At 61.7% G+C, this 55899-nt stretch carries 53 protein-coding genes, 1 tRNA gene and 1 pseudogene (1 of these 55 only partly in view); 27 read left to right on the top strand and 28 right to left on the bottom strand.

Going from position 1 to position 55899, the window contains the following annotated elements:
* The 4 genes in view from CBW66_RS05810 to CBW66_RS05795 are tightly spaced (at most 9 nt apart) and all read left to right on the top strand, a layout consistent with a single transcriptional unit that may run on beyond the window.
* Window positions 1–12, top strand: partial view of a hypothetical protein gene (locus CBW66_RS05810; protein WP_071325858.1) — the 3' portion only. Its footprint begins 237 nt before the window's first position; the window shows 12 of its 249 coding nt (coding positions 238–249); the start codon falls outside the window, past its left edge; its stop codon occupies window positions 10–12.
* The gene (locus tag CBW66_RS05805; RefSeq protein ID WP_086137278.1) at window positions 13–753 is read left to right on the top strand and encodes an MgtC/SapB family protein; all 741 of its coding nucleotides are present in this window, start codon (window positions 13–15) and stop codon (window positions 751–753) included. It abuts the gene before it with no gap.
* A gap of 5 nt (window positions 754–758) precedes the next feature.
* A complete protein-coding gene (locus CBW66_RS05800) occupies window positions 759–1346 on the top strand; it encodes a DUF924 family protein (RefSeq protein WP_086137277.1) in 588 nt (195 codons plus the stop codon).
* A gap of 9 nt (window positions 1347–1355) precedes the next feature.
* A complete protein-coding gene (locus CBW66_RS05795) occupies window positions 1356–2183 on the top strand; it encodes a Rossmann-like and DUF2520 domain-containing protein (protein ID WP_086137276.1) in 828 nt (275 codons plus the stop codon).
* Here CBW66_RS05795 and CBW66_RS05790 read toward each other — a convergent pair.
* Window positions 2180–3676, bottom strand: coding sequence for a sensor domain-containing diguanylate cyclase (locus tag CBW66_RS05790; RefSeq protein WP_230492177.1), 1497 nt, complete (start codon window positions 3674–3676; stop codon window positions 2180–2182). The two genes, CBW66_RS05795 and CBW66_RS05790, sit on opposite strands and share 4 nt — an antisense overlap.
* 224 nt (window positions 3677–3900) lie before the next feature.
* Between CBW66_RS05790 and CBW66_RS05785 the strand changes: the two genes are divergently transcribed.
* Entirely contained in the window at window positions 3901–4263 is a 363-nt protein-coding gene (locus tag CBW66_RS05785) for a hypothetical protein (protein WP_086137274.1), read from the top strand.
* Between the two features lie 143 nt (window positions 4264–4406).
* On the opposite strand, the gene CBW66_RS05780 is transcribed toward CBW66_RS05785, so the two are convergent.
* Window positions 4407–4988, bottom strand: a complete 582-nt coding sequence (locus CBW66_RS05780) for a molybdopterin-dependent oxidoreductase (RefSeq protein ID WP_086137273.1) — start codon at window positions 4986–4988, stop codon at window positions 4407–4409.
* A 225-nt stretch (window positions 4989–5213) separates the two neighbouring features.
* Between CBW66_RS05780 and CBW66_RS05775 the strand changes: the two genes are divergently transcribed.
* Entirely contained in the window at window positions 5214–5795 is a 582-nt protein-coding gene (locus tag CBW66_RS05775; protein ID WP_086137272.1) for a porin family protein, read from the top strand.
* Window positions 5796–5866: 71 nt separating this feature from the next.
* Here CBW66_RS05775 and ettA read toward each other — a convergent pair whose 3' ends face one another.
* Both ettA and rarD read right to left on the bottom strand, forming a co-directional pair.
* Window positions 5867–7534, bottom strand: a complete 1668-nt coding sequence (gene ettA, locus CBW66_RS05770) for an energy-dependent translational throttle protein EttA (protein ID WP_034752850.1) — start codon at window positions 7532–7534, stop codon at window positions 5867–5869.
* Window positions 7535–7621: 87 nt separating this feature from the next.
* Window positions 7622–8506 carry an EamA family transporter RarD gene (rarD, locus tag CBW66_RS05765; protein WP_070218983.1) on the bottom strand — a complete coding sequence of 295 codons (885 nt, stop codon included), beginning with the start codon at window positions 8504–8506 and terminating at the stop codon, window positions 7622–7624.
* Window positions 8507–8745: 239 nt separating this feature from the next.
* Between rarD and CBW66_RS05760 the strand changes: the two genes are divergently transcribed.
* A complete protein-coding gene (locus CBW66_RS05760; RefSeq protein WP_086137271.1) occupies window positions 8746–10623 on the top strand; it encodes a potassium transporter Kup in 1878 nt (625 codons plus the stop codon).
* 168 nt (window positions 10624–10791) lie between these two features.
* Entirely contained in the window at window positions 10792–11253 is a 462-nt protein-coding gene (locus CBW66_RS05755; RefSeq protein WP_086137270.1) for an FKBP-type peptidyl-prolyl cis-trans isomerase, read from the top strand.
* A 64-nt stretch (window positions 11254–11317) separates the two neighbouring features.
* On the opposite strand, the gene CBW66_RS05750 is transcribed toward CBW66_RS05755, so the two are convergent.
* Genes CBW66_RS05750 through CBW66_RS05740 form a run of 3 tightly spaced genes read right to left on the bottom strand, consistent with a single transcriptional unit; the run spans window position 11318 to window position 13408 of the window.
* Window positions 11318–11995: a diphthine--ammonia ligase gene (locus CBW66_RS05750; protein WP_086137269.1), complete on the bottom strand. Its 678-nt coding sequence runs from the start codon at window positions 11993–11995 to the stop codon at window positions 11318–11320.
* Window positions 11992–12459: a GNAT family N-acetyltransferase gene (locus CBW66_RS05745; RefSeq protein ID WP_086137268.1), complete on the bottom strand. Its 468-nt coding sequence runs from the start codon at window positions 12457–12459 to the stop codon at window positions 11992–11994. The genes CBW66_RS05750 and CBW66_RS05745 overlap by 4 nt, the downstream gene beginning before the upstream one ends.
* Window positions 12460–12499: 40 nt before the next feature.
* On the bottom strand, window positions 12500–13408 hold the full coding sequence (locus CBW66_RS05740) for a LysR family transcriptional regulator (protein ID WP_086137267.1): 909 nt from the start codon (window positions 13406–13408) through the stop codon (window positions 12500–12502).
* A gap of 107 nt (window positions 13409–13515) precedes the next feature.
* Here CBW66_RS05740 and CBW66_RS05735 point away from each other — a divergent pair, with 107 nt between their 5' ends.
* Window positions 13516–14349 (top strand): type 1 glutamine amidotransferase domain-containing protein, encoded by an 834-nt coding sequence (locus tag CBW66_RS05735; protein WP_086137266.1) that lies wholly within the window; start codon window positions 13516–13518, stop codon window positions 14347–14349.
* A 61-nt stretch (window positions 14350–14410) separates the two neighbouring features.
* On the opposite strand, the gene CBW66_RS05730 is transcribed toward CBW66_RS05735, so the two are convergent.
* On the bottom strand, window positions 14411–14836 hold the full coding sequence (locus tag CBW66_RS05730) for an organic hydroperoxide resistance protein (RefSeq protein WP_034752862.1): 426 nt from the start codon (window positions 14834–14836) through the stop codon (window positions 14411–14413).
* Window positions 14837–15120: 284 nt separating this feature from the next.
* Between CBW66_RS05730 and CBW66_RS05725 the strand changes: the two genes are divergently transcribed.
* Window positions 15121–16386 carry a histidine kinase gene (locus CBW66_RS05725; protein WP_086137265.1) on the top strand — a complete coding sequence of 422 codons (1266 nt, stop codon included), beginning with the start codon at window positions 15121–15123 and terminating at the stop codon, window positions 16384–16386.
* Window positions 16373–17155 carry a LytTR family DNA-binding domain-containing protein gene (locus CBW66_RS05720; protein ID WP_086137264.1) on the top strand — a complete coding sequence of 261 codons (783 nt, stop codon included), beginning with the start codon at window positions 16373–16375 and terminating at the stop codon, window positions 17153–17155. Before CBW66_RS05725 ends, CBW66_RS05720 begins: the two co-directional genes overlap by 14 nt.
* A gap of 57 nt (window positions 17156–17212) precedes the next feature.
* Here the strand turns inward: CBW66_RS05720 and CBW66_RS05715 are convergent, their stop codons facing one another.
* The 7 genes from CBW66_RS05715 to CBW66_RS05685 all read right to left on the bottom strand — a co-directional run bounded on the left by CBW66_RS05715 (window position 17213) and on the right by CBW66_RS05685 (window position 24813).
* Window positions 17213–18256, bottom strand: coding sequence for a histone deacetylase family protein (locus CBW66_RS05715; protein ID WP_086137263.1), 1044 nt, complete (start codon window positions 18254–18256; stop codon window positions 17213–17215).
* A gap of 18 nt (window positions 18257–18274) precedes the next feature.
* On the bottom strand, window positions 18275–19876 hold the full coding sequence (gshA, locus tag CBW66_RS05710) for a glutamate--cysteine ligase (protein WP_086137262.1): 1602 nt from the start codon (window positions 19874–19876) through the stop codon (window positions 18275–18277).
* Between the two features lie 212 nt (window positions 19877–20088).
* Window positions 20089–20919: a peptide chain release factor N(5)-glutamine methyltransferase gene (prmC, locus tag CBW66_RS05705; RefSeq protein ID WP_086137261.1), complete on the bottom strand. Its 831-nt coding sequence runs from the start codon at window positions 20917–20919 to the stop codon at window positions 20089–20091.
* Window positions 20920–20929: 10 nt separating this feature from the next.
* Window positions 20930–21400 carry a disulfide bond formation protein B gene (locus CBW66_RS05700; protein ID WP_086137426.1) on the bottom strand — a complete coding sequence of 157 codons (471 nt, stop codon included), beginning with the start codon at window positions 21398–21400 and terminating at the stop codon, window positions 20930–20932.
* 197 nt (window positions 21401–21597) lie between these two features.
* Complete coding sequence (gene prfA / locus CBW66_RS05695; protein WP_086137260.1) at window positions 21598–22674, bottom strand: peptide chain release factor 1; 1077 nt, start codon at window positions 22672–22674, stop codon at window positions 21598–21600.
* A 94-nt stretch (window positions 22675–22768) separates the two neighbouring features.
* Window positions 22769–24043 (bottom strand): glutamyl-tRNA reductase, encoded by a 1275-nt coding sequence (gene hemA, locus CBW66_RS05690; protein ID WP_086137259.1) that lies wholly within the window; start codon window positions 24041–24043, stop codon window positions 22769–22771.
* 80 nt (window positions 24044–24123) lie between these two features.
* Window positions 24124–24813, bottom strand: a complete 690-nt coding sequence (locus tag CBW66_RS05685) for a response regulator transcription factor (protein ID WP_086137258.1) — start codon at window positions 24811–24813, stop codon at window positions 24124–24126.
* A 168-nt stretch (window positions 24814–24981) separates the two neighbouring features.
* Between CBW66_RS05685 and CBW66_RS05680 the strand changes: the two genes are divergently transcribed.
* Window positions 24982–25485: a hypothetical protein gene (locus CBW66_RS05680; protein ID WP_086137257.1), complete on the top strand. Its 504-nt coding sequence runs from the start codon at window positions 24982–24984 to the stop codon at window positions 25483–25485.
* A gap of 13 nt (window positions 25486–25498) precedes the next feature.
* Here CBW66_RS05680 and minE read toward each other — a convergent pair whose 3' ends face one another.
* The 4 genes and pseudogenes from minE to CBW66_RS05655 form a co-directional block, all read right to left on the bottom strand.
* Window positions 25499–25750, bottom strand: coding sequence for a cell division topological specificity factor MinE (gene minE / locus CBW66_RS05675; RefSeq protein ID WP_034752886.1), 252 nt, complete (start codon window positions 25748–25750; stop codon window positions 25499–25501).
* Window position 25751: 1 nt separating this feature from the next.
* Complete coding sequence (minD, locus tag CBW66_RS05670; protein WP_034752889.1) at window positions 25752–26567, bottom strand: septum site-determining protein MinD; 816 nt, start codon at window positions 26565–26567, stop codon at window positions 25752–25754.
* Between the two features lie 37 nt (window positions 26568–26604).
* Window positions 26605–27354 carry a septum site-determining protein MinC gene (minC, locus tag CBW66_RS05665; protein ID WP_086137425.1) on the bottom strand — a complete coding sequence of 250 codons (750 nt, stop codon included), beginning with the start codon at window positions 27352–27354 and terminating at the stop codon, window positions 26605–26607.
* A 340-nt stretch (window positions 27355–27694) separates the two neighbouring features.
* Window positions 27695–27931: pseudogene (locus tag CBW66_RS05655) on the bottom strand (5-methyltetrahydropteroyltriglutamate--homocysteine S-methyltransferase); the annotation flags it as partial.
* A 118-nt stretch (window positions 27932–28049) separates the two neighbouring features.
* Here CBW66_RS05655 and CBW66_RS05650 point away from each other — a divergent pair.
* The 5 genes from CBW66_RS05650 to CBW66_RS05630 all read left to right on the top strand — a co-directional run bounded on the left by CBW66_RS05650 (window position 28050) and on the right by CBW66_RS05630 (window position 33394).
* Entirely contained in the window at window positions 28050–28958 is a 909-nt protein-coding gene (locus tag CBW66_RS05650) for a LysR family transcriptional regulator (protein ID WP_086137255.1), read from the top strand.
* A gap of 129 nt (window positions 28959–29087) precedes the next feature.
* Entirely contained in the window at window positions 29088–29573 is a 486-nt protein-coding gene (locus tag CBW66_RS05645; protein WP_086137254.1) for a phasin family protein, read from the top strand.
* 211 nt (window positions 29574–29784) lie between these two features.
* On the top strand, window positions 29785–30963 hold the full coding sequence (locus CBW66_RS05640) for an acetyl-CoA C-acetyltransferase (RefSeq protein ID WP_070313086.1): 1179 nt from the start codon (window positions 29785–29787) through the stop codon (window positions 30961–30963).
* Between the two features lie 136 nt (window positions 30964–31099).
* Entirely contained in the window at window positions 31100–31840 is a 741-nt protein-coding gene (gene phbB, locus CBW66_RS05635) for an acetoacetyl-CoA reductase (RefSeq protein WP_086137253.1), read from the top strand.
* A gap of 117 nt (window positions 31841–31957) precedes the next feature.
* A complete protein-coding gene (locus CBW66_RS05630; protein ID WP_139841582.1) occupies window positions 31958–33394 on the top strand; it encodes a hypothetical protein in 1437 nt (478 codons plus the stop codon).
* Here CBW66_RS05630 and CBW66_RS05625 read toward each other — a convergent pair.
* Window positions 33331–33951, bottom strand: a complete 621-nt coding sequence (locus CBW66_RS05625; RefSeq protein ID WP_230492176.1) for a LysE family translocator — start codon at window positions 33949–33951, stop codon at window positions 33331–33333. The genes CBW66_RS05630 and CBW66_RS05625 overlap by 64 nt on opposite strands.
* A 153-nt stretch (window positions 33952–34104) precedes the next feature.
* Between CBW66_RS05625 and CBW66_RS05620 the strand changes: the two genes are divergently transcribed.
* From CBW66_RS05620 to CBW66_RS05605, 4 genes are all read left to right on the top strand, one after another.
* On the top strand, window positions 34105–34587 hold the full coding sequence (locus CBW66_RS05620; RefSeq protein ID WP_034752896.1) for an Lrp/AsnC family transcriptional regulator: 483 nt from the start codon (window positions 34105–34107) through the stop codon (window positions 34585–34587).
* Between the two features lie 78 nt (window positions 34588–34665).
* Window positions 34666–35622: a prolyl aminopeptidase gene (gene pip / locus CBW66_RS05615; protein ID WP_086137251.1), complete on the top strand. Its 957-nt coding sequence runs from the start codon at window positions 34666–34668 to the stop codon at window positions 35620–35622.
* Window positions 35623–35716: 94 nt separating this feature from the next.
* A complete protein-coding gene (locus tag CBW66_RS05610; protein WP_070219003.1) occupies window positions 35717–36157 on the top strand; it encodes a DUF2721 domain-containing protein in 441 nt (146 codons plus the stop codon).
* A gap of 42 nt (window positions 36158–36199) precedes the next feature.
* The gene (locus CBW66_RS05605) at window positions 36200–36655 is read left to right on the top strand and encodes a hypothetical protein (protein ID WP_086137250.1); all 456 of its coding nucleotides are present in this window, start codon (window positions 36200–36202) and stop codon (window positions 36653–36655) included.
* Window positions 36656–36657: 2 nt separating this feature from the next.
* Here the strand turns inward: CBW66_RS05605 and CBW66_RS05600 are convergent, their stop codons facing one another.
* Entirely contained in the window at window positions 36658–37239 is a 582-nt protein-coding gene (locus CBW66_RS05600; protein WP_230492175.1) for an SRPBCC family protein, read from the bottom strand.
* A 159-nt stretch (window positions 37240–37398) separates the two neighbouring features.
* Between CBW66_RS05600 and CBW66_RS05595 the strand changes: the two genes are divergently transcribed.
* Window positions 37399–39444, top strand: coding sequence for an NADPH-dependent 2,4-dienoyl-CoA reductase (locus CBW66_RS05595; RefSeq protein WP_086137248.1), 2046 nt, complete (start codon window positions 37399–37401; stop codon window positions 39442–39444).
* 57 nt (window positions 39445–39501) lie between these two features.
* Here the strand turns inward: CBW66_RS05595 and ybaL are convergent, their stop codons facing one another.
* The 3 genes from ybaL to CBW66_RS05580 form a co-directional block, all read right to left on the bottom strand.
* Window positions 39502–41214, bottom strand: a complete 1713-nt coding sequence (gene ybaL / locus CBW66_RS05590) for a YbaL family putative K(+) efflux transporter (RefSeq protein ID WP_086137247.1) — start codon at window positions 41212–41214, stop codon at window positions 39502–39504.
* A 209-nt stretch (window positions 41215–41423) separates the two neighbouring features.
* Window positions 41424–42545, bottom strand: coding sequence for a beta-ketoacyl-ACP synthase III (locus CBW66_RS05585; protein ID WP_086137246.1), 1122 nt, complete (start codon window positions 42543–42545; stop codon window positions 41424–41426).
* A gap of 175 nt (window positions 42546–42720) precedes the next feature.
* Window positions 42721–44163, bottom strand: coding sequence for a S41 family peptidase (locus CBW66_RS05580; protein WP_086137245.1), 1443 nt, complete (start codon window positions 44161–44163; stop codon window positions 42721–42723).
* Between the two features lie 350 nt (window positions 44164–44513).
* Between CBW66_RS05580 and CBW66_RS05575 the strand changes: the two genes are divergently transcribed.
* From CBW66_RS05575 to CBW66_RS05565, 3 genes are all read left to right on the top strand, one after another.
* On the top strand, window positions 44514–44753 hold the full coding sequence (locus CBW66_RS05575) for a hypothetical protein (RefSeq protein ID WP_205701113.1): 240 nt from the start codon (window positions 44514–44516) through the stop codon (window positions 44751–44753).
* 218 nt (window positions 44754–44971) lie between these two features.
* Window positions 44972–47035, top strand: a complete 2064-nt coding sequence (locus tag CBW66_RS05570; protein ID WP_086137243.1) for a M13 family metallopeptidase — start codon at window positions 44972–44974, stop codon at window positions 47033–47035.
* Window positions 47036–47217: 182 nt separating this feature from the next.
* A complete protein-coding gene (locus CBW66_RS05565) occupies window positions 47218–49293 on the top strand; it encodes a M13 family metallopeptidase (RefSeq protein ID WP_086137242.1) in 2076 nt (691 codons plus the stop codon).
* A gap of 134 nt (window positions 49294–49427) precedes the next feature.
* Here the strand turns inward: CBW66_RS05565 and CBW66_RS05560 are convergent, their stop codons facing one another.
* A complete protein-coding gene (locus tag CBW66_RS05560) occupies window positions 49428–49991 on the bottom strand; it encodes a cytochrome c5 family protein (RefSeq protein WP_086137241.1) in 564 nt (187 codons plus the stop codon).
* Between the two features lie 199 nt (window positions 49992–50190).
* Between CBW66_RS05560 and CBW66_RS05555 the strand changes: the two genes are divergently transcribed.
* Window positions 50191–50266, top strand: a tRNA-Arg gene (locus CBW66_RS05555).
* A gap of 260 nt (window positions 50267–50526) precedes the next feature.
* Here the strand turns inward: CBW66_RS05555 and CBW66_RS05550 are convergent.
* The gene (locus CBW66_RS05550) at window positions 50527–51390 is read right to left on the bottom strand and encodes an HNH endonuclease (RefSeq protein ID WP_086137240.1); all 864 of its coding nucleotides are present in this window, start codon (window positions 51388–51390) and stop codon (window positions 50527–50529) included.
* Between the two features lie 97 nt (window positions 51391–51487).
* Window positions 51488–53179, bottom strand: coding sequence for a hypothetical protein (locus tag CBW66_RS05545; RefSeq protein WP_139841581.1), 1692 nt, complete (start codon window positions 53177–53179; stop codon window positions 51488–51490).
* 857 nt (window positions 53180–54036) lie between these two features.
* Between CBW66_RS05545 and CBW66_RS05535 the strand changes: the two genes are divergently transcribed.
* Window positions 54037–54309 (top strand): hypothetical protein, encoded by a 273-nt coding sequence (locus CBW66_RS05535; RefSeq protein ID WP_205701112.1) that lies wholly within the window; start codon window positions 54037–54039, stop codon window positions 54307–54309.
* 261 nt (window positions 54310–54570) lie between these two features.
* Here CBW66_RS05535 and CBW66_RS05530 read toward each other — a convergent pair.
* Window positions 54571–55829, bottom strand: a protein-coding gene (locus tag CBW66_RS05530; protein WP_240513038.1) for an IS3 family transposase whose coding sequence is annotated in 2 segments (ribosomal slippage) — window positions 54571–55490 and window positions 55490–55829 — 1260 coding nt in all. Because the reading frame shifts where the segments join, the coding sequence is not laid out codon by codon here.
* Window positions 55830–55899: the final 70 nt, after the last annotated feature.

The following is a 55899-nucleotide window of genomic DNA, read 5'->3' as shown; positions in this document are numbered from 1 at the left end:
AAAAAGCCCTAGATGCCGACCATCGACTTCCTGCGCGCCTACTGGTCGCCGGCCGAGCTGGCGACGAATGGCGTGATCCTGCTGAACCTGCTCGGTGCGCTGCTGCTGGGCTTGCTGGTGGGCTACGAGCGTTCGTATCACGGGCGCGCGGCGGGCATGCGCACCTACAGCCTCGTGTGCATGGCCTCGGCCGCGCTGACCGTGCTGGGCGGCTATCCCGAGTTCTGGTACGGCGGCCATGGCGCCATCGTTGGCAGCGATCCCACGCGCGTCATCCAGGGCATCGTCACGGGCGTGGGTTTCCTCGGCGCCGGCGTCATCATGCGCGAGGGTTTCAATATCAGCGGCTTGACGACGGCCGCCTCGATCTGGGCTTCGTCCGTGATCGGTATCATGGTCGGCATCGGTTTTTATCTGTCGGCCATGGGCCTGGCCTTTTTGTGCGCGATGGCGATGATTTTTCTGTCAAAATTGGAGAACTGGCTGCCGTCGCGCCACGCGGTGGCCATCACCATGCGCTTCAAGCAGGGATTCATTCCGCGCGAGGATGCGCTGCGGCGCATGGCCGCCAAGCGCGGCTACGACATCGCGGGCGGCTCGCTGACCATCGGCAGCACGGACGGCATGCAGGAATGGCGCTTTGTCGCCATCGCGCATGGCAAGAACACGGGCGCCAGCCTGTCGGCCATGTCGGCCGAACTGGCCGCCTTCGAAGGCATCGCCGGCTTCCAGCTGTCGCATGCACGCAACTGAAAAGGATGGACATGGACCGCCAGGCTCAAAAAATACTCGACTTCTGGTTCCTGCCGCCGGATCACCCCGGCCACGGCCAGGCGCGCATGGAATGGTTCCGCAAGGACGACGGTTTCGATGCGCAGATACGCGCGTATTTCGGCGCGCTGATCGATGCCGCCATAGCCGGCGACTTGGGTGAATGGGATGCGACGCCGCACGGCGCGCTGGCGCGCCTCATCGTGCTCGATCAGTTTACGCGCAATGTGTACCGCGGCACGCCGCGCGCCTTTGCCGGCGACGCCTGGGCGCTGGCGCTGGCCGTCGCCATGACGCAGCAGGGACTCGACCAGCAGCTGCCGCCGATGCTGCGCGCCTTCGTGTATTTACCGTTCGAACATGCGGAAGACCTGGCCATGCAGGCGCGCGCGGTCGAGCTGTTCCAGCGCTTGTCGCAGACGCAGCCCGGTTTTGAGAGCATGCTCGACTACGCCGAGCGCCACCAGGAAGTGATCGCCCGCTTCGGCCGCTTCCCGCACCGCAACACCATTCTGGGCCGCGCTTCCACGTCCGAAGAAGTGGAATTTTTGCGCCAGCCGGGATCGAGCTTTTAGACCATCATCATGAACGTGACATTGAATATCATCGGCGCCGGCCACGTGGGCACGGTGCTGGGCCGTCTGTTCGCCGAGGTGGACGGGATTGCTGTGCAGGACGTGCTGACGCGCTCGATGGCGTCGGCGCAGGCGGCCGTGGACTTCATCGGCGCCGGCACCCCCGTCGACAGCTATGCGGCCTTGCGCCACGCCGACGTCACCATGCTGGCCGTGTCGGACGACCAGATCGGCCCGGCCTGCGCGGCGCTGGTGGCCGAGGGGCGCCAGGCGGGCGCCATCGTGTTCCACTGCAGCGGCGCGCTGGCCTCGAACGTGCTGCTGGCGGCCACGCAGGCCGGCGCTTTTGTCGCCAGCGCCCACCCGATCCGCAGCTTTGCCGACCCGCGGCAGGTGGCCGCCACCTTCGACGGCACGTTTTGCGGCGTCGAAGGCGACCCGCTGGCGCTGGTTTTCCTCACGCCGGCCTTGATCGCTATTGGCGCGCGCCCCGTGCCCATCGATCCGGCCGCCAAGACCCTGTATCACGCCGCTGCCGTCTTCGCCAGCAATTACTTGGTGACGGTGCTCGACGCGGCCTTGCGCGCCTACCAGGCGGCCGGCATTCCCGAACCGGTGGCGCGCGAACTGGCGCAGCCGCTGGTGACGGAAGCGGTGGCGAACGTGTTCCGCCTGGGCGCCGCGCCGGCGCTGTCCGGTCCCATCGCGCGCGGCGATTCGGCTACCGTGCAACGCCAGCAGCTGGCCGTGCAAAGCTGGGATGCCGCCACGGGCGAGTTGTACCGGGCGCTGGTGGCGCCCACGCAGGACCTTGCCCGGCGCAAGTGCGCGCTTTAGGCGGCGTGCAGGCGGTTGCGGCCCTGTTCCTTGGCCTGGTACAAGGCACTGTCGGCACGCGAAAAGAAGGCCGATTCGCTTTCCTCTGGCCGGTACTCGGTCACGCCCAGGCTGATCGTCACGGGGACGCGCGGTTCGGGCAGGCCGAAATCGTGCCGCTCGATGGCGGCGCGCAGGCTTTCCGCCACTTCCGCCGCTTTGGCCAGGCTGCAGTCATTCAGCAGCACCAGGTATTCCTCGCCGCCCCAGCGCGTGATGACATCGCTTTCGCGCACGGTGGCGCGCGCCACGTCCGCCACGCCACGGATGACCTTGTCGCCCCACAGGTGGCCGTGGGTATCGTTGACGCGCTTGAAGAAATCGATGTCGAAGAGGATGGCCGACATCGGCTGCTCATTGCGTTTGGACAATAACATCGCGCGCTGGAACAGCAATTCCAGCGATTGGCGGTTCAATAGCCCGGTCAGGGCATCCGTCGAGGCGATGCGCTCGATGCGGCGCTGGTAGCGGTTCACCGTCAGCAAGGTCAGCAGCAGTACCAGCAGGGTGACGCCAAAGCTGATGGCCAGGTTGAAGATGAACACGCGCTGCAGCGACTGGACTTCGTCGCTGACGTTTTGCTCGACCACCAGGTACCAGCCCAGTTCGGGAATGAAACGCGAGTTGACGAGGATTTGCGCGCGGCCCAGCTGGTACGACAGATGCGTCGGCTCGCTGCGGTGGTTGATGATCTGCTCGGCAATGGCGTTCACGCCGGGCAGGCTGTGGATATTGCCGTGCCCGTTGCGCATGGTCTTGCCCGCCAGCACCAGGGAGCCGGCGGCATCGACAAAATAGATGTTGCGGTAGAAGCGTGCCTGGTAGCGGTCGATGATGTGGCTCATGGTGGCGAGGGTCAGGCCGATGCCGGTGGCGCCGATGAAATGGCCATCGTAGTCGACCACGCGGTGGTTGATGAAGATGGTCATGCTGTCGCGGTTGGCCATGTCCACGTCGACATTCGTTTCATAGTCGGTCTTGTCCATGGCGCGCACGCGGTAGTACCAGATGTCGCGCGTCGCCTCCGGACTGACGGATTTCAAGGTGCCTTCCGCGTAATAATATTTGCTGCTCTTGTCCGAGACGAGAAAGCTGGTGATGGCGCCGTACTTCTTCTTGACTTCGGCCAGGTAGCGCACGATCTGTTCCGGCTTGTTTTCGCCGGCCAGTATCCAGTCGCGCACGAAGGTGTCGTGCGCCATCAGCGAGGAGATGAAGACGGGGCGCAGCATGTCCTTTTGGATTTCCGAGTAAATATTGTCGCCTGTCAGCGGCAGGGTCTGGTCGGCGATGCCGTGCTCGATGGCCTGGCGCGAAGCCAGGTAGCTGGCCAGGCTGGTGGCCATGAAGCCCGCCCCCAGGATCAGGGTCAGGAGGATAAGCAGGCGGTATTTGATCGACAGAAGACGCATGGAGACGAGGTAGTGGCAGGCGGGAAGGCCATGGTGAGGCAAGCTAAAAGTATGCAGCAGGGCGGATATTGGCGCAATGATAACTGGTTTTATTGACAATTTATGCTGGCGAACGCGACAAGATAACCACGACTTACCAAATAAAAGTGCCGATTTGTCGACAAAGATGCAAATTAGCAATAAGATTTGATGAGGGGAATCATTGCGCATCGCCCCTGTCTTGCCGCCCGTTTCAGGCGCGGGACATTCCGCGCAGGGAGTGTTGCATGTTATTTTTAAAGAGTACGTCCGTTAGCAAGGCCCCTGGCATCTACGAGGTCGACATCGCCGCCAAGCCGCCAGGCAAGACCTTCGGCATTTTTCTTGCCACCGATCCAGACCATCCGCCGTTGGCCTTGCTGGAGCAATTGAAGGCGCTCGGTTTCGAGAACACCTATAGTTCGCCCTACCTGCACAAGGATGGCGGCAAAGTGCTGGACCTGCATTTCCAGAAGGATGGCACGGATATCTTCAAGGGCTGGAAAACCGAGGAGTGCACGCACAACGTGGCGGCCATCACGGCCCTGTTCGAGGAGCACGGCATTACCATTGCGCCACGGGTTATGTCGATGGCCGAAGCCTACGCCTAAACGCCTGTCAAAACCTGCTGCGCGTCGCGCTTTGCGGCCGGCGATGCTCACCGGCTCGGCGCCCCCGTGCTCAAACACGCTTGCGCTTCCCGGCCTCAAATCGCTGCCGCTCGCGACGGTTTTGTCTGGCGTTGCAAGCCAGCTTAACCAGCTTCCACGCCGATGTGATACAGCGCCCACGGGCAGCTGGCGTAGCGTTCGGCCAGGGGCAGTGCCGCCACGGCAGCGATGCGGTCCGCGTCGTGGATCGCCCATAGCGGCCCCAGGCCGCCCAGCGCCATCGCCTGCCCATCGAGGTGGGTGGCGACGATAAAACGCTGTGCGCGCGCCTGCGCCATGGTCAGCGCCGCCGCATAGCCATCCACGGCGCGCAGCAGCAGGCGGACCTCGCCTTCCTGCGGCGCGCCCGCCGCCTTCAAGACATCGACCAGCAGCGGCCCGCGCAGCGCATGCGCCTTGCCATCGTATTCGAGGGTAGGGCGAATCGTGTGTGCCGGCAAGTTCGTCAGCGCCGCAAAGTCGAATGCCCGCGCCCGCTCAAAACTGATTTTTTGCTTGTGCATCATCTGGTCGCGCACGGCGTCGAACGGGCCCCGGTTCGGCTTGTCGACGCTGCCCGTGACGGTCAGCAGGGCAGGACCGCGCAGACCGGCGGGCGCCGCCCGGCCGATGGCCGGCAAGGTGGCCGCCGCCACGGCGGCGGCGAGAAACTCGCGTTTGTGCATGCACTGCTCCTCTGGACTGAAAATCGCTAATGTTCTTAAGTCTATCTTAAGTTCGTTCAACGGTGTGCATTTTACTGTTATTGTCAGTTTGGAATGTCCGCTTACATCTTGTCACAGTTCTTACGGAATGGAGAAAGACGTCGCTTTTTTCGGCTGTTATTGTGTAGTCATCGCACTTCGCTGAACTGCGAATCCAGGCACCATTCACTAATTGAGAGAGAGAACATGATGAAGAAGAAAATCCTGTTTGCAATGATCGCTTCCGTTACTGCACTGACCGGCATGAGCGCCGCGCACGCCGAAGGCGCCTATGTGGGCGCCGGTATCACGGGCAACCGTTATAATTTCGACATTCCTGGCGCCACCAGCGCCGATAATCACAGCGGCTACAAGGCTGGCGCCAAGATCTTCGCCGGTTACGATTTCGATAAAACCTGGGCGATTGAGGGCGGCTATGCCGATTTCGGCAGCAAGGATTACCGCTATGTCACCGGCGCCGGCAACGGTTCCGTGAAGAGCGATTCGCACGGCTACTACCTGGCCGGCAAGGCCACCATGCCCGTGAGCGACAAAGTCGGCGTGTTCGGCAAGCTTGGCGTGGCCAAGGTCAAGAACAGCTTGAGCGGTACGGGTCTGTCGACCGGCATCAGCGGCAACGACAAGACGGGTGTGTACGCTTCCGTCGGCGCGCAGTACGCGATCAACGAGAAAGTCTCGCTGACGGCGGAAGTGGAACACTTCGGCAAGAGCGCCGACCAGGGCCGCAAGGCTACCGGCCTGGCTTTGGGCGCACGCTATAATTTCTAATCACTTGGAAATGTGCTGAAAAAAAGGCAGTTACCGCGAGGTAACTGCCTTTTTACATGGCCGGACCGAATTTACGTGGTCAGCGGCTTGTAGCGGATGCGTTTCGGCTTGGCGCCTTCTTCGCCCAGGCGTTTCTTCTTGTCGGCTTCATATTCCTGATAGTTGCCGTCAAAGAAGGTGACCTGCGAATTGCCTTCGAACGCCAGGATGTGCGTGGCGATACGGTCGAGGAACCAGCGATCATGGGAAATGACCATGACGCTGCCGGCAAATTCCAGCAAGGCGTCTTCCAGCGCGCGCAAGGTTTCCACGTCCAGATCGTTCGACGGTTCATCGAGCAGCAGGACGTTGCCACCCATTAAAAGGGTTTTCGCCAGGTGCAGACGGCCACGTTCGCCGCCGGACAGGTTGCCCACTTGCTTTTGCTGGTCCGAGCCCTTGAAGTTGAAGCGGCCCAGGTAGGCGCGCGACGGCATTTCGAAGCGGCCGACCGTCAGCATGTCGGCGCCGCCGGAGACGTCTTCGAACACGGATTTGTTGTCAGCGAGACTATCGCGGTTCTGGTCGACGATGGACACGCGCGCCGTCTGGCCGATGGCCACTTCGCCGCTGTCCGGCGTTTCCTTGCCGGTGATCATCTTGAACAGGGTCGATTTACCGGCGCCGTTGGGGCCGATGATGCCGACGATGGCGCCTGGCGGCACGGTGAAGCTCAGGTTGTCGATCAGCAAACGGTCGCCGAACGCTTTCGACACGTTCTTGAACTCGATGACTTCATTGCCCAGGCGCTCTGCCACGGGAATGAAGATTTCCTGCGTTTCGTTGCGCTTCTGGTATTCGTGCTCGGACAGTTCGTTGAAGCGGGCCAGACGGGCTTTCGACTTGGCCTGGCGCGCTTTCGGGTTCTGGCGCGACCATTCCAATTCCTTCTGCAGCGCTTTCTGGCGCGCCGATTCCGTCGCCTCTTCCTGCTTCAGGCGCGCTTGCTTCTGGTCCAGCCAGGTCGAGTAGTTGCCCTTCCATGGAATGCCGTGGCCGCGGTCCAGCTCCAGGATCCATTCGGCCGCGTTGTCGAGGAAGTAGCGGTCATGGGTGATGGCCACCACGGTGCCGGGGAAGCGCAGCAGGAATTGTTCCAGCCAGTCGACCGATTCCGCATCCAGATGGTTGGTCGGCTCGTCGAGCAGCAGCATGTCCGGTTTCGACAGCAGCAGCTTGCACAGCGCCACGCGGCGCTTCTCGCCGCCGGACAGCACGCCGATGGTGGCGTCCCATGGCGGCAGGCGCAGCGCGTCGGCGGCCATTTCCAGTTGCAAATTCAAATTGCCGCCATCGGAGGTCGAGATGATCGCTTCCAGGCGTGCCTGTTCCGTGGCCAGGGCGTCGAAATCGGCGTCTTCCTCGGCATATGCGGCGTACACGGCTTCCAGCTTGGCTTGCGCTTCAAACACTTCGCCCAGGCCCGACTCGACTTCCTGGCGCACGGTTTTTGCCGGGTCCAGCTGCGGTTCCTGCGGCAGGTAGCCGATGTTCAGGCCCGGCATCGGCACGGCTTCGCCCTGGATGTCGGTGTCGATGCCGGCCATGATTTTCAGCAGCGTCGATTTGCCGGAGCCGTTCAGGCCCAGCACGCCGATCTTCGCGCCTGGGAAGAAGGAGAGGGAAATATCTTTCAGAATCTGGCGCTTGGGCGGGACGATTTTGCCCACGCGATTCATGGTGTAGACGTAATTTGCCATTAGAAATCTCGGGTGATATACAAAGACGGACAGGATACGGTAAACGCCCGCTTCCGGCCAGCGCTGTGCGCTGCCGGAACGGGCCGATCAGGCGGCCAGGCGGGCGCGGCGGCTGCTCCACAGGCCTTCGGCCGCATACAGGCCCAGCGCCGTCCAGATGACGAGGAAACCCAGCATGCGTTCGGGCGTGAACGATTCGTGGAAGACCCACACGCCGATCAGCAGCTGGCCCGTGGGGGCGATGTATTGCAATAGCCCCAGCACGGCCAGCGGCAGGCGGCGCGCGCCGGCGGCGAACAGCAGCAGCGGAATGGCCGTGATGGGGCCGGACGCCAGCAGCAGCGCGCGCGTGGCGGTGGAATCTGTATTGACGAAGCCGCTTTGGCCATGCCAGGCCAGCCACAGCATGTAGGCAAGGGCCAGGGGAAATAAAATCAAGGTTTCAAACGACAAGCCTTCCAGCGCGCCCAGCGCGGCCGTCTTGCGCAGCAAGCCATAGCCGCCGAAGGTGGCCGCCAGCAGCAGGGCGATCCACGGTACCTGCCCCGCCTGCCAAGTGAGCCAGGCCACGCCGCAGGCGGCCAGGCCGATGGCCAGCCACTGCAGGCGGCGCAGGCGCTCGTGCAGCAGCAAAAAGCCCAGCATGACATTGATCAGGGGCGTAATGAAGTAGCCGAGGCTGGCGTCGACCACGTGGCCGTTGTTGACGGCCCAGATATAGATGAACCAGTTGGCGGACAGCAAGAAAGCACTGGCGACGAAGCTGGCCACCACCTGCGGCTGGCCTTTCAGGGCGCCCAGCCAGCTCCACTGGCGGCGCACGGTCAGCACGATGCCCAGGAACAACAGCGACCAGACCATGCGGTGCGCCAGGATTTCCTGCGGCGCGATCTCGCCAATGGCATGGAAATACAGGGGAAACAGGCCCCAGCACAGGAAGGCGAGGGAGGCGTAAAGCATGCCTGGATTCATGATGGGCTTCGCTGGAGAGTAGACAGTCTGTCATTATGGCTGAAAACATCGGGGGCTGCCCGGCGCCGCTGGCGAGGCGTAGAATGGCAACAAATCAATGGCCGCAAGCCCGCGCAGCAAGGCGGAGCGGCACAAAAACCACGACTTTGGGGCAGCTGCGGAACCATGCAAAAATACTCTTGCTATTTGCTAATACCTATCATATTGTGCGACGCAACAAAACAAAAACGGGTGCAATCTTGACGTCGGAACACAAAAAAAGCGGCCTGGTCGGCTTGACCCTGGCGGCCGTCGGCATCGTCTACGGCGATATCGGCACCAGTCCGCTGTACACCCTGAAGACGGTCTTCGACCCGGCCCACGGCCTGGCGGTCACCCATAACAACCTGTTGGGTATCGTCTCGCTGATCTTTTGGGGCCTGACCCTGATCGTCTCGCTCAAGTACGTGACCCTGGTGCTGCGCGCCGACAACCGCGGCGAGGGCGGCATCATGGCCCTGATGGCGCTGGTGCTGTCGTCCGTCAGCAAGTCCTCGCGCTGGCATGTGCCGCTGATGGTGATCGGCGTCTTCGGCGCCACCCTGTTCTATGGCGACAGCGTGATCACGCCGGCCATTTCCGTGCTGTCGGCCATCGAGGGCCTGGAAGTGGCCACGCCCGCCTTCAGTCCTTATGTGGTGTGGCTGACGATCGTGGTGCTGGTGGCCCTGTACTCGGTGCAGTCGCACGGCACGGCCGGTATCGGCCGCTTCTTCGCTCCTATCATGCTGATCTGGTTTGTCGCGCTGGCCTGCATGGGCGTGGTCAACATCATCAAGTCGCCGGGCATCCTGGCCGCCATCAATCCGCTGCATGCGGTGGCCTTCCTGCTGGACAATGGCCGCATCGCCTTCCTGTCGCTGGGCGCCGTGGTGCTGGCGCTGACGGGCGCCGAGGCGCTGTACGCCGACATGGGCCACTTCGGCAAGAAGCCGATCCGCATGGCCTGGTTTCTGATCGCCTTCCCCGCGCTGGCGCTCAATTACCTGGGCCAGGGCGGGCTGCTGCTGGCGCACCCGGAAGCCATTTCCAATCCGTTCTACCAGCAGCTGGGTGCCTGGAGCGTGTATCCGCTGGTGATCCTGTCGACCATGGCCACCGTCATCGCTTCGCAGGCCACCATTTCCGGCACCTTCTCGATGACCAAGCAAGCCATCGCGCTGGGCTTTTTGCCGCGCATGCGCGTGCGCCACACGTCGGAAAGCGAAATCGGGCAGATCTACATCCCCGCCGTCAACTGGCTGCAGCTGGCCGTGGTGCTGATGGCCGTCGTCGGTTTCGGTTCGTCTGAAAAGCTGGCCGCCGCCTACGGCATCGCGGTGACGGCCACCATGCTGGCGACCACGATCCTGACCTTCTTCGTCATCCGCTACCGCTGGAAGATGAATTTGCTGCTGTGCTGGGCTGCCACGGGCTTCTTCCTGATCATCGATGTGAACTTGTTCGCCGCCAGTTCCCTGAAACTGTTCCACGGCGGCTGGTTCCCGCTGCTGCTGGGCGCCATCCTGTTCATCATCATGCTGACCTGGAAACGGGGCCGCCAGCTGGTATTCCAGAATCTGGAAAAGCATGCGATTCCGCTCAACGAATTCCTCTCGTCGCTGTTCATCGCGCCGCCGATGCGCGTGCCCGGCACGGCCATCTTCCTGCGCGGCGAAACGGATGGGGTGCCGCATGCGTTGCTGCATAACTTGCTGCACAACAAGGTGTTGCATGAGCGCGTCATTTTCCTTACCGTCTTCATGCATGAAGAGCCGTGGGTGGCGCCATCGGAGCGCGTGCGCGTGGTGGAACTGGGCCACCAGTGCTACCAGGTCAACGTGCATTACGGCTTCAAGGATGAACCGGACATTCCGTCCGCGCTGGCGCAGTGCGCGCAGCAGGGACTGGACTTCGAGATGATGGAAACGTCGTTCTTTATCGCGCGCCAGACCATCATTTCGACGCCGGGCGCCGGCATGATGCCGTGGCGCGAGCACCTGTTCGTCACCATGTCGCGCAATGCGCGCACGGCGGCCGACTACTATCAGATCCCGAGCAACCGGGTAATCGAACTGGGCACGCAGGTGGAAATCTAGACGTGACAATGCGGCGGAATGGTTGTTGTGACAATGTTGTATTGTTGCGCAATCTTCCGCCGTGCTTACGTCTGCTTACAAATTGGCTGCGCGACTCCTGTTAAACTGCTGCTCGCACTGGTCCGCACCGTACGGGCTGAGCCACACATCAATATTTAAAGGGAAACCATGAAATCGGTATTTCAAATGATCGCCACCCTCGCTTGCGCCGTGGCCCTGACCGCTTGCGGTGCCGCTGCCAACACCGAGAAACCGGTCGTGCTCGACCCGAATACGCAAGTGAAAGAACTGACCATTACCGATACGGTCGCCGGCACCGGCACGGCGGCGGCGGCGGGCGACACCTTGCTGGTGACCTACACGGGCTGGCTGTATGACGCCAGCAAGCCGGGCAACAAGGGCGTGCAGTTCGATGCGAGCCAGGCAGGCAGCGGTTTTACTTTCACTCTGGGTGTCGGCCGGGTCATCCTGGGCTGGGACCGCGGCCTGGTCGGTATGCAGGTCGGCGGCACGCGCACCCTGGCCATTCCGTATGACCTCGGTTATGGCAAGGCGGGCAGCCCGCCGAAGATTCCCGGCTACGCCGGCTTGCTGTTCGAGATCAAGCTGGTGAGCGTGACGAAAAAGTAAGCACGCGCAGCGCACATGAAAAGGGCGATTCCACGGAATCGCCCTTTTTGCTTTGGCGGCCCCTTTACGCTTCAGGCGGGGCCAGTTCCTGAAAGTAATACGTGGCGCCGCCCAGCTTGGCCGGCGCATCATATTGCAGCACTTGCGTGCGGCGCAGCGCCACCGGGGCGCTGAAGGCGGGGCCGTCGTAGACGAAGGTGTGGAATTCACCGTTTTCGCCGCAGGCGTCGACGCCGGGCGGCAGGTCGGCCAGGAAGGCGGCATCGAACTCGCGCCCGCAAAATTCACGCGGCAGATGCCGGCCATTGATGCACACGACGATGGCCTTGAAGCCGGCGGCGAGGAACTCGTCGACCAGCGCGCGCCGCGCTTCGCCCCACAGGGGCAGGTGCGCCGCCAGACCGGCGACCGCGCAGACTTTTTCTTCCCAGTCGCGGTGCGGCTGCAAATCGATGTCGCCGAAGATGGCGTGCTCTATGCCCTCGGCCTTGGCCGCGCGCAGCATGGCGATGAACTGTTCTTCATAGCTGGCCCAGCTGGCGTGATAGCGCTGCAGGCGCGCGCCCAGGCTGGCCGCCTGCGCCGCCAGCAGCTCGGGCGGCACGCCGTGCGAGCGCGACTTGCGGCCATCTTCATCCATGGCCGTGATCAAGAGCGGCACGTCCATGCCGGCGTTGCGGGCGCGCCACAGGGCCAGGCAGGAATCCTTGCCGCCGCTCCAGGAAATGAGGGCCGTCGTCATGCCGCTTGCTCCGCGCGCAGCATGTCGACGTGCTGTATGCCGTCTTCGTCATACGGCGCGCTGACGGTGACAAAGCCGAAGGATTGATAAAAGCGTTCCAGGTAGTGCTGCGCGCCGATGCGGATGGCGTGGCCCGGATGCTGGCGCTCGGCCCGTGCTATGCCCTCAAGCAATAACTGCTTGCCGGCGCCCGTGGTGCGCGCCTCGGGCGCCGTCAGCACACGGCCCAGCGACATCTCCACATACTTGGCGCCCGGTGCCAGCACGCGCAGGTAGGCGCCCAGCCGGCGCTGGCCATCGACCGTTTGCCAGCCCAGCAAGTGCATCGCCTGCTGGTCATGGCCATCGAGATCCGGATAAATGCACTGCTGTTCGATGACGAACACGCGCTGGCGCAAGGCCAGCACCTGGTACAAATCGTGGGGGCCGAGTTCGTCGAACGTGTTCCATTGCCAGCTGATCATGGGTCATCCTTGCGTGAGAGTGGCCGTGATTTTACCGGCTTCACGGCGCCGGCGTGGGATAGCGCTGCGCATACCACTGCTTCAGGTGTTCGATGCAGCGCGTCACGCGGGGCGCCACCAGCTGGCGCGACGGGTAAATGGCGAACAGCGCCAGGCTGGGGCGCTCGACGTCGGGGAACAGCTCGACCAGGGCGCCGCTGGCCAGTTCCTCGCGGCAGACAAAGGTGGGCAGGATACCGATGCCCAGGCCGCGCAGGATCAGGCTGCGCATGAACAGCGTGTTGTTCGTGCGGACCCAGTTCGGCACTTCGATGTCGCTGTGCGGCCCCGCATGGCGCAGCGGCCAGCGGTTGCCGAACAGGGCGTGGCTGTAGATGAAGCAGCGCTGGCGCGTCAGGTCCGTGGGTTCGGCCAACGGGCCGTGGCGCTCCAGGTAGGCGGGCGCGCAGCAGATGTGCAGGCGGTAGTCGTGGATATGGCGCGCCACATAGCTCGAATCGGTGAGGGCGGTGGTGACGCGGAAACCCAGGTCGTAGTTGGCCGCCGCCAGGTCCACATATTCATCCTTCAGGTCGACGTCCAGGCGCAGCGCGGGCCAGTCGGCCATGAAATCGGCCAGGCCTTCGGCCAGCTCGCCCACGCCCAAGGTCAGCGGCGCGTTGATGCGCAGGCGGCCCGTTACGTGCGCTGTCGAATGGGCCACCATGTCTTCGGCCTGCGCCAGCTCGTCGAGCAGCTTGCGGCAGTGCTCGAGATAGGCGGCGCCCGTTTCCGTCAGCGCCAGCTGGCGTGTGGTGCGCGTCATCAGGCGCCCGCCCAGTTCCTGCTCCAGCTGGCCGATGCGCCGGCTCACGTACGAGGCCGACAAGTCCAGTTCGTCGGCCGCGCGGCGAAAGCTGCCCAGCTCGGCCACGCGGCGAAACAGCTGCATCGCCTGCAATTTATCCATCTCAGCTCCATTCGGTCGTATTCCGCATCAGTGCTGTGCATTATTCATCATTTTTCCGTATTTTGATTCGGAATATGCTGCTGTCCTCTCCACAGAAAGGCCACACCATGAAAAAATTACTGATCAGCAGCCTGTTGCTCGCCGCCTTTTCCAGCGCCCAGGCGGCCGAGGTCCTTGTCGTGCTGTCGGATGCGAATCACCTCGACTTGCGCGACGGCAAGGTTTTCCAGACGGGCTTTTACCTCAATGAACTGATGCAGCCCGTGAAAAAGCTGCTCGACGCGGGCCACACGGTGACGTTCGCCACGCCGCAAGGCCAGGCGCCGACCCTGGACGCCAGCTCGGATACGGACGCCTATTTTGGCGGCGACGCGGCCGCCCATGCGGCGCACAAGGCCTTGCTGGAGCAGCTGGCGCTGACGGTGCCGGGCCGTTCGCCCGTGATCAGCCTGAAACGGGTGGAGCAGATCGGTTATGGTCATTATGCAGCCGTGCTGGTGCCGGGCGGCCACGCGCCCATGCAAGACCTGTTGAAGGACGCCAGCCTGGGCGCGCTGCTGCGCCAGTTCCACGCGGACGGCAAGCCGACGGCGCTGCTGTGCCATGGTCCCATCGCCCTGCTGTCGGCCCTGCCGCAGGCGGCACAGTTTACGGCCGCGCTGGAAGCGGGCCGGACGCCCGCCAAGCCGGCCGACTGGATCTACAACGGCTACCGCATGACGGTGATCAGCAACCAGGAAGAGGCGGCGGCGCAGGGCGCGCTGAAGGGCGGGACGATGAAGTTCTATCCGCAGTCGGGCTTGCAGGCGGCCGGCGCGCAGTATGTGCAGAACCAGGCGCCGTGGAGCAGCAACGTGGTGGTCGACCGCGAATTGATCACGGGACAGAATCCCGCCTCGGCGCCGGCCCTGGCAGATCAGCTGCTGCAGGCGCTGCGCTAAAGCAAAAATCCCCGGCGGCGCCAAGGCTCGGCCGGGGATATTGCAGTGCGTGCAGCGTGGATTACACGATCGTCAGGGTGACGTCGATATTGCCGCGCGTGGCGTTCGAGTAGGGGCACACGATGTGGGCGGCGGCGACCAGCGCTTCGGCGGCGGCGCGTTCCATGCCTGGCAGCGAGATTTTCAGCTCCACTTCGATGCCGAAGCCCGTCTCGATGGCGCCGATGCCGACGTTGCCTTCGATCGACAGGTCCGCCGGCACGGCGATCTTGTCGCGGCCGCCGACGAATTTCATGGCGCCGATGAAGCAGGCCGAGTAGCCGGCGGCGAACAGCTGTTCCGGATTGGTGCCGACGGCGCCATTGCCACCCAGTTCTTTGGGCGTGGTCAGCTTGACGTCGAGCACATTGTCGGACGAGACGGCACGGCCTTCGCGGCCTCCGGTGGCGGTGGCTTGAGCGCGGTACAGGACTTGTTTGATCGACATGATGGTTTCCTTTAGGTAGATAAATAGGTGGCTACTAAATAGTGTGCTACTTGTTTCGTGGGCCGTGACCCCAGGATGTCCGTCTGAAAAAGCAATTCCGGCGTCCATGTGCTCAATATATATCGTGCGCTATTTAATTGCAAGCGATTTTATTTCGGGGCGGCGCATATTTATGCTTTATTTTCTTGCCTTTGTCGCCACTACCGGGCTTCCATCGCATAATGGCCACCGCCGTTGGCGCCGATTGCTATTCTTGGCCCACTTCTACGTTCCAGGGAAAAACCATGACCAGCCTCTTCTTTATCCTTCGCCTCACCTTGGCCACGATGCTCACCTACATCATCGCCATGGCGATCCTGGTCGAGAACTTCCTGCGCCATATTTTTGGACACACGGAAGACTTCTTTGTCATCGTCGGTGCACTGCTGGCCTGCGCCGTCGTCACGAATGCGTTTTCGCATGTGCGGCGCGTGCGCCTGATCGCCGGCGCCGTCAATGCCGCCACCCTGTCGAGCCGCCAGCGGCGCCAGATCGAGATTCCGTTCGAGGCGGGCGAGGCGTTCGACATGATCGACGCGGCCATCCGCGAACTGCCGGGCAGCGAAGTGGTCGAAAGCGCGCGCGACAGCCTGCAGGTGCAGGCCAGGGTGCGCCGCGCGGCGCCCTATACGCACACGGGCTTGCCCCGCATGCGCGTGCTGGGTTTCCTCGAGCCGCGGCCGAACCAGATCCTCGCCACCGTCACGCCGAATGGCGAGGCGGGCAGCGTGACCCTGATCTGCGAGCCGGCGCGCAATGCCTGGACCGACTGGTTCCTCGTCGACCATGGCAGCAACCTGGAAAATGCGGAAGCGGTGACGCGGGCGATGACGCGCCGGGTGGCGCAGCGCCGCCGCGGCGAGCAGGCCGAGGCGCGCCAGACGGTGACGGAAAAGGAACTCACGGTGGCCAAACTGAGCCTGCTGCATGCACAGGTCGAGCCGCACTTCCTGTACAACACCTTGGCCAGTGCGCAGCTGCTCACGCGCAGCGACCCCGTGCGCGCCGACGCGATGCTGGGCAATCTGATTTTATATCTGCGCCACTCGCTGCCGCGCACGGAGCAAGCCATGTCGACCCTGGGCACGGAGCTGGAACGGGCGCGCGCCTACCTCGACATCCTGAAAATCCGCATGGGCGAGCGCCTGAACCTGCAGATCGAGGTGCCGCACTACCTGCGCCAGGTGGAACTGCCGCCGATGATGCTGCAGACACTGGTGGAAAACGCCATCAAGCATGGCCTGGAGCCGAAAAGCGGCGGCGGCACCATCTGGATCATGGCGCGCAGCGGCAATGGCACGGTGATCGTCACGGTGGCCGACGACGGCAAGGGTTTCAGCGACGACGGCGCCGGCACGGGCATTGGTCTGCGCAATGTGCGCGAGCGCCTGCGGCTGACCTACGGCAATGCGGCTGCGTTTGCCATCGTCGCCAATTTCCCCGATGGCGTGACGGCCACCATCACAGTACCCGACAGCACGGCGCAAGGAGTATCGTATGCATCTGCCTGAGATGAGCTGCGTCATCGCCGAGGATGAAACCCTGCTGCGCGAGGCACTCGTGGCCCTGCTGGCCGAAGAGTGGCCGGCACTGCGCATCGTCGCCGCCTGCGACGACGGCGGCACGGCGCTCGAGGCCATCGCCACGCGCAAGCCCGACGTGGCCTTCCTCGACATCCGCATGCCGGGCCTGACGGGGCTGGAAGTGGCGGCCGGCGCGCTCGAGGCGAGTCCCACCACGCAGGTGGTGTTCGTCACGGCCTACGACCAGTACGCGATCGATGCCTTCGACAAGGGCGCGGTCGATTATCTGTTGAAACCAATTTCGCGCGAGCGCCTGCAGGCGACCTTGCAGCGCGTGCGGGCGCGGGCCGGCAAGGTCCAGGCGGGCGATGGCGCCCTGGCCGGGCTGCTGCAGCAATTGCGCAGCGCCTTGCCGGCGGCCGCCAAGTCGCCGCCGCTGGTGTGGCTGACGGCCAGCAGCGGCAAGGATACGCGCCTGATCATGGTGGAAGACATCGCCTATTTTCAGTCCGACACCAAGTATACGGCCGTCATGACGGCCGATGGCGAGGCGCTGCTGCGCAAGCCGATCCGCGAACTGCTCGACGTGCTCGACCCGGCCATCTTCAAGCAGATCCACCGCTCCACCATCGTCAACATGAAGATGGTGGCGTCGGTGACGCGCGACGAGGTGGGGCGCGGCACCCTGCGTCTGAAAACGCGGCCGGAAACCCTGGCCGTGAGCCAGCCGTTCATGGCCTTGTTTCGGAATATGTAGGTCGGCTTAGCGGAGCCGCCGAGGCCCGCCAGGGCGTAAGCCGACATCACCACCGGCCTACTCCGCGGTTTCAAAACCTTCGAGCACATTGACGACATTGATGCCGATTTCCTTGACCGCATAACCGCCTTCGAGGATGAAGGCGGTGGGCAGGTTCAGATGCGCGAGGCGTTCGCCCACGCGCAGGTAGTCGCCGCTTTGCAGGGCGAAGTGCGACAGCGGATCGCCCGCGAAGGTGTCGACGCCGAGCGAGACCACCAGCGCGTCGGGCGCATACATATTGATGCGCAGGCAAGCCGTTTCCAGCGCGGCGAACCAGCTGGCTGTGGACGTGCCGGCCGGCAGCGGCAGATTGACGTTGTAGCCGAGTCCCGCGCCGCTGCCCGTCTCGTCGGCGTGACCGAGGTAAAACGGATATTCGCCGCGCGGGTCGGCGTGGATCGAGGCGAACAGCACGTCGTCGCGTGCGTAAAAGATGCTTTGCGTGCCGTTGCCGTGGTGGTAGTCGATATCGAGGATGGCGACCTTGCGGGCACCGTCGTCGAGCAGATGCTGCGCGGCCAGGGCCGCGTTGTTCAGAAAGCAGTAGCCGCCAAAGAAATCGCTGCCCGCATGGTGGCCGGGCGGGCGCGTCAGGGCAAACGTGGCCCGCTCGCCCAGGCGCAGCGCGTGCGCCGCGTTGACGGCGCAGTCGGCGCCCGTCTTGGCCGCCGTCCACGTGCCGGCCGTCAGCGGCGTGCCGTTGTCCATCGAGTACAGGCCCAGCTTGGCCGTGAAGTCGTCCGGTTCGATGTCGCTGCGCAGGGTGCGCACGGGCCACACGGACGGCAAGGCGTCCTTGTTGGCGTTATCCGGGTCGAGTGCCAGCCAGTCGTGCCAGGCATGGCGCAAAAAATGCAGGTAGCGGGGCGTGTGGATGCGCTCGAGCGAGGTCAGCGGCACGCCGTGCGGCGTGACGATGCGGCCCAGGTTGCGCCGTCCCAGCTCGGCCACCACCATGTCGGCCCGCTCGGGCGTCTCGAAGCAGGGCACCATGGTGCCGCGAAACATCTCGAAGCGGCCCCGGTGCTGGCCGTGCAATTCATTGTAGAAGGTCAGCATCGGGCGTTTTGCGCAAGGTCAGGTGTGCGAACACAGGGTGCTGGCGCGGTAGGCGGCGACGAAGTCGTCGAAGCTGCCGGCGGGCGCCGCTTCCATGGCGCGCTGCTCGGCCAGCGAGCTTTCCGCCAGCTGGTCGAAATACGCGCTTTGTTCGGGTGTGGGCGGATGCGCGCGGAAGTAGGCGGCGTGGCGTTCGCTCTGGCGCAGGCCGAAGGCGGCAAACGAGCCGCCGTTGGCGCGCAGCTCGGCCAGCACCTTGGCTGATGGCGTCGTGTCCGCGTCGGCCAGTTTACGGGCCTGCGCCCCCAGGCTGTCCGCATGCGCCGTGCCACCCTGGCGCGCGTCGAGCAAGGCCGCCACGGGCGCGATACGCGCCAGCAATTCCTCGCCCCAGGCTTGCAGGGGAATGTCTTCGCCATCGCGGCGCAGGGTCAGGCCCGGCTTGCGGCCTTCCTTGACGGTGCGGGCGAAATTGTTCGTGTAGCAGGCGCTTTGCTCGGCAGAAATCGGCGCGCTGTCGTCGAGCGCGCAGAACAGCAAAAACGCGTCGAGGAAGCGGCCCGTTTCCAGGCTGATGCCGACCGGTTCGAACGGGTCGACATCCATGCAGCGCACTTCGATGTATTGCACGCCGCGCAGGCACAGGGCCTGGATCGGGCGCTCGCCCGTGCGGATCACGCGCTTCGGGCGGATGGTCGAATAGTATTCATTTTCGATCTGCAGCACGTTGGTGGACAATTGTATCCACTCGCCATCCTGCTTTGTGCCCAGCGCCGCGTACGGCGGATACGGGTCGTTGACGGCGTGCGTGAGCGCGTTGACGTAATCATCAAGGCTGTTTTCGTGCGGGCGCAGGCCGGACTGGGCGTCGTTCTGGTAGCCGAGGTCGCTCATGCGCAGGCTGGTCGCGTAGGGCAGGAACAGGGTGTCGTCGGACAAGGTGTCGAGCTTGTGCGCGCGGCCACGCAGGAAACCGGCGGACAGGGCCGGCGAGGCGCCGAACAGGTACATCAGCAGCCAGCTGTAGCGGCGGAAGTTGCGGATCGTCGCCAGGTAGCTTTCCGACTGCACGTCTTTCGGCGTGGCGGCTGCGTGCGCCGCGCTGGCGCGGGTGTCCGGGTGGCTGGCCAGCACTTGCCACAGCTGTTCGTCGAGCGAATAGTTGTAATGGATGCCGGCGATGCATTGCATGGCTTTGCCGTAGCGCAAAGCCAGGCCGCGCCGGTAGACGTGCTTGAGCATGCCCATGTTCGAGCTGCCGTAGTTGGCGATCTCGATATCCTCCTCGGGCGGCAGCCGGCACGGCATCGACTGGCTCCACAGCAATTCGTCGCCGAGGCGGCTGTAGGCATGGCGGTGCACGGTATCGAGCTTGTCGAGCGTGACGGCGATGTCGGCTTCGGCCGGCGTGATGAATTCGAGCAGCGCTTCGGCGTAGTCGGTGGTGATTTCAGGGTGCGTCAGCGCCGAGCCCAGGGCGGCGGGATGGGGCGTGGAAGCCAGATGGCCGGCGTGGTCGACGCGCAGGGTTTCACGCTCGATGCCGCGCAAGCCGCCCAGCAGCGCGCGGTTGGCATCTTCGGTCAGCAATGCCAGGCGGCGAGTCAACAGGTTGGGCAATTTGAGCTTCCTTTCTTGTGCAGCATATAAATAATTTGTGCTGAGATTAACCGAATTTTGGCAAATGCGTCGGCGCCGGCCCAAAAAACGCCGCGTCGCCAGCGTCCGCCCCGGGGAACGGGGACGGCGCTTCGGTCAGGAATTCGCTTGATATTTTAACAAACTGCGGGGGATCTGGCGCGCCGCTGGGTCAAGCATTGCGCAGGTGGCGGTCAGCCCAGGCGGGCGCCGCTGACTCGTTCGATGCCGGCCAGGTCGCGCCAGCTTTGCACCTTGTTGTAGCCGGCAGCGGCCAGCAGTTCGCGCACCTGGGCCGCCTGGTCGTAGCCGTGTTCCATCAGCAGCCAGGCGCCGGACGCCAGGTGGCGGGCGGCGCCGGCAACGATGGTGCGCAGGGCCGACAGGCCATCGGCATGGTCGGTCAGCGCGCCCGCCGGCTCGAAGCGCAAATCGCCTTCGGCCAGGTGGCGGTCGCCGCTGGCAATGTACGGGGGATTCGAGACGATCAGGTCGAACTTTTCCGTGCCCAGCGCTTCGAACCAGTCGCTGGCCATGAAGGTGATGTTGACGCCGTTGGCGCTGGCGTTGCGGCGCGCCACGGCCAGCGCCGTGCTGCTGACGTCCAGCGCCGTGACGACGGCGTCGGGCCGCGTGTGCGCCAGCGCGACGGCGATGGCGCCGCTGCCCGTGCCCATGTCGAGCACCCGTCCGCCCGGTGGCAGGCGCTCGAGGGCCAGTTCCACCAGCACTTCCGTGTCGGGGCGGGGGATCAGCACGGCGTCGTTGACTTCGAAGGGCAGGCCGAAAAATTCGCGCTGGCCGACGATGTAGGCGACCGGCTCGCCTTGCAGGCGGCGCGCCAGCAAGCCCGACAGGCGTTCGGTTTCAGCGGCAGTGAGCACACGCTCCGATTGCGTGATCAGGCTTACGCGCGACAGGCCCAGCGCGTGCCCCAGCAGGATGCGGTTGTCGAGCGGATCGAGCAGCGGACGGATTTGCAGGGCGCCGACAGTGCTGCCGGCGGGGATCAGTGTTTCTGGCATAGATAATTGATTATTGTTTGCGGCGCAGCAAAGTCCACAGCATGGCGATGGCGAAGATGGCGAACCAGGCGAAGGCCCACTGCGGGATCGACAGGCCAAAAAACGGCTCGCCGGCGTTTTCGCAAGCGCCATAGGATTCAAACATGAAGGGCATGAGTTCGGCCGTGAAGATCTTGTTCAGCGCCGTTTCCACCGGGTCGATGCCGCACGAAAAGCCCGGGTTGGCCAGCACGTACAAATGCTTGGCGCCCACGCCCAGGCCGCCCAGGGCCGCCAGCAAGCCCACGCCCGCGCCGATTTTCGGACGGTTGGCGGCGGCGCCCGCCAGGCAGGCGATGCCGATGGCGAGGAACAGGTAGCGCTGGATCACGCACAGCGGGCACGGCGCCATGTTCATGGCATGCTGCAAATACATGGCCACGCCCAGCATCAGGAAACACAGGGCGGCGGTCAGCAGGAGGACGGTGCGTGAATTTTTCATGGGCGATACGGTGAGGTGGATGGAATCGAGCTGGTCATTTTCGCACAAGGCCGGATTTTTATTGCTTAGCCGCTACTTAAAGCTGTCGGCTTACGCGCCGTGCGCTAAGCCGACCTACAACTGGATCTGGCTGGGCGCTTTAAAAAGGAGTGTAGGTCGGCTTAGCGCAGCGTAAGCCGACACAACGGCGCCAGCATTTAGTCTCCCAGCGCCGCCAGCAGCTCCGCCTGGTGTTCTGCCGCCAGCGCATTCGTCAATTCCGTCAAATCCCCATCCATGATGAAGTCGAGCTTGTACAAGGTCAGGTTGATGCGGTGGTCCGTCAGGCGGCCTTGCGGGAAGTTATAGGTGCGGATGCGTTCGCTGCGGTCGCCCGAGCCGATCAGGCTCTTGCGCGTGGCCGCTTCCTTCGACTGCTGCTCGCGCAATTGCACGTCCTTGATGCGCGCGGCCAGCACTTTCATCGCTTGCGCCTTGTTCTTGTGCTGGCTGCGGTCGTCCTGGCACTCGACCACGATGCCGGTCGGCAAGTGGGTAATGCGCACGGCCGAATCCGTCTTGTTGATGTGCTGGCCACCGGCGCCCGAGGCGCGGTAGGTGTCGATGCGCAGGTCGGCCGGGTTGATGTTGACGTCTTCCACTTCGTCCGCTTCCGGCATCACCGCCACCGTGCAGGCCGAGGTATGGATGCGGCCCTGCGTTTCCGTGGCCGGCACGCGCTGCACGCGGTGGCCGCCCGACTCGAATTTCAGCTTCGAATACGCGCCATTGCCGACCACGCGCACGATCACTTCGCGGTAGCCGCCCAGGTCGGAGTCGGACGAGGACACCAGTTCCACCTGCCAGCGGTTGCGCTCGGCAAAGCGCGTGTACATGCGCAATAAATCGCCGGCGAACAGGGCCGATTCATCGCCGCCCGTGCCGGCGCGGATTTCCAGGAAGATATTGCGCTCGTCATTGACGTCCTTCGGCAGCAGCATGGTCTGCAATTCGCGCTCGAGCTGCGCCATGGTGGCTTTGGCCGCCTCGATCTCTTCCTGGGCGAATTCCTTCATGTCCGGATCGCCCAGCATCTCTTGTGCGGTGGCGATATCGTTGCCCGCTTCCTGGTAGGAACGGTACAGGGCCACCAGCGGGCCCAGTTCGGCATGCTCGCGCGTCATCTTGCGGTAGCTGTCCATGTTCGACGTGGCGTCCGGATGCATCAGCAGTTCGTCGAGTTCGACCAGGCGGTTCGCCAGTTGATCGAGTTTGGCCAGCATGGATGGTTTCATAGCGATTCGCGGTAAAAGAGTGATGGGGTAATGCAGGTCCTGCAGCTACGGCAGGCGGGCAAGGGTAGCCGCGCGGGCGGCCAGCGGGGCTGCGCTAACGGCGCGGGCGGAACAGTTTTGGCAGGAGGGTGACGAGCTGCTTGCGCTCGTCGCCCTGCGCATGGTGCAGCGCCTGCTGCGGACCGTGCAGGAACTTGGCCGTCAAGCCTTTCGACAGCGCTTCGAGGACGGCGTCGATGTCGGCGCCCTTGGCCAGCATCTTGCGCGCCCGCTCCACTTCCATCAGGCGCAAGGATTCGCTGTTTTCATGCAGATGCTGGATGACGGGCACCATGGCGCGGTCGTCGACCCAGCTCATGAAGGATTGCACACGCGTCTCGATGATGGACTCGGCTTGCGCCACGGCCGCCTGCCGGCTTTCCAGGCCCGTTTGCACGACCTTGCCCAGGTCGTCGACCGTGTACAGGAAGACGTCGTTCAAACGGCCCACTTCGGCTTCGATGTCGCGCGGCACGGCCAGGTCGACCATGAACATGGGCTTGTGGCGGCGTGCCTTGATGGCGCGCTCGACCAAGCCCAGGCCCAGCAGCGGCAACGATGACGCCGTGCACGAGATGACGATGTCGAACTGGTGCAGCTGCTCCGGCAGGTCCGCCAGGCGGATGGCCTTGCCGTTGAAGCGGTGCGCCAGCTCCTCGCCCCGCTCCATGGTGCGGTTGGCAATGGTGATGCTTTTCGGGTTTTGCGCCGCAAAGTGCGTGGCGCACAATTCGATCATTTCGCCGGCGCCGATGAACAGCACGTTCTGCTCGGCGACCTTGTCGAAGATGCGTTGCGACAGGCGCACGGCGGCGGCCGCCATGGACACGCTGTGGGCGCCGATTTCCGTGCTGCTGCGCACTTCCTTGGCCACCGAAAAGCTGCGCTGGAACAGCTGGTGCAGATACGTGCCCAGGCCGCCCGCCTCGTCGGCCGTGCGGATGGCATCCTTGATCTGCCCGAGGATCTGCGTTTCGCCCAGCACCATCGAGTCGAGCCCGGAGGCGACGCGGAAGGTGTGGCGCACGGCATCGTGCTGCGGCAGCATATACAGATGGGGGCGCAGCTCGCTGTAATTGAGCTGGTGGTAGTCGGCCAGGAAATGCGCGCCCGCGTCGAGCGGATTGGGCACGTGGCTGGCCGCATACAGTTCGGTGCGGTTGCAGGTCGAGAGGATGGCCGCTTCGTCGTTGTCGCGCAAGTCGATGCGCTGGAACCAGGTGCGCGCCGCCATCACCGCCTGGCCCAGGTGCTCAGGCGCAAACGCCAGCTGTTCGCGGAGCGACACTGGGGCGGTGGTATGGTTGAGGCCGACGGCGAGCAGTTGCATTTCAGGGCTGTTGGATGACTTATGGCGACATTATAACGCTTTGTGCCCGCGCTTTGAGCAGGTCAGCCGTTTGCCGCCGTTCAGCCGCCCAGTTTTTCCAGGCGATAACCGTAGCTGTAGACGGGCACCAGCCTGTAGCCGTGTTCCGGTTTCAGCTGCAGCTTGTTGCGCACGCGCGAGACGTGGGTATCCATGGTGCGCGAGGGCAGGGCCGTGTCGCGCTGCCAGACGGCTTCGTGGATGTAGGCGCGCGACAGGGGACGGCCCAGGTTGCGGAAAAACAGCAGCGCCAGGGCGAATTCCTTGTGCGTCACGTCGAGCACTTCGCCATCGCGCAGCAGGCGGCCGGGGCGGGTTTCAAACAGGTAATGACCGAATTGCAAGTACTCGGCGCCGTTCTGGGCCGGGTAGGCCACGCGCAGCAGCGCCTGGGTGCGCAAGGTCAGTTCGCTGCGCCGCAAGGGCTTGATCATGTAGTCGTCGGCGCCGGCCGTCATGCCCGCCACCACGTCGTCTTCGCCGGAACTGTTGGTCATAAACAACACGGGCGCCTTCGGCGCCAGTTTTTCCCGGGCGCGGCGCAAGACTTCCGCACCGTCCAGATCGCTTACATGCCAGTCGAGGATGAGCATGTCGCAACTGTCCTTGCGCAGCTGCCCCAGCATTTCCTTGCCACTCTGAAACTCGTGGCAAGCGTGGCCGGCGGCGGTGAGCACCTGGCAGATCAGTTCTGCCTGGCTATGGTCGCTATCGAGTACGGCAATTCGCATAATTGGCTGGAGTGTGTAGCAACAAACAGACGGTCTGCTCTGCTTATCGTAATGTTAAGGAATGCTCAAGTGAAATATAACAGAGATTGCAACTGTGTCCAGTGAAATCGGAGGGCAGACCCTTTACGTTACACTTGGTCATCGACCCCCTACTGCGGAGAAACGGCCATGCCAGACAAGAGCACTACCGATTGGACCCTGATACCGGCCAGCCGTGCCGAAATCGAGCAAGTGCGCGAGCGTTGCCGGCGCCTGGTGCAGCGGCGCGCCATGATGTCGGCCGGCGCCTCGGCCATTCCCATTCCCGGCGTCGACCTGATGTCCGACGTGGGCCTGTTTTCCATGCTGATCAACGATATCAACCACGAATTCGGCCTGACGCCCGAGCAGATCGAGCGCCTGAACCCGCAGTTCAAGATGATGGCCTACCGCGCGGCGGTGGGCATGGGGGGCATGCTGGTGGGAAAGTTGGTATCGCGCGAACTGATCCTCCATCTGCTCAAGCGCAGTGGCGTCAAGATTGCCACCAAGCAGGTGGCGCGCTTCGTGCCGTTTGCCGGCCAGGCGGTGGCGGCAGCCATCGGCTACGCCGTGTTCCGCCAGATCGGCAACCAGCACGTGAACGCCTGCGCCGCGGTGGCGCAGGAATTGCTCACGGTCAGGCCGGAGTAGGCTGGATCAGGGCTTACGCGTCCGGCAGCACCACGTTGACGTCGAGCACTTCCAGGTTGCCCTGGCGGTCCAGCGAGATCTTGATGTCGTCGGCATTCACCTTGGTGTACTTGGAAATGACGGCGATCAATTCCTTGTGCAGGGCGGGCAGGAAGTCGGGACCATCGCGTCCGCTGCGTTCGCGGGCGATGATGATCTGCAGGCGTTCCTTGGCCGCGGTGGCCGTCTTCGGCTTGGGGGGGAAGAGGAAAGAAAGCAAGGCCATATCACTTCGCCCCAAAAATGCGCTGGAGTAATCCAGGCTTTTCATAGTTGGTAAAGCGCAACTCGACTTCTTCGCCGAGGAAACGCGAGACCACGTCTTCATAGGCTTGCGCCACGTCCGTGCCCGTGAAATGGATGGCCGGATTGCCCTGGTTCGAGGCGGCCAGCACTTGCTCCGATTCCGGAATGATGCCCACCAGCGGGATGCGCAGGATTTCCTGCACGTCCTGGTAGGACAGCATTTCATCCGATTCCACGCGTTTCGGCGAGTAGCGGGTGATCAGCAAATGTTCCTTGACCGGTTCGCCGCCCGTCTGCGCGCGGCGCGACTTGGCTTGCAGGATGCCGAGGATGCGGTCCGAATCGCGCACCGACGACACTTCCGGGTTGGTGACGATGATGGCTTCGTCGGCGAACGTCAGCGCCATCAGCGCGCCATGCTCGATGCCGGCCGGCGAATCGCAGATGATGAACTCGAAACCCATGTTGATCAGGTCGTTCAACACGCGTTCCACGCCTTCTTCCGACAAGGCATCCTTGTCGCGCGTCTGCGACGCGGGCAGGATGAACAGGTTGTCGCAGTGCTTGTCCTTGATCAGGGCCTGGTTCAGGGTCGCTTCCTTGTTGATCACATTGATCAGGTCGTAGACCACGCGGCGCTCGCAACCCATGATCAGGTCGAGGTTGCGCAGGCCCACGTCGAAGTCGAGCACGGCTGTCTTGTGGCCGCGCATGGCCAGGCCAGTGGAAAAACTGGCGCTAGAGGTCGTCTTGCCGACACCGCCCTTGCCGGACGTCACAACAATAATTCTTGCCACAAATAATCCTTTTCAGATATCTCTTGAATTGTGCAGCTTAAGAGCGGTTCACGGGAGTGACCGGATTGACAGAGTGTATATCGATTCTGTCTCCAGCCAAACGAATTTGCGCGGGTCCGCGCGCCATTTCCGCAGGGAAACCATCCTCGAACGTGCGGTACACGCCCGCGATCGAGACCAGTTCCGGTTCCATGGCCAGCGCGAAGATGCGCGCCTGAGGATTGCCCGAGGCGCCGGCCAGCGCGCGGCCGTACAGCGAGGAATACACGTGGATACTGCCGTCGGCGATGATTTCGGCGCCATTGTTGACGACGGCGGTGATGATCAGGTCGCAGCCGCGCGCATAAATGCGCTGGCCTGCCCGCACGGGCGTGTCGATCACCATCACCTGGGCGTCGGCGCCCGACTGGGCCGCCGCCGTGGGCGTATCCTTGGGGCCATCCTTGGGCGGGGCATCGTCGCGCGTCTTGCCGCTGTCGAGGCTCAAGCCTTGCGCCAGGATGGCGTCATGCATGTCGGCCGGCGCATTGCGCACGGCCACGGCATTCAAACGGTATTTTTTCAGCAGGGCCACCAGGGCGGCCCAGTCGATGGGCACGCTGCCGGGCGGCAAGGCCGCCACGTCCAGCACGGCCAGGTCGTCCTCGAAAAAGTCCGCCACGCCTCCCGTCATGTCGCGCAAGGCGGCATCGAGTGCCTGCGTATCGGCGCTATGCATAATGGCGGAGACAGCAACGACGGTGGAAATCTTGATTTCGATAGGCTTCTGCGACGGGCTTTTGGACATAAACATTTAATCAAGGTGAAACTGCGGCAGGCCAGATGTTCCGTACGGCAACAATGGGAGCAGTAAATTTCTTGCATTCTACTGCAAAAAAATCAGCGTCAGGGGCCTGGTGCATGCTATTCCGCAGAGCAATACCTACTTCATGTCAAAAAAAACGGGCGGCGCCTCGAAAAACCGCTGCGCCGCTTTGCAAGCCGCCGTGCATGCGCCCTGGCGGCGCTGTTCTGGATCATGCCGCGCGTCTTCAAGCCGCAGTCCGGGTTGCCCCATAAATGGACTGGCGGCATCACGGCGCGGGTTTTTTGCAGCAAGCGCATCATGTCGACGTTCGCGGTAATCCACAGCCCGACAGCTGAATATGGCTGGCCACCTGATCATAAAAGGCGAAGTCGCCCACGGTGACGTAGGCCAGGCCGGTATCGCTTTGCTGCGCCCGGTGGCGCGCGCGCAATTGCTGAGCCGTCGCTTCCAGGGCCGCCTCGGACATCTCGCCGCGCCAGTGGCTTTCCAGCGCCAGTTGCATTTCGCGCGCGGCGCCGATACGGGGAAAGCCAAGGCTGCGGGGACGAATGGGCATGATGTCATCGAGATTTAATGTGAATGCGCTAGAGTGTGCGGCAACTTGATCTATAATAAAAACGAAACATTTTTCTGAATAACATGAAAATCATTCACGTACAGATCTCACTTTTCCAATGCTAGAAATCCGCCACCTGCGCACCCTGAGTGCCCTGCGTTCCTCCGGCAGCCTGGTGCGCGCCGCGCAATTGCTGAATCTGACCCAATCGGCGCTGTCGCACCAGATCCGTTTGCTGGAAGAGCGCTATAACGCGCCCTTGTTCGAACGCAAGTCGGTGCCGATCGCGTTTACGGCCACGGGCAGCCGGCTCTTGGCCCTGGCCGACAAGCTCTTGCCCGAGATCGAGCTGGCCGAGCGCGACGTGGCGCGTTTGTCTCAGGGCGACAAGGGGCAGTTGAGGGTGGCGCTCGAATGCCATACCTGTTTCGACTGGCTCATGCCCGTGATGGATGCGTTCCGTCAGCGCTGGCCGGAAGTGGAAATCGATCTGGTGTCGGGCTTTCACGGCGAGCCGGCCGACTTGCTGCGCTCGGGCGAGGCGGATCTCGTGATCGGCTCGCCGTACGGCCCCGATTTCACCGTGTTTCCCCTGTTCCGCTTTGAAATGCTGGTGGTGATGGCGCAGAAGCACCGGCTGCAGGCGCAGCGCCGGCTCGCGGCGGCCGACTTTACAGGCGAGACGTTGATTACCTATCCGGTGCCGGAAGAGCGCATCGACCTGATCCGTGAAGTGCTGAAGCCCGCCGGCATCGCGTTTGAACGCCGCACGGCCGAATTGACGGTGGCCGTGCTGCAATTGGTGGCGAGCCGGCGCGGCATCGCCGCCTTGCCGAACTGGGCCATCAAGAATTACGTCGATTACGATTATGTGGTGGCGCGCCCGGTGGGCGAGCACGGTTTGTGGAGCGATTTGTATGTGTCCGTGCCGGAGCCGTTGCAGGACAAGGCCTATGTGCGCGATTTCGTCAGCGTGATACGCGAGCAGTGCGCGGCTACGCTCGATGGTATCAAGTTGTTGTCCTGATCAACGTTGAGTTGGAAACAAACCAACAGGAAAGTTTGATAAATATCAAGGTTCAGCAATGAACCACCGCTTACAGTTGAGTACTGTGCGGCGCAACATGGCGCCGCCTACTCTTTGGGGAGGAACGACATGTTTTCATTTTCCGAACAATGGGCACTGGCCGGCAAGGCCGTGGCGGAAGCACAATTGATCGCTGCGCAAGCGTATGCCCAGGCCGCCGTCGACAGCGGTGCCAGCGTGCTGGACTTGCAGATCGATGCGGCCCGCGCGGCGCTGGCGGCCGCTACGGTAGCGGGTAATCAGCTGCTGTCCGTGAAGGACCCGCAAGCGCTGCTGCAACTGTCGCGCACGCAGTCGCAGCTGGCCATCGAACGCATCGGTGCATATGGCCGCCAGGCAAAGGATGTTGCTCAAGAAACCCAGGAGAAATTCGACACTGTGACAAAGGGTGAGTTTGCTGCGTCGCGTCAAAAATTTGGCGAGTTGTTGCAGGTGGTAAAGCAAACCCCCGTACCCCTGATTATTCCCTTCAATAATTTTCTAAAAACCACTTTCGGCGGCGCCGATGAAGGGTATGATAAAAATAAAAACACGCGTCCTGCTCGCCAGGCCTGAGCGTTTTGCGGCCCGGCAGCGGCTATCCGCCGCGCCAGGTTGCCCGCCGCCACCGCAAGCAGGCTGTCATCGCCGCCGCCTGCGGTGAGGCGCTGGAACTGCGGCGCATGCCGCGCTAGAATGAAACGCAGCGTGCTGCGTCTTCCCGGATACACTGGATTGTATTAATACCTTGACCCTGGCCCTCGTGGCCTGCATATCGGAGAAATAAATGGATGATGTCGTAATCGTGGCCGCCGGCCGTACCGCAGTCGGCAAATTCGGTGGCAGCCTGGCCAAGATTCCTGCGTCCGAACTGGGCGCGCATGTAATCAAGGGCTTGCTGGCACAAACCGGCATCGACCCTAACCTGATCGGCGAAGCGATCCTGGGCCAGGTGCTGACGGCCGCTGTCGGCCAGAACGCCGCGCGCCAGGCCGTGATCAAGGCTGGCTTGCCCAGCGCCATCCCGGCATTCACCATCAACAAGGTGTGCGGCAGCGGCCTGAAGGCCACGCACCTGGCGGCGCAAGCGATCAAGTGCGGCGACGCCAATATCATCATTGCCGGCGGCCAGGAAAACATGAGCGCGTCGCCGCACGCGATGAACGGCTCGCGCGACGGTTTCCGCATGGGCGACTTCAAGATGATCGACACCATGATCGTCGATGGCCTGTGGGACGTGTACAACCAGTACCACATGGGCATCACGGCGGAAAACGTCGCCAAGAAATACGAAGTGACGCGCGCCGAGCAGGATGAATTCGCGCTGCAGTCGCAGCTGAAGGCGGAAGCGGCGCAAAAAGCGGGCAAGTTCAAGGATGAAATTCTGCCGCTGGAAATCGCGAATAAAAAAGGCACCGTCGTTTTCGACAGCGATGAATACATCAAGCCCGGCTCGACCCTGGATTCGCTGGCCGGCCTGCGCCCCGCGTTCGCCAAGGATGGCACGGTTACTGCCGGCAATGCCTCGGGCCTGAACGATGGCGCCGCCGCCGTCATCATGATGTCCGCTTCGCAAGCGAAAGAACTGGGCTTGAAGCCGCTGGCGCGCATCAAGGCTTACGCGTCGTCGGGCCTGGATCCGGCCGTCATGGGCATGGGCCCCGTCTCCGCCTCGCGCTTGTGCCTGAAAAAAGCCGGCTGGACGCATGAAGAGCTGGACCTGATGGAAATCAACGAAGCGTTTGCCGCGCAAGCGATTGCCGTCAACAAGGAAATGGGCTGGGATACCAGCAAGATCAACGTGAACGGCGGCGCGATCGCCATCGGCCACCCGATCGGCGCGTCCGGTGCGCGCATCCTGGTCACCCTGATCCACGAAATGATACGCCGCGACGCCAAGAAAGGCCTGGCCGCATTGTGCATCGGCGGCGGCATGGGTGTTGCCCTCGCGATCGAACGGGATTAATTGCTAGCGCCGAACCCAGGCGTCGCGCGCAGTGCGTGACGACTGGGTGCGGTACGCCGACGTCACGCGGCGCTTTCGGGCTAGTGTATTTAAATTATTAACTTTTTAGCAATAGAACGACACTGAGGGGATGAAAATGGCAAGAGTTGCATTGGTAACTGGTGGCATGGGTGGTCTGGGCGAAGCGGTGTGTTTCAAGCTGGCGGCGCTCGGCTATCGCGTGGTGACGACCTATTCCCCGGGCAATCCGAAGGTCGCGGAATGGCTGGCGACAACCAAGGACATGGGCTACGACTTCAAGGCGTATCCGTGCGACGTGGCTGACTACGATTCGGCCGCGGCCTGCGTGGCGGCCGTGGAAGCGGAAATCGGTCCCGTCGACGTGCTGGTGAATAACGCCGGCATCACGCGCGACATGACGTTCAAGAAGATGGACAAGACGAACTGGGATGCCGTGATGAGCACCAACCTCGATTCCGTCTTCAACATGACCAAGCCCGTCTGCGACGGCATGGTGGAGCGCGGCTGGGGCCGCATCATCAATATTTCGTCCGTGAACGGCCAGAAGGGCGCTTTCGGCCAGACCAACTATGCGGCCGCGAAAGCCGGCATGCATGGTTTCACCAAGTCGCTGGCGCTGGAAGTGGCGCGCAAGAACGTCACCGTCAACACCATCTCGCCAGGCTATATCGGCACCAAGATGGTCATGGCGATTCCGCAGGAAGTGCTCGACAGCAAAATCATCCCGCAAATTCCGATGGCGCGCCTGGGCAAGCCGGAAGAAGTGGCCGGCCTGGTGGCCTACCTGGCTTCCGACGAGGCAGCATTCGTCACGGGCGCCAACATCTCGATCAACGGCGGCCAGCACATGTCGTAATCGTTGTTGAGGTAAAACAAAAAGACAGCTGCGGCTGTCTTTTTTTATGCTGCCAGTCAAACGGGACAAACGCGTGCTTTGCCTTAGAATCAGTATTTCTTCACCGCATCATTCCCCATGCCCCTTGATCCTGCCTTGCGCCGCGCCAGCGTGGCCGCCATCCTTTTCCTGGGCGCCAGTGCAGCCCAGGCCAGCGTCGCGTTCCACGTCACGGTGACTACCGAGCGCGTCAACCAGCCCGGCGTGAAAACCAGCCTGCCCCCGCGCGATACGCAGGAAAGCGATGTCGTTCTGGGCCCCCATTACCTGAGCGTACGCGATGGCAAGCGCTTGTCCGTGCTCGACTTTGCCACGCGCCGCCGCCACGCGGTCGATATGGCGGCGTCCACCTACGACACGTATTCGCTGTTCGACGTGGCGGGCTTCCGCCATATCGAGATCGCGCACCGCCAAATCGTGGCTGGCGCGCTCCAGGCGGGTGGCCAGCAGGGCCACGTCACGCCGCCCGTGTACGAGGAGCAATCGCTGTCCGTGCCGGCGGCAAGGCGGCGCGGCGCTCTGCAGCCGCAAGTGCTCGACGGCGCCGTGCTGTGGTCGCTCGACGGGCAGCCCTTGCTGCGCCTGGGAATTACCGGCAGCCCCGTCAGCGGCGACGACGCCACGGCCTTTGCCCAGTACCTGCGCTACACCTGGGGCGGCCATCCGCTGCTGCTGAAGATGCTGGCCGATGGCAAGCGCATTCCCGCCGACTTCACCTTGCACTACCAGGAGGTGGGCGGCACGGTGACGCGGCAGTTCCGCATCAGTGCCATGACGGCGGGCGCGCCCGCCACGTATTCCCTGGCCGCCTACCGGCCCCGTCCGCTGGCGGCCGATGCGCCCCCGCTCGAGCGCGTGCTGGCGCAGGCGGCGCTGTTACCGCCGCCGGGACCCCAGGCCCACCCTGCGCTGCGGGACGAAGCGGAAAAGCTGTTTGCCGCCGACCAGCCCTTCGAGGCTTTTTTGACCATGCTGGAAGACCATTTTTCCACGGGCGCGCTGGTGGAAAAGCTCACGCCCCAGCAGCAGCTGGCGATGCAGGCATGCCAGCCCATCCACGATTTGACGCGGGGATTGATGGCCAAGGACAAGGAAGGCATCGAGGACGCGCTGGCCGGCGTGCAGGCATCCAGGAAGCAAATGGGGCTGGAACAGCCGGTGCTGGCCCTGTTCGAAGGAAATCTGCGCGCCAAGCTGGGGCAATGGCCGCAAGCGACGGCCTTGTATCTGCAAGTGCTGCAGGCAAAACCGCAGATGGCGGCCGTGTACCAGGACTTGGGCGACGCCTTGCTGGCACAATTCGATGCGCCGAATGCCTGGCGCAGCTGGGATGCGGGGCGGGCCATGGCGCCGGCCCTGCGGCAATTTCGCAAGGTCAACGATCTGGAGCGGGGCTTGCTGCGGGACTACCCCGCCTTTTTTGACGGCGGCGCGCCGCTGCCGCTGACAGTTCAGCCCAGCACCAGCCGTCCCGCCAGCAAGACGAAGACGGTGGGCAGCACGAACTTGCCGTAAGGCGAAGGTTTGCCGCGCAGGCGGCGCGCCAGACGCGCGGCCAGCACGGCGTAGATGGCATCGAACAGCAAGCCCGTCAGCACCAGGATGGCGCCCAGGCGCAGGTATTGCATGCCGACACTGTCGCTGCCCATGACGAACTGCGGCAGGAACATGCTGCAAAACAGCAGCGCCTTCGGATTGAGCAGATTCGTCAGGAAGCCGCGCACCAAGCTGGCACGGGCGCTGTGCGCCGTGGCGGGGGCGGCGGTTTCCTGGGCCGTTTTGGCGGACAGGGCCGTTTGCAGCAGGCGCAGCGCCAGGTACAGCAGATACGCGGCGCCCGCCCATTTGACCCACTGCAAGGCTTGCGGATGCGTGACCATCAATGCCGCCAGGCCCGCGCCCGACAGCGCCACATGGACGGCGCGCGCGCCGGCGATACCCAGTGCCGTCACCAGCGCCGTGGCCACGCCGCGCGCGGCGCCCGTCGCCAGCACCAGCGCCATGTCGGGGCCGGGCAATAAAAAGGCGCCGGCCAGTGCCAGCAGGTACATCAGGAAGGTAGAATCGGACATGGCTCGGTCGAAAAGAAAAGCGGGAGCATGCGCACGCCGCAGCCTGCTCTCCGGGCCTCATTATGTTCTTGACGCGATGAAATGTGCTTGCTTTTCCTGCCCTGCATGCCCTAGTATTCGGGTAGATTCCACTCGTATCAAAACAAAAATTAGATGAAGATTTCAGAAGTTAGCCTCGACGCCACCGATTTGCAGATACTCAGGCTGTTGCAGGACGAAGGCAGGCTGTCGAATGCGCGCCTGGCCGAGCGCTTGAAACTGAGCGAAACCCCCGTCTGGCGCCGCTTGCGCCGCCTGGAAGAGGAAGGGTTTATTACCGGCTACCAGGCTTTGCTCAACCGCAAGAAGCTGGGCATCGGCCTGGTGGCGTTCGTGCGCGTCGTGTTTGCCAACCATGGCGGCGAGCAGCCGTCGCAGTTCGAGCAAGCGATCGCGACGATTCCCGAAATTCTGTCGTGCCACAATGTGGCGGGCGAAGCCGATTATTTCCTGCAAGTGGTGGCGCGCGACCTGGAAGCGTATGGCGAATTCGTTTCGACCGTGCTGCGCCGCCTGCCTGGCGTGGCGGAAATCCAGTCCAGCCTGTCGATGCGCGAAATCAAGTCGTCGAACCGCCTGCCCTTGCTGCTGGCCTGAGCCGGCGGCGGCGCACTATAATTGGAACAGTTGCCAGGAATCGTGCCTGGTGCCCTGACCGCCATTCCAAGGACCGCCATGCCCGATTCTTTGTCCCCCCTGTTTCCCGCCCTGACGCCGAATCGGCACGGCATGCTGGGGGTCGATGACCTCCACACCATTTATTGGGAAGAGTGCGGTAACCCCGACGGCATTCCCGTGCTGTTCCTGCATGGCGGCCCGGGCGCGGGCCTGTCGCCGCAGCACCGCCGCTTTTTTGACCCGCAGCGCTACCGCGTGATCCTGTTCGACCAGCGCGGCGCCGGCAAGTCCACGCCGCTGGGCGAATGGCGCAACAACACGACGCAGCTGCTGATCGAGGACATCGAACGCTTGCGCGCCCAGTTCGGCATCGCCCAATGGCTGGTGTTTGGCGGCTCCTGGGGTTCGACCCTGGCGCTGGCGTATGGCCAGGCGCATCCGGCAGCCTGCCTCGGTTTCGTGCTGCGCGGCATTTTCCTGTGCACGCAGGCGGAAATCGACTGGTTCATCGACGGCGTGCGCTGGTTCTATCCGGAACTGTACGAGGAATTCGCCGCCCCCATTCCGCTCGAGGAGCGGGGCGACTTGCTGGCGGCTTACGTGAAACGCATCCTCAGCAGCGACCCGGACGTGTACTGGCCCGCCGCGCGCGCCTGGAGCCGCTTCGAAGGCCGCCGCGTGTACCTGATGCCGCAGCCGGAAGACGCGCCGAACGATGCGCTGGATCTGGGCGTGGGCCGGCTCGAATCGCATTACATGGCCAATCTCGGTTTCTTCGAGGAAGACCAGCTGATCCGCAACATGGGCCGCATCGCGCATTTGCCGGCCGTCATCGTGCAGGGCCGCTACGACGCCATCTGCCCCCCGCTGTCGGCCTACCGTTTGCAGCAAGCCTGGCCTGGTTCCCAGCTGGAAATGATCCCGGACGCGGGTCATGGCGCGCTCGAGCACGGCATCGCTTCGGCGCTGGTGCGCGCCACCGAGCGCTTCGTGCCGGGGCGCGGCTTCGCATGACCCTGCGCGGCCAGCCGGCGTGCGCCACCTGCTACACTATGGCCTGTGCTGGTGCCAGGGTCGGGCGCCGGTGTGAACCCACGACTTTTTATCCATGAACATACAGATCGGCGACATCGGCCATATTATCCAGCTGGCGATTGCGCCGGTTTTCCTGTTGACCGGTATCGGCACCATGCTGGTGGTACTGACCAACCGCCTGGGCCGCATCATCGACCGTACGCGCGTGCTGGAAGACCGGCTCGACATCGGCTACAACGATTTCTATATGGATGAGCTAGATACCCTGTATCGGCGTACCCATCTGATCAATTACTCGATTTCGCTGAGCACGGCGTGCGGTTTCTTCGTCTGCGTCATCATCGCCATGCTGTTTTTGGGCGATATTCTGAACCTGACCCTGGACAAATACATCGCGGCCTTCTTTGTGCTGGCGGTGATTTGCCTGATCGGCTGTTTTATTTATTTATTGCGCGAAATTTACCTGGCCGCCAGGGCCCAGCGCATCCGGCGTCATATCCGCCCGCCCCGCTAGGCGGCGCGCCGGTCTACCCTACTATTGAAGAACGAGTCCAGCATGCACGATTACAAACGTCCCCCCACCCTGCACCGCTACGGCCAGCGCAGCGAACTCGAGCTGGCGCTGAGCCTGGGCCAGTTCCGCCTGGTACCGGCGGGCAATTGTTTGACCCTGAGTTTTTCGCAAGTGTGGGACAAGCAACTGTTCGACCTGTTCGCCCCGGCCGACGCTTGTTTGATCATCCACAATACGGAAGAATTCGGCGAACGCCTGCACCGCGCCGTGCAGCGCACCTTGCCCAGCTGGGCCGGCATCGATGGCCTGGTCGAATACGGCCAGCGCGCGGCTCTGGGCGCCGCCTTCACCAAGACGCGCACCGAGGCGCCCGAGCAGGAATGGCTGTTCGCCTGGCGCTCGATGCAGCCGCAAGCGAGCCTGAACCCCGTCACCGTGAAACTGGGCAGCCTGGAAAACTTCGCGGAAATCCGCGACCGCGACACCTATCTGGCGTAATCTTAGCCGGATTTATCGGCGTACTGGCTGTCGATGCGGGTGAGTACGGCCGCCATCATGCGCTCGATATCGCCGCGTATCATGGTCGTGCCCAGCATGCCGGGCACATAGAAGCCCGGCATCAGCCGGCTGGAAAAGACGATGCGCGTGCCCCCTGTCTCGGGCACGGGATACAGGTTCCAGCGCGATTCGTAATGCCGCATGTCGCCCGAGATCAGGGCGATGTCGATGGCCGTCAACGGCGTTTCCGTGGCCCGCACCACCAGATGGATGGGGTGGTTCATGAACAAAAAGCGTGCCATGCCCTGCTGCTCGATGATGACTTCATTGCCGTTGCGCGACAGCACGCGGCAGGAACTGAGGTCGGGCACGAATTCACTCATGCGCTCGTAGGTGGTCAGGGTTTTCCATACGGACGCCGGCGGCGCCTGCACGCTGCCGCTGGCATCGACTTCATACATGCGCTGCCCGTCGACCTCGATGCGCTTGACCTCGACCTTCAGCTTGTCCAGGCGTATCGCCTGTGCCAGCGCGGTAGCGGGGAGGGCGCACAGCATCAGCAGGCAGAGGAAGAGTCGCTTCATGCCACCTAGCCTACGGGAAAGTATCGCCGGGCACAAGCTATACGCACCGCCGGCGGGCGCGCCGGGCGATTTAGAACTCCCGGTCTAGAGAAAGTCGCTGCGGCGATCGGCAATGCTTGCTACCGTACGGCCTGCAACCACCTTACCGGACCGATCACCATGACTACCTACCCCCATCTGCTGGCCCCGCTCGACCTGGGTTTTACCACCTTGCGGAACCGCGTCATCATGGGGTCCATGCACACGGGCCTGGAAGACCGTTTTTATCATTATGGCAAGCTGGCCGCGTTTTACCGCGAACGGGCACGCGGCGGCGTGGGCCTGATCGTCACGGGCGGCATTTCGCCGAACCGGCAAGGCTGGCTGCTGCCGTTCGGCGGTACCTTGAACTTCCTTGGCGACGTGCCCAACCACCGCAAGGTGACGCGCGCCGTGCACGAGGAGGGCGGCAAGATCGTCATGCAGATCCTGCACGCGGGCCGCTACGGCTACCAGCCTTTCGTCGTCTCGGCATCGGCCAAAAAATCACCTATCTCGCCGTTCCGCCCCCGCCCCTTGAGCGAGCGGGGCATCGAGCGCACCATCTGCGACTACGTGCGTTGCGCGCGCCTGGCGCAAAAGGCCGGCTATGACGGCATCGAGGTGATGGGCAGCGAAGGATATTTGTTGAACCAATTCCTGTGCGCGCGCACGAATCTGCGCCAGGACCGCTGGGGCGGCAGCATCGAGAACCGCATGCGCCTGCCCGTGGACATCGTGCGCCGCATCCGCGCCGCCGTCGGCCCCAACTTCATCATCATGTACCGCCACTCGCTGCTCGACCTGGTCGAGGGCGGCAATACCTGGGACGACGTGGTGACGGTGGCCAGGGCGCTGGAACAGGCGGGCGTGACCATTTTGAATACCGGCTTCGGCTGGCATGAGGCGAGGGTGCCCACCATCGTCACCTCGGTGCCGCGCGCCGCCTTTGCCAGCGTGGCGGGCCGGCTGCGCCGCGAAGTGACGATTCCCGTGGTGGCCTCGAACCGCATCAACATGCCGCACGAGGCGAATGCCATCCTCGAGCGGGGCGACTGCGACCTGGTGTCGATGGCGCGTCCGTTCCTGGCCGACCCTGACTTTGTCGCCAAGGCGGCAGCGGGCCGCGCGGACGAGATCAATACCTGCATCGGCTGCAACCAGGCCTGCCTGGACCACACCTTTGCCAACCAGCGCGCCAGTTGCCTGGTCAACCCGCGCGCCTGCCATGAAACGGAACTCGTGTACGCGAAAAAGGCCGTGCCGCGCCGCGTGGCCGTCGTCGGCGCCGGACCGGCCGGCTTGTCGGCCGCCACCGTGGCCGCCGAATGCGGGCACGAGGTGACCTTGTTCGACAGCAGCGACAGCATCGGCGGCCAGTTCAAGGTGGCCATGCAAATTCCCGGCAAGGAAGAATTCACGGAAACCATCCGCTATTTTGCCCGCCGCATCGCCTTGTCGACTATCAAGCTGCGCCTGGGCCAGCGCGTCACGCGCGAGCAATTGCTGGCCGGCGGCTATGATGACGTGATCGTCGCCACCGGCATCAAGGTGCGCCTGCCGGCCATTCCCGGCATCGATCATCCGACCGTGCTGTCCTACCTGGACGTGCTGCAAGCGAAGAAGCCCGTGGGCGCGCGCGTCGCCATCATCGGCGCGGGCGGCATCGGTTTCGACGTGGGAGAGTATTTGCTGCACGACCCGGCGCACCCGCTGCCCCAGCCAGTCGCTACCTGGGCGGGCGAGTGGGGCGTGGACTTGAATGCGGCGACGGGCGGCGGCCTGGTGCCGCCCGTGGCGCCGCATCCCGTGCGGCAGATTTTCCTGTTGCAGCGCAAGACGTCGAAAGTGGGCGCGGGCCTGGGCAAGACCTCGGGCTGGGTGCACCGCGCGGCACTGGCGCGCAACGGCGTGGCCATGCTGGCCGGCGTCACCTACGACAAGATCGACGGGCAAGGTTTGCACATCACCGTGGGCGGCGAACGGCGCCTGCTGGCGGTGGATAACGTGGTCATCTGCGCGGGCCAGGACAGTTTGACGGAACTCATGCCGCCAGCTGACAAGGATGGCAAGCTGCCGGTCGCAGGCGGTCCCCGTTTCCACAAGATCGGCGGCGCCGCGCTGGCGGCGGAACTCGACGCCAAGCGGGCGATACGGGAAGGGGCGGAGCTGGCCGCCAGTCTGTAAAAAGAAAGCCTGCCGGCTGGGTAGCGGGTAGGCTTGTTGGATGGAAAGGGGGCCGGCTTAATGCCCGCCATGCCCCTTCTTCGCCGTCTCAAAACTCTGCAGCACGTGCTCGGCCATGCCATTGGCCAGTTCGTGTTCGCCAATAAACACCTTGCCCGCGTTTTCCGCGCGCAGCAATTCCGCCTCTTCCTCGCTATGCGTGCGCACCACCGTCAGGATGTGCGGGTTCAGCGCGCGCGCCGTCTCGATCATGGCGCGCACGTGGAAGGTGTCCGGCGTGGCGATGACGAGCATGGTGGCGTGCGTGATGTGCGCCTGGATCAGCACGGCCGGTTCGCCCGCATTGCCGGCCACGGCCGGGATGCCCTGCTTGCGCAACTGGTCGACGATGTCGCGGTTTTCCTCGGCCACGACAAAGTGGATGCCCCGCTCCATCAGGGCGGCGGCGATGCGCCGGCCCACGCGGCCGTAGCCGACCAGCACGATCTGGCCCGACAGCTTTTCCTGCGGCACCGTCATCGGCAGCTCGGCCAGCGGGTCCGCGGTGCGTTCGAACTTGCGCGCGAAATCGCTGTTGCCGATCACGCGCAGCAGCGGCTTGGCCATGCTGAAGACGAGCGGGTTGAGGGCGATGGACAGGATGGCGCCGGCCAGGATCAGGCTTTGCCCTTCCTGCGGCATCAGGCCCAGGGACAGGCCCAGCGCGGCCAGGATGAACGAGAATTCGCCGATCTGCGCCAGGCTGGCCGAGACGATGATGGCCGTTTTCGGCGGATAGCGCAGGGCCATCACCAGCAGGAAGGCGGCGATCGACTTGCCGAAGATGATGATGGCGCACACGGCCAGCACTTGCAGCGGTTTGTCGATGAGGATGGTCGGCTCGAACAGCATGCCGACGGACACGAAGAACAGCACGGCGAACGCGTCGCGCAAAGGCAGCGATTCTTCCGCGGCGCGGTGACTGAGTTCCGATTCGCGCAGCACCATGCCGGCGAAGAAGGCGCCCAGCGCGAACGACACGCCGAACAGCTTGGTCGAGGCGTAGGCGATGCCGACGGCGGCGGCGATCACGCACAGGGTAAACAGTTCGCGCGAGCCGGTGCGCGCCACCTGCCACAGAATCCACGGGAACAGCTTGCGGCCGACGACCAGCATGAAGATGATGAAGCCGGCCACTTGGCCCAGGGTCACGGCCAGGGTTTGCCACAGGCTGACGGCTTCGGCATCGGGCGCGACCTTGCCGCCCAGCACACTGGCGAACGCCGGCAGCAGCACGAGGACCAATACGGTGACGAGGTCTTCCACCACCAGCCAGCCGACGGCGATGCGGCCGTTGAGCGAGTCGAGGATGCCCCGTTCTTCCAGCGCGCGCAGCAGCACCACGGTACTGGCCACGGACAGGGCCAGTCCGAAGATCAGCCCGCCGCCGAGGGTCCAGCCCCACCAGTGGGCCAGGCCCATGCCCATTGCCGTGGCGACGCCGATCTGCAGGATGGCGCCAGGCAGCGCGATCTTGCGCACGTCCCACAAATCTTCGATGGAAAAGTGCAGGCCGACACCGAACATCATCAGCATCACCCCGATTTCCGCCAATTGTCCCGCTATTTCCGCATCCGCCACAAAACCGGGCGTGGCCGGTCCGATGATAATGCCGGCGGCCAGATAGCCGACCAGTGCCGGCAGTTTCAGGCGCGCGGCGATGAAGCCGAAGATGAGGCCGAACCCGAGGGCGGCGGCGATGGTGGTGATCAGGCTGATGTCATGGGGCATGCGTGTGGGGTTCCTTATGGGGACGTGCGGGTAGAAAAAGATGTTGCTCAGCGACCAAGTATAAACGCATCAAAGCCCTTGCCGGAATGTTCCTGCGGCTTTATTGCAAAAAACCTGTGCTATATCTTCGTCCAGGTGGCCACGAACGCATGCCTATCCGTCACGAACATCGCCTAATTCAGGAATCAAACGATGTTACACCCATGCGCTCAGAGCTTGCGCACGACCACGCAGCCGATGGAATAGCCGGCGCCGAACGAGCAGATGACGCCGGTGCTGCCCGCCGCCATGTCATCCTGATATGTATGGAAGGCGATGATGGAACCGGCCGACGAGGTATTCGCGTAGGTGTCGAGGATCACGGGCGCCTCATTGGCCTGCGCGTCGCGGCCCAGGATCAGGCGCGCGATCAGCAGGTTCATGTTCAGGTTGGCCTGGTGCAGCCAGTAGCGGGAGACTTGCGCCACTTCCACGCCGGCCTTGGCCAGGGTCGCCTTGATCATCTCGGCCGCCATCGGGCACACTTCCTTGAAGACCTTGCGGCCTTGCTGGCGGAATAATTTGTCGGCCTGGCCCACGCCGGACTCGTCAAAACGGTTGAGAAAGCCGAAATTGTTGCGGATGGCGTTAGAGAAGCGCGTTTTCAGTTCCGTGCCGATGATCTCGAACTGGTGCTGCGAGACGGCCGTGTCTTTCGCTTCGACGATGATGGCGGTGCAGGCGTCGCCGAAAATGAAATGGCTGTCGCGGTCGCGCCAGTTCAGGTGGCCGCTGGTGATTTCGGGATTGAGGACCAGCACGGCGCGCGCCTGGCCGCTTTGCACGGCGGCCACGGCTTGCTGGATGCCGAAGGTGGCGGACGAGCACGCCACGTTCATATCAAAACCATAACCGTCGATGCCCAGCGCATCCTGCACTTCCACGGCCATGGCCGGGTAGGCGCGCTGCATGTTGCTGCACGCCACCAGTACCATGTCGATGTCGGCCGGCGTGCGGCCGGCGCGCGCCAGCGCATCGCGCGCGGCGGCAACGGCCATTTCCGCCTGCAAGGACAATTCCTCATCGCCCCGTTCCGCGATGCGCGAGACCATGCGCGCCGGATCGAGGATGCCTTCCTTTTCCATCACGTAGCGCGACTTGATGCCGGACGCCTTTTCAATAAAAGCCACGCTCGAAAGCTCCAGCGCCGTCACCTCGCCCGTGGCGATCGCGCCGGCGTTGTCGGCATTGAACTTTTCCGCGTAGGCATTGAAGCAGTTGACCAGCTCCTCGTTGGAGATCGAAAAGGGCGGCGTATACAGTCCGGTACCGCTGATGACGACTTGTTTCATGGTTAAACTTTCAAATTTGGCAATCGGCGCGGCGCCGATAAGTGAAGCAAATTTTACACAAACGGACTCGACTGTAGAGAGTTTCGTGTTGCGGGGCAGGGGGATGGGTGGCGGAAGATTGATTTTTGTCGCGTGGACGGCTGATCGGGGGGCATGGCGCCCCCCGCGTTACTGCTTATTTCTGCTGTTCTTTCTTGACGTCGGCCTGCACCACCACCGGTTCGGCCTTGGCCAGCTGGACCGGCAAGCCCTTCAGGTGGTTCAGCGCCTGGTGCAATTGAAAATCGTCCTTGCTGCCAAATTCCAGCGGCTTGCGGGTCTTTTCCAGGGCAATGATGCGCAATTGCTCTTCCATCTCGTCGTTGACGGGGGCGGTTTTGGCACTTTCTTGGTCGCGGTCGTTGCTCAGGTGCTTGGTCAGGTCCGCTTCGCGGATGCGCAAGCCGTTGAGGCCGTCGCCGTCCGCATTTTCATCGACCAGCAAGTCGGGCACGATGCCCTTGGCCTGGATCGAGCGGCCGTTCGGCGTGTAGTAGCGGGCCGTCGTCAGCTTGACGGCCGTGTCGGCCGTCAGCTGGCGGATGGTTTGCACGGAACCCTTGCCGAAGGTTTGCGTGCCGATGATGGTGGCGCGCTTGTAATCCTGCAGGGCGCCGGCGACGATTTCCGAGGCTGAGGCCGAACCCGTGTTGACGAGCACCACCAGCGGTACTTTCTTGATGGCGGCCGGCAATTTCGCCAGGGCGTCGCCTTCCGAGCGGAACGCATAGTATTCGGCGCGGCCGTAAAACACCTGTTTCGAGTCCGGCAACTGGCCGTTGGTCGAGACGATGGCCGCGTCCTTCGGCAGGAAGGCGGCCGAGACGCCGATGGCGCCCTGCAGCACGCCGCCCGGATCGTTGCGCAGGTCCAGCACCATGCCCTTGATGTGCGGGTCTTGCTGGTACAGTGCCGTGATCTGCGCGGCCATGTCGTCGACGGTCGGTTCCTGGAATTGCGACACGCGCAGCCAGGCGTAGCCGGGCTCGACCATCTTCGCCTTCACGCTTTTCTGGTGGATTTCCTCGCGCGTGATGGTAAAGGCCAGCGGCTGCGCTTCGTCCTTGCGCGCAATGGTCAGCGACACCTTGGTGCCCGGTTCGCCGCGCATGCGCTTGACGTTATCGTCCAGGCTGACGCCCTTCACGGGCTGGCCATCGAGGCGGGTGATCAAATCGCCGGCCTTGATGCCGGCGCGGTAGGCGGGCGAATCCTCGATGGGCGAGACGATCCTGATGTAGCCATCTTCGCTCAGGCCGATTTCAATGCCAAGGCCGACGAACTTGCCTTCGGAGCCTTCGCGCAGCTCGGCGTAGGCTTTCTTGTCCAGGTAGGCGGAATGGGGGTCGAGCGAGGCGACCATGCCGGCAATGGCGTCTTCCAGCAGTTTCTTGTCTTCCACCGGCTCGACGTAATCGGACTTGATCAGGCCAAACACATCGGCCAGCTGGCGCAACTCTTCCAGCGGCAGGGGCGGCTCGACGTTTTTTTGCGCCATGGCGGAAAATTGCAGCGACACGGCGACGCCGGCCACCACGCCGAGGCCGATCAAGCCGGTATTTTTGAGTTTGCCCATCATTGCACCTTTGCAGCTAGCGTGTCTTGCACAAGCGCCAGTCCCCGTGGAGCGGCGCTTTGTTGAAAGTATAGACCTGAATCTCTGCCGGCGTGGGCCGGCCGTGGAAAAAGCGTGCCATGAGCCAGTCTACGCGCGAAAACGGCGCCGCCAGCTTGCCATATGTTGCGCTTTTGTATGCGATGTATAGGGAGTCTTGAGGGGAGTAAGCATTTGTAAGAGTCGAAAAAAAGCGTGTGCGGCGGCCCTATAGTGGACTCGCATTCTCGACCCGAAGTGGTTTTGCCTGCGTCCGCGGACGCAGGCTTTTTTTTATCCGCGGGCGCAGTCTCATTTAGACTGGCGCTTCTTCCTTGGCAGCAGATAAAAAAATGTTAACTGATGTACAGGCACGTGCCGCGCTCACAGCGCTGATTGAAAAGTACCTGCGAGGGCGGGATCCTGATGCCGGCCTGCTGATCGACCTCGTTCAAGATCCGTCACGGCCAGTGCCGATTCGAGGCGTGCTCGAAGATATCGGGCGGTGCAAGCACACGCAGTTCACGCCACAGGAGCTGGCGCTGATCGACGACCTGCTGTATCTGTACGGATAGATGCGCCATGCGTTTTCCCAATCCACGCCATGCTTGCCGGACTGGACAATGAACGCCCTTGCGCCTGGCCGAACTGAGCGGCGATTCCCGGGCAGTCCGGGGGCAAGGATGGTCAAATGGCATCGTCGCGTGCTACATTCCTGCAGCGCCCGGCGCGGCGGGCTATCCGCCCGCAACTATCTGCCCGGTCTTTTTGACATGCCCCATAAGGACAATCCGTGAACCGATATCTCTTGAGCAGCCTGACCCTGACCCTGTTGGCTGCATTTGCCCACGCCGCCGAACCCGCCGCCGCCGTGGCCGCCCCGACCGTGGCGCCTGCCGCCGCCGGCGTCGTTTCCGGCATCGATGTGCAGTACATCGACCCCGCCGTGCGCGTGCAGGACGATTTCTTTACCCATTTGAACGGCAAATGGCTGGCCACGGCCGAGATTCCTGCCGACAAATCGAGCTGGGGTTCGTTCGCCAAGCTGCGCGACGACACGACGCCGCAATTGCGCGGCATCATCGAAGCCACGCAACAGGACAAGCACAAGAAGGCCGGTTCCGAAGCGCAGAGAATCAGCGACCTGTACGCCAGCTACATGGATGAAGCCAAGCTCGAAGCGCTGGGCACGAAGCCGCTGGCAGGCGAACTGAACCGCATCCGCTCGCTGCGCGACAAGAAGGGCGTGCCCGCCCTGATCGCCCACCTGAGTCAGACGGGCGTGTCGACCCCGTACGCCGTCTACGTGGGCCAGGATGCGCGTGCCTCGACCAAATATGCGGCGTATGTGAGCCAAAGCGGCCTGGGCATGCCCGACCGCGACTACTACCTGGAAGCCAAGCAGGCTGGCGTGAAGGAAAAATACCAGGCGCACGTGGAAAAGATGCTGGCCATGGCGGGCGACAAGAACGCCGCCGCGCGCGCCAAGGCCGTGGTTGCCCTGGAAACTTCGCTGGCCGAAGTGCAATGGACCAAGGTCGAGAACCGCGACCCCGTCAAACGCTACAACAAGACCGACATCAATAAACTGAACGACCTGACCCCGGGCTACGACCTGAAGTCGGGCCTGGCCGCGCTGGGCATCGCCAACAAGGTCGATTACGTCATCGTCAACCAGCCGAGCTACCTGGCCGGCTACAACAAGGTGCTGGCCGCCGCCGACCTGGACACCTTGAAAGCGTATTTCGAATGGCAGTTGCTGCGCAGCTACGCCAGCTACCTGTCGAAAAACTTCGTCGACGAGAGCTTTGCTTTCTACGGCACGGTATTGAGCGGCGTGACGGAAAACCAGCCGCGCTGGAAGCGTGGCGTGGGCGCCGTCGAAGGCGTGCTGGGCGAAGCCGTCGGTAAGCTGTATGTCGCACAATATTTCCCGGCGGAGCGCAAGGCGCACATGCAGGAACTGGTGAAAAACGTGCTGGCCGCCTACAAGGACAGCATCGATACCTTGGACTGGATGAGCCCGGAAACCAAGAAGGAAGCGCAAGCCAAGCTGGCCAAGTTCACGCCGAAAATCGCGTATCCGAACAAATGGCGCGATTACACGAAGCTGCAAATCGTGCAGGGCGACCTGGTGGGCAACATGATGCGCGCCGCCAATTTCGGTTCCGCGCGCCAGGTGGCCAAGCTCGGTAAACCGATCGACCGCGAAGAGTGGGGCATGACGCCGCAAACGGTGAACGCTTATTACAGCTCGACGATGAATGAAATCGTCTTCCCGGCCTCCATCCTGCAGCCGCCGTTTTTTGATGCCAACGCGGACGATGCCGTCAACTATGGCGCCATCGGCGCCGTCATCGGCCATGAAATCAGCCATGGCTTCGATGACAAGGGCAGCCAGTCCGATGGCGACGGCAACCTGCGCGACTGGTGGACCCCGGCCGACCGCAAGAACTTCGCTGCCAAGGCCGATGCGCTGACCAAGCAGTACGACGGCTACAGCCCATTGCCGGGCTACCACGTCAACGGCGCGCTGACCCTGGGCGAAAACATCGCCGACAACTCGGGCGTGGCGATCGCGTACAAGGCGTATAAAATCTCGCTGGGCGGCAAGCCGGCGCCCGTGCTCGATGGCTTGACGGGCGACCAGCGCTTCTACATGGGCTTTGGCCAGGTGTGGCGCAGCAAGATGCGCGAAGCGCAGCAGATCGTGCAGATCAAGACCGACCCGCATTCGCCGGGCCAGTACCGCGCGAATGGCACCATGGTCAACCAGCCGGGCTTCTACGAAGCGTTTGGCGTGAAACCGGGCGACAAGATGTATGTCGCCCCGGAAAACCGCGTGATCATCTGGTAAGCGCGGTCTTGATGAAAACGTAATCCTGTAACAACAGAAAAGACCACTTCGCGTGGTCTTTTTTGCATTCCGGCCAAAGTTCTTTCTGTCATTTCGGCCGGTATGCTACAGTCAAAAACCGGGCCAGAAGCCCTGGGCCTTCTGACCCTTATATTCCACACAATACAATATAGAGGACAACCGTGAATCGTTATTTGTTAAGTGCATTGACCCTGAGTTTGCTGGCCGGCGTGTCCGGCATGGCTGGCGCCGCTGATTCTGCCAAGAAAGCCGCCGCCGCTCCCGCCACGGCCGTCGCGGCCGCCGCCCTGACGTCCGGCATCGCCGTCGAATACGTCGACCCTGCCGTGCGCGCGCAGGACGATTTGTTCCAGCACCTGAATGGCAAATGGCTGGCGGAAACCGTGATTCCTGCCGACAAGTCGAGCTGGGGCAGTTTTGCCAAGCTGGCCGACGATACGCAAACGCAGCTGCGCGGCATCGTCGAAGGCGCTGCCGCCGACAAGGCCCGTGCGGCCGGTTCGAATGCGCAGAAAATCGGCGATTTCTATAACAGCTTCATGGACGAAGCCAAGCTGGAAAGCCTGGGCCTGACGCCCCTGAACGCGGAACTGGCGAAGATCGCCGCGCTGCAGGACAAGGCGGAGTTGCCTGCCGTGATCGCCCATTTCAGCAAGCTGGGCGTGACTTCGCCTTACGATTTCGGCATCCACCAGGACGCCAAGGATTCCACCAAATACGTGGCCGACATCGTGCAAAGCGGCCTGGGTCTGCCTGACCGCGATTACTACCTGGAAGAAGGCAAGGCTGACACCCGCGCCAAATACCTGGCCCACGTGGAAAAAATGCTGAGCCTGGCCGGTGATGCGAACGCGGCCGCGAATGCCAAGGCCATCCTGGCGCTGGAAACGGAACTGGCCAAGGCGCAATGGAGCAACGTGCAGAACCGCGATCCCGTCAAGACCTACAACAAGGTGGAACTGGCAAAACTGGCCGCCGTGGCGCCAGGTTACGACTGGGCCCGTTACCTGAAGGATACGGGCATCGCCGGCAAGGTCAATTACGTGATCGTCAGCCAGCCCAGCTACCTGAAGGGATTTGCCGAGATCGCCAACAAGACGCCGCTGGAAACGTGGAAAGCCTATTTCCAATGGCACTTGTTGCACGCCAACGCCGGCTACCTGCCGAAAGCGTATGTCGATGAAAACTTCGCGTTCTATGGCACCACCCTGACGGGCGTGACGGAAATGCGTCCACGCTGGAAACGCGGCGTGGGCGCCGTCGAAGGCGCGCTGGGCGAAGCCGTGGGCCAGCTGTACGTCGAGCAATATTTCCCGGCCGAGCGCAAGGTGCGCATGGAAGCGCTGGTGAAAAACCTGATGACGGCGTACAAGCAAAGTATCGACAAGCTCGACTGGATGAGTCCCGTCACCAAGAAACAGGCACAAATCAAGCTGGCCAAGTTCACCACCAAGATCGGCTATCCGAACAAATGGCGCGATTACTCGGGCCTGACGGTGGCACCCGATGATTTGATCGGCAACATCCAGCGTTCGCACCTGCTCAATTACAACCGCGAATTGAACAAGCTGGGCCAGCCCATCGACCGCGATGAGTGGGGCATGACGCCACAGACCGTGAACGCCTATTACAACCCGGAACTGAATGAAATCGTCTTCCCGGCCGCCATCCTGCAAGCGCCGTTCTTCGATGCCAAGGCGGACGACGCCGTGAACTACGGCGCCATCGGCGGCGTGATAGGGCATGAAATCAGCCACGGCTTCGACGACCAGGGCGCCCAGTACGACGGCGACGGCAACTTGCGCGACTGGTGGACCAAGGCTGACCATAAGAACTTCGCCAAGAAAACCAAGCAGCTGGTGGCGCAGTACAACAGCTTCAGCCCCGTCAAAGGCCACTTCGTCAACGGCGAACTGACCCTGGGCGAGAACATCGCCGACAATTCCGGTGTGGCGATTGCGTACAAAGCGTACAAATTGTCGCTGAACGGCAAGCAAGCCCCCGTCATCGACGGTTTCACGGGCGAGCAGCGCTTCTATGCGGGCTTTGCCCAGGTATGGCGCATGAAGATGCGCGAAGCGCAGCAACTGGTCTTGCTGAAAACGGACCCGCACTCGCCAGGCCAGTTCCGCGCCAACGGCACCATGCGCAACCAGCCAGGCTTCTATCAAGCCTTCGACGTGAAACCGGGCGACAAGATGTATCTGCCGCCAAAAGACCGCGTCATCATGTGGTAAGACGGTTGTCCCAGGCATAAGTTGCCAGCCGCCCCGCGCATGCCGGGCGGCTTTTTTACGCCGTGTGATCTGGCACAAATCGCGGGTAAAAAAAAACCGCCCATCCGGGCGGTTTCTTGATGCAGCGCAAATGCTTACTTGGCAGGCTCTGCAGCAGGTGCGGCGGCGCCGTCAGCGGCTGCGGTCGGTGCCGGCACTTCGGGTTCCTTGAACTTGCCGCCCGACGCATTGGCCATATAGACCACCGCGCGCGCCACTTCCACATCGTCGAGGTCGGGATTGCCGCCCTTGGCCGGCATCGCGCGCAAGCCTTCGATGGCGTGTTTCAGGACCGTATCGTAGCCCTGGGCCAAGCGTGCCGACCAGCTGCCCGCGTCGCCAAACTTCGGCGCACCGGCCACACCGGCGCCATGGCACGCCACGCAGGTGGCCGTGTAGACGGCTTCGCCGCCTTGCAGCACTTTCGGGCCGCTGGCATCCTTGAAGGTAAAGCCTTCATTGGCCACCGGGCTCAAGCGGGCATCGATGGCTTCGGACGACTGGCTGTCCGTGCCGGCGCCCGTCAGTTTTTGCGCCGTGACGAACTGCACCAGCAGGATGATGCCGATGACGGTGACGAGGAAGAAGCCCGCTACGGCGGCAAGCAATTGCTTAGGCGTTTTGATCGCTGATTGTTGTTCGTTATGTGCGTCGCTCATGATGTCCTTAGTCCAGATTTGAAACTGATGGCCGTGTAAGGTAGCATTTTTACATGCTTGTATGTAAACCTTTATGAAACCCACAATTATAGGCACAAAAATTGAGCAGTGACATGCAATTGCCAGCGATACGACAGTTTCCGTAGACGTAGGTAAAGAAAAACGGTATCCTTCGCATCACTTCAGAAATTCCCCCTACGCGGCTGTAGCTCAGTGGATAGAGTATTGGCCTCCGAAGCCAAGGGTCGTGGGTTCGATCCCCGCCAGCCGCACCAATGAAATCAAAGACTTAAGTTAAAATTACAATAGAAAGTTTTGCTTTTTTATTGAAGAATTTCGTCTGTGTACCCTCTGTGTACCCCGGTTTAGGCAACGGTGATCAACATCGATCGCCGGTTCTTGGCATCTACCCGGCCAGCGAACCAAGAACTGAATACTTTTCAACCTCGCTTTGTCCAAGGTACAGTCTCGAAGTTGGCTTCGAGGCACCTGGCTAGGTGTCCACCTTAGATGGTGAAGACTGACCGTTCAACCTTCATAGAGGGGGCTGAGGGAAACCGTCATTGATGACCTTCTCCAGAAATCGCTTATGGTGTCCCTGCATGTAAGCGCTGAAGTGGCTTTCGGCTGAGCCTAGCCTTTTCGCGTTGATTGTTTTCGCGTTATTTATCCCAAGTTCCTCAGCTACTGCTCGCACTCTTGGGCTCAGCACAACTACATAATCGTCTTCCCTCGGCTTGAAACTCAACAAGTGCTTGTCAAAGAGTTTGTCAACGTGCGTTGCCAGTATCAGTCCATTTGCAGGGTCTCGGCGCTCGTCATCGTTGGACTCGCACCAAGGTTTGATGTGTGACGCGATCAGCAATTCAGGTATGTCAATGCCGGTTAGGCAGCACACTTCTCCAATTTTCCACGCCGAAATCACGGTCGACCGGAATTTGCCTTGCCCTATACGTGCAGCTACCAAGATCTCTTTTTCAGTTGGTGTTAGCCCTGAAGAGTCGATGTTGATTAGATCGCTAAGCAGGCTAGGCTCTTGGGTCACCCCCACTCTTTCGGCCTCCCCGTCGTAGTAAGCGTCCGCTGGCCAGTTCTTCCATGTCGCGGTCGCACTCGGAGTGTCTTCCGAAAGATCAAGCACAACCGTGGATTGCCCCCAAGCCACGTTGACCCCAGCAAGGTCGACATTTGCGGATTCGTCATAGCGAAGTATGAAGGTATAAATTGAGCCCTTCTGGGCTACACGCAATACCTCGACTTGGTAGCAAAGCGGCGAATTTTTGCCCGGCCAAACTTCTGACGTATTGATTACCGATCCTTGTTCAGGAAGCGCCAATGTGTCCAGAGTGATTGTTTCGGTCGACTTCAGCCACTTAATTTGCAGGTTGTATAACGCCATTTTTGCTCCTCCGATGAAGGTAGTGCAGAGGATACACCGCTGGAAGACAATGAAGGGAGCGCTCGGCAAGTGTTCGGTTCGAATTGTTGAGAATGGATCAAGGCCTGCAAAGAATGCGAGGTCGAACGCTTAGCTCTTTAGACGCAGCGACGAAGTATGAGAGCAGCCAAAGCAGCTGCCGAATGTGTGGTCGCACTTTAATGCCGGCGCGTAGCTTCAGCAGTTCAGCTTTAACGTCTGATTCGGAAAGGAAGGAACAACTTAACACCATTTCCCGACGCAGGCCATTATCGTTCAGCGTATCCATTACTCTGGTTTTGATTGCAGGTATGGCTTGGCCTGCAGGTGCTTTGCGAATTCGAGGAATTAACGTGCCTATATAGATCTTATTGAACCCATCCACTTTTTTACCCAAGACTAAAGGGGTGCAAAGAAGATTTCCCATGTTTTTCAATGCTTGCCCAACTACCTCATGCAGTGCGGAAGCACTGGTCGATGGAGAACCATGCTTCGAGTGAACAAATGACAGTGTTTTTGTCGCGACGTCGAGACAGATGTGATCTGCCCACTCATCGCCCAAATCATCACAGAAGATGTAGTCAGCTGCGTTGTAGTGATTTTCAACAATCGCGAAGACGGACGTAGGCGGAAAAGAGGTCAGCGTACTAGCCCCTAAATTAGGAGTCTTCTTGTTTAAGTCTATTTTCTCACGATCCGCAGTTGACATGACTGCGTGCCCTTCAATACTGGCGATTACTGCGTCGATTTCACTCAGTAAACCTTGGTCCCGGAAAAGTGATGACCCCATGTAGACATAGTCCGGCAGGTCGAAATACACGGAAAACATGTCTTTATTATTGATGTAGCTTGACAAAGAGATATCTTTGATTCCGTTGTATAAAGTAAAGTGTTTCAACGAACTTAAGTCAATTTTTAACGCGTTCTTTGTCACCGAGATCGACCCGATGGGGAAAGAGTTATTTTTTATAAGTGCGTTTGTTTTCAATGCGGCGATGACGTCTTCGAACATCTGGTCAGATGCTGCCGCTCGTTTGATGTCCCTGCTTCCTTTTTTCTTAAATTTCCTTCTCAACTGGAGCCCTTCATCCTTCACGCGAGTGAAAAAGCTAAGGGTGTCGAACACAACTAATTTTGGTGTCAATGATGGAATAGTCACGGCGAAATCGACGGGTTCGGCAAAGCGCGAGACAAAAATAGATTGCTTGTTTGCCAGCAAAAGCTGACATATCCGTTCATACCAGATCCCAACTTTATCAATGTTGACGGCTTGTCCATATGAGGTGATTCGCGATGCCCCAGCAGTTACAGATATCGTTTCCCCTAAATCGCTTGCCTTGAGACTGCGCGGTATGGTCTTCCCGCTCCCGTAGTGTGGCATTTCGTCTTGGAGAGAATTTCCTTCGTAGCCGCGACCCGTTAGTCCACTCTGAGCCGGATTTATGATCTTTGCGGCAATTTTTAGGATTTTTGCGCTATCTGAAAGTACGCTCGTGATTTGCCCATGAGAGACCCATTCGTAGTATTCCAACAGAGGCTCGATGTCAGTCATGCTGACGTGCCGCAGTTGAAGTGCTGCAAAATTTTCCGTCTCTAGAAGTAAGACATAAGCGATTACACGCTCTTGCAAAGTGCCGTTGGCGAATGGCGGGGCTAGGACGCTTTCGCCAATAATCATTGAGACGCTCCCGAACTTCGGCGGGGCCACTTGAAGCTGTAACTTGAAGCGAACGATCGGTGGGGCTGGATTTTCTAATTCGCTCAGTTTCAAAATTTTCTTGAACACTGACCTTAGGACCCTTGATTTCAAACGGGGGGGTTTTCTACGCAGAAAAACAAAACTTCGGGTGAAGCTGAAATCTGCCAAATTAAGTCGTTGCATTCCGCCCCCTATCTATTTAATTATTTCTGACAATTATCTTATAAAACGCGCAACTTCGCAGCGTCAACTTTATTTTTTATGAAAGTTTGATACACATGGTGTTGGGTAAAAGATAACGTGATCCTTACGTATCGCAGAAAATTTCAGACCTATATTCCTAGAGTGTAATTAAATATTGATCACTGTTTTTGAGAGTATTTTGGCTTTCAACCGGTGAACTTTACACAGAGGAAGCGCATGAAAAATAATCAATCCGTTCAAATACTTAACGATCATGAAGTATCGTTGAATTGTCCAAATTGCCGGTCGCCGCGCGTTTTGGCGCTGGGTTATGCCAGGAAAGTCGGAGGCACTGTAGGTACCGTTGCTGGCGCCGCCAGCGGCGTGGCGGGAGCCATAGGAGGAGCAGAGGCTGGGGCTGCACTGGGGCTAATTGCTGGCCCGCTCGGGGCCATATTCGGGGGCATATGTGGTGCGGTTCTAGGTGGCATGGTTGGTGGTGTTGCCGGGGGCGCGGTAGGTGCTCAACTAGGGGACGTTGTCGACGCTAATGTACTCCAGAATTATCGTTGCTTAGCTTGCGGGTATCCATTTAGCGAGCAGAGCCGATAGCACTGTTTTTCGCGGTGGCTTCATCGTTACCGCGAAGACGATTTTTGCGTCGTATATCGACATAGTGAGCTATCCACCGCCGGGTTCACTGCAGTCATGACAGCCATAACTAATCTTCTTTCAAGGAACAAAAAATGGCACATATTTTAGAGCAAATGGCCTACGTCGGCGCAACGCCGTGGCATGGTTTGGGTAATCAACTTAGTGTAAATGAGCCCATTGAGTTTTGGGCAAAGCAGGCTGGTATGAACTGGCAAATCAGAGAGGCTCCCGTTCGATTTCTGGTCGGAAATGTAGGCGGTATCCATTCCATCGAATCTTTCCCTGAGAACAAGGTCTTGTTTCGATCCGATACGAACTCCCCGCTGATCTTGCCCCCGTATAACCAGACACAGCCAATCGTCTAGTTAGCGCCGCTTTCCTGAGCCCGGCGCGCCAGCTCTCTCCTGAACATGCGAGGCGATTTCCATTTCAGCGACGAATGCGGATGGACCTCGTTGAAGTGCATAAAGGCGGTTCAGGGCTCGACATAAGTTAGGCGAGTGTCGGCTTTGGGGCGCAAGCGGACGCTGCACTTGTCCACTAGCCGTCCTTCGTCGAATTGTAAATTAGTAAGGAATAATCACAGGATTGATCTTGCCCCCGTATAACCAGACACAGCCAATCGTCTAGTTAGCGCCGCTTTCCTGAGCCCGGCGCGCCAGCTCTCTCCTGAACATGCGAGGCGATTTCCATTTCAGCGACGAATGCGGATGGACCTCGTTGAAGTGCATAAAGGCGTCTGGCAGTTGAGCCAGAACGATTTCTGCGCTGCTGCGGTCCATCAAGTTCACGTAGTCCCGTTTAAACGTGTTCACGAAGCTCTCGGCCATGCCGTTCGACTGCGGGCTGCATACCGGTGTATGCACCGGTTCAATCCCAAGTGCGCGCACCAGCGCGTGCGTTTCATGCGCTCGATAGGCGCCGCCGTTGTCGCTCAAGAATTCCAGCCTGGTCGAGCCGACGCTGGCCTGGCCGAATCTTGTCTCGACCGCTTCCACCAGCATGTCGCGCACGGGCTCGCCAGGCAGGCCACGTTCGGCCCACGCACGCCAGGCAATGATTTCTCGGTCACAGCAATCCTTCATGAACACACCGGTCACCACTTCGCCGTTGTCGCAGGCGATCTCGAAGCCGTCCGAGCACCAGCGCTGATTGGGTTCGTCCACCGCCACCACGCCATTGTGCACGCGGCTGCTCACTGGGCGTTTCGGCGCCTTGGGTAGCAGCAGACTGTTCGCTTTCATCACGCGATAAAACCGCTTGTGATTGATTGCTGGCAGGCCCATCAAGGCTCGCGTGCGGTTGACCAGAGCGCCAGCCCGGCGGTAGCCATAGGTCGGCAGCGCTGTAATCTCGGCGCGCACGGCGTCGACCAGGATGGCGTCGGCAGGTTGGTGGAACGTCTGAGTGGTGCGCCCGTCGATCCAGTCCGCGGGACGAACCAGCAGCTGGGCTACGTGTGAGCGCGCTACGCCAAGGGCAGAGCAGACCGGCTTCACTGGTCGTCCTTGCCCGACAAGGGCGAGCGCGCAATCCACTTTTTTTCGCGAGCGAACTCGACGGCCTCCTTCAAGATTTCCGCCTCCATCGTTTTCTTGCCGAGCATGCGTTGCAACTGGGCTATCTGCGCGCGTGCAGCGGCCAGTTCGCTCGCCGGTMCCACCGATTCGCCAGCAGTGACCGCCGTTAGCGCGCCTTCCCGTTCGAGCTTGCGCCAGTTGAACAACTGGCTTGCACCGACGCCGTGCTTGCGAGCGACCAGCGACACGTTCATGCCTGGCTCGTAAGTCTCGCGCACCAGCGCCGCTTTTTCCTCGGCAGACCAGCGCCTGCGGCGCTCCTGGCTCACCGTCACTACCTCGATTGTTTGCTTGTTCCTAGTCATATGCACAGTCCTATTCCTATCCGTAAGAATAACGCATAGGCTGTGTCTGGTGAATCAAGGGGCTATTTCA

The organism is Janthinobacterium sp. GW456P, assembly GCF_002127655.1.
Lineage (GTDB): Bacteria > Pseudomonadota > Gammaproteobacteria > Burkholderiales > Burkholderiaceae_D > Janthinobacterium.
This window is presented reverse-complemented; position numbering and strand designations above follow the sequence as displayed.

Coding starts and splice junctions, on each gene's coding strand:
- CBW66_RS05805 (WP_086137278.1), top strand. CDS start 13: ATGCCGACCATCGACTTCCTGCGCGCCTACTGGTCGCCGGCCGAGCTG.
- CBW66_RS05800 (WP_086137277.1), top strand. CDS start 759: ATGGACATGGACCGCCAGGCTCAAAAAATACTCGACTTCTGGTTCCTG.
- CBW66_RS05795 (WP_086137276.1), top strand. CDS start 1,356: ATGAACGTGACATTGAATATCATCGGCGCCGGCCACGTGGGCACGGTG.
- CBW66_RS05785 (WP_086137274.1), top strand. CDS start 3,901: ATGTTATTTTTAAAGAGTACGTCCGTTAGCAAGGCCCCTGGCATCTAC.
- CBW66_RS05780 (WP_086137273.1), bottom strand. CDS start 4,988: ATGCACAAACGCGAGTTTCTCGCCGCCGCCGTGGCGGCGGCCACCTTG.
- CBW66_RS05775 (WP_086137272.1), top strand. CDS start 5,214: ATGATGAAGAAGAAAATCCTGTTTGCAATGATCGCTTCCGTTACTGCA.
- ettA (WP_034752850.1), bottom strand. CDS start 7,534: ATGGCAAATTACGTCTACACCATGAATCGCGTGGGCAAAATCGTCCCG.
- rarD (WP_070218983.1), bottom strand. CDS start 8,506: ATGAATCCAGGCATGCTTTACGCCTCCCTCGCCTTCCTGTGCTGGGGC.
- CBW66_RS05755 (WP_086137270.1), top strand. CDS start 10,792: ATGAAATCGGTATTTCAAATGATCGCCACCCTCGCTTGCGCCGTGGCC.
- CBW66_RS05750 (WP_086137269.1), bottom strand. CDS start 11,995: ATGACGACGGCCCTCATTTCCTGGAGCGGCGGCAAGGATTCCTGCCTG.
- CBW66_RS05745 (WP_086137268.1), bottom strand. CDS start 12,459: ATGATCAGCTGGCAATGGAACACGTTCGACGAACTCGGCCCCCACGAT.
- CBW66_RS05740 (WP_086137267.1), bottom strand. CDS start 13,408: ATGGATAAATTGCAGGCGATGCAGCTGTTTCGCCGCGTGGCCGAGCTG.
- CBW66_RS05735 (WP_086137266.1), top strand. CDS start 13,516: ATGAAAAAATTACTGATCAGCAGCCTGTTGCTCGCCGCCTTTTCCAGC.
- CBW66_RS05730 (WP_034752862.1), bottom strand. CDS start 14,836: ATGTCGATCAAACAAGTCCTGTACCGCGCTCAAGCCACCGCCACCGGA.
- CBW66_RS05725 (WP_086137265.1), top strand. CDS start 15,121: ATGACCAGCCTCTTCTTTATCCTTCGCCTCACCTTGGCCACGATGCTC.
- CBW66_RS05720 (WP_086137264.1), top strand. CDS start 16,373: ATGCATCTGCCTGAGATGAGCTGCGTCATCGCCGAGGATGAAACCCTG.
- CBW66_RS05715 (WP_086137263.1), bottom strand. CDS start 18,256: ATGCTGACCTTCTACAATGAATTGCACGGCCAGCACCGGGGCCGCTTC.
- prmC (WP_086137261.1), bottom strand. CDS start 20,919: ATGCCAGAAACACTGATCCCCGCCGGCAGCACTGTCGGCGCCCTGCAA.
- CBW66_RS05700 (WP_086137426.1), bottom strand. CDS start 21,400: ATGAAAAATTCACGCACCGTCCTCCTGCTGACCGCCGCCCTGTGTTTC.
- prfA (WP_086137260.1), bottom strand. CDS start 22,674: ATGAAACCATCCATGCTGGCCAAACTCGATCAACTGGCGAACCGCCTG.
- hemA (WP_086137259.1), bottom strand. CDS start 24,043: ATGCAACTGCTCGCCGTCGGCCTCAACCATACCACCGCCCCAGTGTCG.
- CBW66_RS05685 (WP_086137258.1), bottom strand. CDS start 24,813: ATGCGAATTGCCGTACTCGATAGCGACCATAGCCAGGCAGAACTGATC.
- CBW66_RS05680 (WP_086137257.1), top strand. CDS start 24,982: ATGCCAGACAAGAGCACTACCGATTGGACCCTGATACCGGCCAGCCGT.
- minE (WP_034752886.1), bottom strand. CDS start 25,750: ATGGCCTTGCTTTCTTTCCTCTTCCCCCCCAAGCCGAAGACGGCCACC.
- minC (WP_086137425.1), bottom strand. CDS start 27,354: ATGTCCAAAAGCCCGTCGCAGAAGCCTATCGAAATCAAGATTTCCACC.
- CBW66_RS05650 (WP_086137255.1), top strand. CDS start 28,050: ATGCTAGAAATCCGCCACCTGCGCACCCTGAGTGCCCTGCGTTCCTCC.
- CBW66_RS05645 (WP_086137254.1), top strand. CDS start 29,088: ATGTTTTCATTTTCCGAACAATGGGCACTGGCCGGCAAGGCCGTGGCG.
- CBW66_RS05640 (WP_070313086.1), top strand. CDS start 29,785: ATGGATGATGTCGTAATCGTGGCCGCCGGCCGTACCGCAGTCGGCAAA.
- phbB (WP_086137253.1), top strand. CDS start 31,100: ATGGCAAGAGTTGCATTGGTAACTGGTGGCATGGGTGGTCTGGGCGAA.
- CBW66_RS05630 (WP_139841582.1), top strand. CDS start 31,958: ATGCCCCTTGATCCTGCCTTGCGCCGCGCCAGCGTGGCCGCCATCCTT.
- CBW66_RS05625 (WP_230492176.1), bottom strand. CDS start 33,951: ATGTCCGATTCTACCTTCCTGATGTACCTGCTGGCACTGGCCGGCGCC.
- CBW66_RS05620 (WP_034752896.1), top strand. CDS start 34,105: ATGAAGATTTCAGAAGTTAGCCTCGACGCCACCGATTTGCAGATACTC.
- pip (WP_086137251.1), top strand. CDS start 34,666: ATGCCCGATTCTTTGTCCCCCCTGTTTCCCGCCCTGACGCCGAATCGG.
- CBW66_RS05610 (WP_070219003.1), top strand. CDS start 35,717: ATGAACATACAGATCGGCGACATCGGCCATATTATCCAGCTGGCGATT.
- CBW66_RS05605 (WP_086137250.1), top strand. CDS start 36,200: ATGCACGATTACAAACGTCCCCCCACCCTGCACCGCTACGGCCAGCGC.
- CBW66_RS05600 (WP_230492175.1), bottom strand. CDS start 37,239: ATGAAGCGACTCTTCCTCTGCCTGCTGATGCTGTGCGCCCTCCCCGCT.
- CBW66_RS05595 (WP_086137248.1), top strand. CDS start 37,399: ATGACTACCTACCCCCATCTGCTGGCCCCGCTCGACCTGGGTTTTACC.
- ybaL (WP_086137247.1), bottom strand. CDS start 41,214: ATGCCCCATGACATCAGCCTGATCACCACCATCGCCGCCGCCCTCGGG.
- CBW66_RS05585 (WP_086137246.1), bottom strand. CDS start 42,545: ATGAAACAAGTCGTCATCAGCGGTACCGGACTGTATACGCCGCCCTTT.
- CBW66_RS05580 (WP_086137245.1), bottom strand. CDS start 44,163: ATGATGGGCAAACTCAAAAATACCGGCTTGATCGGCCTCGGCGTGGTG.
- CBW66_RS05560 (WP_086137241.1), bottom strand. CDS start 49,991: ATGAGCGACGCACATAACGAACAACAATCAGCGATCAAAACGCCTAAG.
- CBW66_RS05550 (WP_086137240.1), bottom strand. CDS start 51,390: ATGGCGTTATACAACCTGCAAATTAAGTGGCTGAAGTCGACCGAAACA.
- CBW66_RS05535 (WP_205701112.1), top strand. CDS start 54,037: ATGGCACATATTTTAGAGCAAATGGCCTACGTCGGCGCAACGCCGTGG.